Here is a 57,671-nt window from a genome sequence, read left to right as displayed (position 1 = left end):
CAATTTGCGTTGCTTGTTCAAAGTCATTGGAAGCCCCGCTGGATTCACTATTGAAGATAATTTCTTCAGCAGTTCGGCCACCTAAAAGCCCAATGATCTGTTCATTTAATTCCTTCTTAGTCAATAAGAATTGATCATCTTTAGGTAACATGATGGCATAACCGCCAGCACGTCCCCGAGGAATAATGGTTACCTTACGGACCGTTCTAGAATCACTTAAAACTAAGCCAATAATTGCATGCCCAGCTTCGTGATAAGCTACCATATTACGTTCTCTTGGTGCAATAACCCGATCTTTCTTAGCTGGACCGGCAATAACCCGATCTTCAGCTTCGTCCACATCAGTTGCGTCAATCTTTTTCTTGCTTCGTCTAGCAGCAACTAAGGCCGCTTCGTTCAGTAAGTTTTCAAGATCTGCCCCAACAAAACCTGGTGTTTGGTGGGCAATTTCTTTTAAGTCCACATCTTCACCTAATGGTTTGTTCTTCGCATGAACTTTCAAGATGGCTTCTCTACCTTTAACGTCTGGCCGACCAACTAAGATCTTCCGGTCAAAACGGCCAGGCCGCAATAACGCTGGATCTAAAACGTCGGAACGGTTTGTAGCGGCAATGACAATGACGCCTTCATTCCCTGTAAACCCGTCCATTTCAACCAGTAATTGGTTCAAGGTTTGTTCACGTTCATCATGGCCACCGCCCATACCAGCACCACGTTGGCGACCGACGGCATCAATTTCATCAATAAAGATGATAGAAGGTGCATTCTTCTTCGCATTTTCAAACAAATCACGGACACGACTTGCCCCGACACCGACGAACATTTCAACGAAGTCAGAACCAGAAATGGAGAAGAATGGTACGCCAGCTTCACCGGCAACGGCTCTTGCCAACAATGTTTTACCAGTACCTGGAGGGCCCTCTAGTAAAACACCCGCTGGAATACGTGCGCCTAGAGACGCAAACTTCCTTGGATCCTTTAAGAACTCAACAACTTCGACCAATTCTTGTTTTTCTTCTTCCGCACCAGCGACATCTGAAAAACGAACTTTATTTTTCTTAGGATCTTGTGGTTTAGCCTTAGATTTCCCAAAGTTCATCACTCGGCCATTGCCACCGCCGCCTTGTCCAGCTTGTCCCATCATCATGTATAAGAATACAAAAATTAAGATAAACGGCAAGACCATTGTCAAAATCGAAATCCATAAACCAGATTGCGATTCCTCACTGGCATTAACAGAAACGTTATTCTTCTTAGCCGCATTGTTAACCTGGGTTAAGATTGTATCTGTTGATAAAACGGTTGTACTAAATTGCTTGGCTGTCGTATCACTCTTGTTTCCAGAAAGTAATCCGAAGCTATTGCTCTTTTCAGTTTTTACGGTTTGAGCCTTACGGTAAACCCCACTAACCTTGTACACACCATTAGATGGTTGAATTGTAAAAGATTTGACTTTATTTTTTTGCAAATTCTTTACGAATTCAGAAGAAGTGATGTTTTGTGATTGCGATTGACTATTATTATTGCCCACAAACCAGCCGACAATGGCAATAATCACCACAAACATAAATATATAAAATAGACTATTACCGAATAGTCCATTTTTCTTATTCTTCATGTGCTACCTCCTATACAAAAATTATTTACTTACAAAAACATAGTTTAAAAGCATAATAGCATAAACTGATGCTTATGACGAACATTTAATCTTCATAGACTTCAGGTTTTAAGATACCGATGTAAGGCAGATTACGATATTTTTCAGCATAATCTAACCCGTAGCCCACAACAAACTCATTTGGTACTCTAAGACCAATATAATCAGCAGTAACTTCTGTCTGCCGGCCTTCTGGTTTATCCAGTAAAGCACAGATTTTGACAGAATTGGCCGCTCTGGTTTGGAAAAGTTTGATCAAATAGTCCAGTGTTCGCCCGCTGTCTACGATATCTTCAACTATTATAATATCACGACCAGCAACTGATGTATCCAAATCCTTGAGAATTTTGACCTCGCCAGAAGAGACTGCTGCATCACCATAACTAGAAACATCCATGAAGTCAATTTCTACAAAATCATCTACTGAACGAATTAAATCCGTCATAAAGACGATGGCACCTTTTAAAATACCAATTAATAGTGGATTTTTACCTTGATAGTCCTGTTTAATGGCTTTACCTAGGCGCGCTACAGCTGTTTTGATCTCTGCTTCTGAGTACAAAACGCTAAGAATATCATCTTGCATATTTTCGTTCTCCCTTTAAAGTCTTTGCTTAAAACACAACACGAAACTCATTTTATCAGTTTCAGAAGTATGAAACAATTGAAAAAAGCGAAAATTTGGTATCCAAAGTAAATTTTCGTTAGCAAAAATCAACCAAAATTTTTGCCGCTTACTTTGTGGTACATGCTGATCGATAAATAGTTTTTTTAACTTACCATGGTTTCCATTTGCTAACAAGTACCGATCCCCAGGTCGTCGGTGTCGTACTGTGAGAGGCCAATCCATTTTAGTTAATAAAACAGGTTGAATAACGAGATTTTCCGACGGCTTAGCAAGGGGGGCCTGTTTGAAAATGCCAACTTCAATATCTGTTGACAAAGGTTGCCAATGATCTAATTTTAGCTGAAAAGTCTGATGATTACTTACTGCTAAAGTCTGATTTTTTTGAATAAAATAACTCTGATAAACACGCTGGAATTGTAACTCTCCTTCTAAATCCAATGTTACCTGGGGCTTTTCCCCCATTAACAGCGCCAATATCTGTTTTGCCTGGGTTGCTTTTAATGGCACTTTTTTGAAATAAAGGCCCCATAGCCCTTGAATAAAAGCCAGTCGGGTCGTTGAAGGTAATGTCTTAAATGCGGCGACAGAGCCCTTAATACCCGTAGCTGTTGTCTTAATATTTTGTTGCACTAACAGCTGTGGCATAAAGGTTTCTTGAAAAGCCAATAAGCTGGCTAAACTCTCCGAAAAGTACTGCGTATGGGCTAATAAATTTGGATTTTCCGTTTTAAGCTGTGGTAGTACATGATGTCTTAATCGGTTTCGTAAGAATGTATCTTCTTGATTTGTAACGTCTTCAAAGTAATCCAAATGCCCGCTTTTGGCGTAGTCGTAAATTTCAGCTTTACTATATGGCAGCAGCGGTCGAACTAACCCAAGTTCATGAAAGCCACGTTGTGTTTGTAAACCGACAACACTTTTTAAATCTCCTGATCGGCTGAGTTTCATAATAATGGTTTCCGCCAAGTCATCCCCGTGATGGGCCGTTACTAATAAATTACAGTCCGTTTTAAGCATGGTGTCATAAAAAAACTGATACCGAAAAGCACGGGCGGCGGCTTCTACGCCTTCTTGGGGATGCTGATCTAAAGCCCATTGTGCACAATATAGCGGCGTCTGCCGCTGTGTTGCAATGGTTTTAATGAAGTTTGTCTCTGCGGTACTCTGTGCCCGTAAATGATGATCCACATAGGCCACTGTCATTTTCGGCCGTAATGCATCGGGCAGCTGCCGGCATAGATCCCACAAAGCCATCGAATCAACACCCGTAGAAACAGCTAGTAAGATATGATCGTTTTTGTCAAACAGTTTGTCGTCACGAACATGATTTTTAAATTGCTCGAATAAGTCCACGTGAACCTCCTATCCCTAAAAAAGAAAAAAGTCGGGAACAAAACGGTTTGTTTTGCGACCAACTTCTTCATCAGATCTTTAGACTAGCTACGACGACCGCCACGGCCACCGCGTTTACCTTCTGTATTGCGTTTCAAAGAAGTCAAACGATCTTCACTTTCTTTAAGAAAGCCGGATAATAAGCTATCAAAATCTTTACTATTATTATTTTGCTTAGAACCACCAAACTGGTTTCTACTGCCAGCATTGTTACTACGGTGATTATAATTTTTAGAGTTATTAAAATGACTGTTGCTACTACTACCGGCGTGATCCCCATGGCTATTGTTACTGCTATGGTTCGTACTTGTGCGGCTTGCGTGACTGTTATTATTTGTATGTGCGGATGGTTTTGGATGATCTTCTGCCTTGCGGATAGATAGACCAATTTTGCCTTCCTTCATAGATAGTACTTTAACAGTTACTTCATCGCCCACTGTCAAAACATCATGGATGTCTTTGACATAGTTCTCAGAAATTTCACTGATGTGCACTAAGCCAGTTTGATGATCACCTAGATCAACAAATGCCCCAAAATTCGTAATGCCTGTCACTTTACCCTTAACTTTTTCGCCAATTTCAATCGACATAAAACAGAAAAGTCCTCCTTAGTTTGTGTAACAATAAGTATAGCATTTTCAAAAATGTGTGCAACCCTAATTACTTGGTTTATCCCCAGGCAAACTAAAAATAATCTCACCAGATTTTGAGTAATAATAACGTTCACGGATAATCTTTTCTAAGTAGGTTTTGTCATTCAACTGACGCACTTGCTGCTGTAAATCCGTATGACTGTCCCTTACTTTTTCTAACTGAGCTTGACTGGTCTGTGTTTGCGCCTGCAGGGTTTGATGGTTTTGTCGAGTCTGAAAAATTTGAACGCCTAAAAATAAGACGACCACACCAAAAATTAGACCAATAAACAATAACCGTTTTTTACGCACCTGACGCACGTACTTTTGCCGACGCGCATGGATATTTTTTAAGGTCTGCTGCTGATGATACTTATTGTTTAAAGCCTGTACTTTTGGCTGTGATGATTGCTTTTCGTACATATTGTTTTTCTCCCGATTGACTGTAAGTAACCTGTTGCTTACAGTATACCGCAGTCCTTGGGAATTTTGAATTATCTTTAAATAAAATTATCCTTTTGCGCAAATTCTTCTGATAAGATGACGTACATTTCTGCAGCATCCTCTTTTTTAGTTGAATCTAGCAAGTTTTTAACTTCTATTACCGTTGTTCGATTTCCGAATTTAATTTCTAATTTATCGCCTACAGCCACATCTGTAGCTGATTTAGCGACTTTGCCGTTGACCAGAATTCGGCCTTTATCTGCAATTTCTTTTGCAACAGAACGGCGTTTGATCACTCGAGAAACTTTCAAAAATTTATCTAAACGCATAAGTTTGTCCTTTCTAATGCTTAAGTTTTGATTTTGTGTAAAACCTTACCAACAAACGGTAAAGCTAACCACTCTTTTAACGTCAATAATTTGAGTTTAACACTTAAATAGCCAAATACAACAATCCCAACGCCAATATTAATAAGTGTCACTAATCCTGCCCCTAAGCGACCGCTAGGAAACAGCGTATTCGCAACTACGGCCCCAATGGCAACCACTATAGCCATGATAAACACGATCACCGTCAATTTAAAAATAAAACCGCGGTCAAAAATCGCTTGCCGAACATAACTTGGCGTGTGCAAAAAGATTAAAAATGCGGCTCCGGCTAAGGCTAAAACCGTAATCAAACTGCTGCCGGAAATGCCAAAAACTTGGGTGAACCAACGATTAAAAACCATTTTAAAGGCAATCCCTGCCAATAAAGCCATTGTCGGTACCTTAAAGCGATCTAGACTTTGCAGCACACTGCTAAACACATTGATCAAAGCCATGAACATCACGCTGAGCATGTACAGCGCAATGGTGCCGCTCCCCTCACTGTCGCCAAAAAGTAAGCGATTAATCCAAGGCATTAACACGATTAAACCCGCTGTTGCTGCCGCTGAAAGCGCTAGGGCGATGTGTACCAGTTGTTTGGTAATTTTGATGAATAGATATTTGCGTCGCGCTTTTCTAGCTTCACTTAAAGCCGGCAGCAAAGCCGTCACAAAGGCCATCGTAATTACTAAGCCCAACTGTACTAGCGGTTGGGCCCGATCATAGATCCCTTTTAAATTATAAGCTGCTGTTGGCTGTAAACCACTGGCAATCAAGCCCTTAGCCACACTAAAAGAGTCAACCAGCTGTAAAATTACCATTGTGGCTGCAAATAAGCTCAGTGAGCCACCTTCAACCCAAAGTTGATGTAATAAAACTCTAAAACTTGGCAGCTCTGATGTTTGGGATAGCGTTTGCCAATCTCCTAAATCGGCCATCGGTTTTTTAGCCGCTGGCAGCATCACAATAATTGCCGCTAAACCGCCAATTAAAGCGCCACTCATCGCGACAGTCCCCATGACATAGTAATTCCAACGGTAATGCAAATATAGGCCGGCCGCAATTAAAATAACGGTTACCCGCAGTATTTGCTCTACCACTTGGGAGATCGCTGTGGGCCGCATATCAAAAACGCCTTGAAAATAACCCCGTAAGCACGTTAAAAATGGCGTCAATAAAAACATAAAGGCCACCACTTTGATTAAACTGGCTAATTGCCGATCACCCATCAAACCAGCGATTGTCTCAGCTTTGAAATATAAAACTATAAAAATACCCAGACTGAGTAAACTGACCAAAATAAAGATCTTTTGTAATAATTTAATCTTTAATTTGGGATTTTGTTGTTCTGCAATAAGTTTAGACACAAAATTTGGCAGCCCTGATAAAGCTAAGGTCATCCCAATGCCATATAATGGGTAAACTTGTTGATAAACATAAAAGCCCCCATTACCCACAATATTTTGAAATGGTACACGATAAACAGCGCTCAAAATCTTGCTGAGTAATGAAGCCATTGATAATAGTAGCGCCCCACGCATCAAATTCTTGGCACTATTTTTTGCCATACTGTTCTCCTATACTTGCCGACTAGGTGTTGGTTGGGTCTTCGTCACTTGTTGGGCTAAATCTGTGACAAAAGCAATTAATTGGGTTAACCAATCATCTAGCGTCATTTTAGGTTGAATCGTCATTCTAACTGCAATTTTTTGATTTGTATCTTTAACAGCTGCATGCATTTTAGTTTTAGCTAAAGCTTGGAAAATACCTTCTCCTTGTACCGCTTCAAAGCTAGCACTGGACAACGTTAATGTTAACTGCTTATCATTTTGACTGATATTTTCAATTAAAGCCTGATCTGCTAAAAACTTCAATTTTGCCACTTGTAATAAATAATCGACTTCTTGGGGATAGTCGCCGAAGCGATCTACTAAATCTTCACTGATGTCATCTAGTGTTTCTAAACTATCCACTTGTCGAATTCGCTTGTACATCTCAATTTTTTGCTGCTCATCTTCAATATAAGCACTAGGGATGTAAGCTTCAATTTTCAATTCAATTTCACTGTTGGTCCGTTTCACAGCTGTTTTGCCTTTACGGGCGGCCACGGCTTCAGATAACATTTGCGAATACAAATCATAGCCGACGCTGTCGATAAAGCCATGCTGTTGCGAGCCTAATAAGTTCCCGGCACCTCGAATTGACAAATCCCGCATGGCAATTTTAAAGCCTGAACCTAGTTCTGTAAAGTCCTTAACGGCCTGCAGTCTTTTTTCGCTGACTTCAGTCAATACTTTGTCAGGTTGATGGGTAAAATACGCATAAGCCACTCGATTACTCCGGCCAACGCGCCCCCGCAGCTGATACAGTTGGGACAAGCCATAGTGATCTGCATTCTCTACAATAATCGTATTGGCATTAGGCATATCCACCCCTGATTCGATAATGGTGGTAGCCACCAAAACGTCGGCTTCATTGTTAATAAAACTCATAATTACATTTTCCAGTTGGTTTTCACCCATCTGACCATGCGCATACGTGATCGTTGCTTCGGGGACTAACGCTTGCAGTTTTTCCACTGTGCGTTCAATATCGCCTACTCGATTATGCAAATAAAAAACCTGACCATTACGATCCATTTCCCGGGCAATCGCTTCGTGAATGGCACCTGGATTTTGTTCCATCACATAAGTTTGGATTGGATAACGATTTGCCGGCGGTGTCTCAATAACTGACAGATCTCGGACGCCCACCATCGACATATTCAATGTCCGTGGGATTGGCGTTGCAGTTAATGTCAAAACATCCACATTTGCCTTTAATTGCTTGATTCTTTCCTTATGATTTACGCCAAAACGCTGCTCCTCATCAATAATCAATAAGCCTAAGTCGCTAAAACGTACATCTTGGGATAAAAGTCGATGCGTACCCACCACAATATCAACCTGTCCTTTTTTCAAAGCTTGCAACGTTTCCGTGGTTTGCGCTTTTGTTTGGAACCTGGACAAGACGCCAATATTAACTGGAAAATCTGTAAATCGCTGCTGCATTGTTTCAAAATGTTGCTGCGCCAAAATTGTTGTGGGTACTAAAAAGGCCACCTGCTTGCCATCTTGAACTGCCTTAAAAGCCGCCCGTAAAGCAACTTCTGTTTTACCAAAACCCACATCCCCAACTAACAGCCGATCCATTGGTCGATTAGATTCCATATCCTGCTTAATTTCAGCCACACTGCGCAGTTGGTCCGGTGTTTCTGAATATGCAAAGGCATCTTCAAATTCTTGTTGATAGCTATTATCCGGTGAAAAAGCAAAGCCTCTTTCGGATTCCCGTTGAGCATAAAGTTCGATCAAGTCATCCGCAATATCTTCAATTTTTGAAGCTACTTTTCGTTTTGTTTTTTGCCATTCGGTACCGCCTAACTTATTAATTCTAGGCGTTTTACCTTCAGAAGCAACATACTTTTGAATTAGATTTAGCTGCGTCACAGGGATGAATAATTTGGCATTACTTTGATATAAAATCGTCAAATAATCCTGTTTGACACCGTCCACGGTCATCGTTTCCGTACCCATGAATTTTCCAATCCCATGATTTACATGCACCACGTAATCGCCAGCTTTTAAGTCATTATAGCTTTTGATTCGTTCAGCATTGTCAATGGCTAAGGAACGCACTTTTTTCTTTGGCGGCTGATTAAATAATTCCGCTTCTGTTAAAACAACAACTTTGCTATCCACAATTTCAAAACCTGACTGTAATGTCCCCGGCACTAGCTGAATCCGCTGAGGTTCAATATCGTTGATCCCGGTCATTAAATTATGAATTTCAAAATCACTGAAAGTTTCGGAAACTTTAGCCAATCTGGCGGCTTGTGCGACTAAAACCACAACCGTTGCTTTTTCTTTGAGCCAACGATCCATTTCGGTTTTAACTAGAGGCATTTGGCTGAAAAACTTTTGCGGCGTCCGGCTTTTAAGATTGACAATGGCATCTAAATGTAACCGGCCCATGCCTTTTTGGAATAACGAAAGATAAATACGGGGATGTTTATCTTTACGTAAATCGTCCATCAGATCATGTTCAACTTTTTGTGTTTTTAAAATTTGTCCCTGTTCCAACAGATCAGTTTGCCACTGTGCTGTTTCTGCCAAGTGCTGCCGGCTTTGGGCTTGCAGCCTTGGATAGTCGTCAAGTAACAATACTTCATCATCTTGTATATAATTTAACAAAGTCGCCGTCTTTTTAAAGATTTCTGCTAAAAATAAGCCAATATTTTCTGGCCGTTGCCCTTGTACTAACTGATCAATCACAAATTGTATCTTTTGCTGCAGGGCTTGCTGCAGTTTGGGATCATTTTCTAATTCTGGTACCCGTTGATCCAATTTCTTCTGTAATTTTAAACCGGTTTCTTTTAACTGCTGAACCGTTAGCACGACTTCAGAAGCAGGCAACACTTGCACTTGTTCTAAATTTTCAATACTACGCTGCGTTTCAGGATCAAAACTGCGTAAGCCGTCAATTTCTGTATCAAACAGCTCAATTCGATAAGGTAGACTCGCATTGATTGGAAAAATATCTATAATGTCACCCCGAATGGCAAATTCACCGGGAGAAGCCACTAACTTTTGCCGAACATAGCCCATATCAACAAGTTTTTGAATCAAGTCTGTCAGATCCACCGTATCGCCCGTTTTTAAAGCGATTGTATATTGGGCAAATACTGTAGGTGCTGGCAATATTTTTTGAACCCCACCAAGTGTCGTCAGCACAATCGTCGGTTTTTGATGGACTAAACGATCTAAGGTAATCACGCGTTGACTACGAAATTCCGGTGAACTTAATGCTAACTCGGCTGCCAAAACTTCCGCTACTGGAAAATTTTGCACCTGATCTTCATCCAATAAATTGCTGAGATCACTATTTAAACTGTCTAATTGTTGACTGTTTGCTAAGACAACAATTAAACTTTTTTGCGTTTTCTGAAATAAACCCGCCAACCATACTGCCCGAGCTGAACCTTCTAATCCCGTCACTAATTGACGATAATTCGGTTGAATCGGCTCAGCCACTTGGCTAATTTGCTGGTTTTGGTCAAATAATTCGATTAAATTCATCCAATAGCCTCCTTTGACTAGCCATTGAAACGGTTCATAATATCTTGAGGTTCAGTGCCATCTAGCCAGGCTACAATGGCTGCCGCCGCCCGATCATAAGCATCTAACATTGTGATTTGGTCATCTTTATTAAAAGGTGTCAAAACCCAATCAACTACTTTGCTCCGCTGAGGATGTTGAATGCCTACTTTCAGTCGATTAAAAGATTCCGTCTGAACTGCCGCAATAATGCTCTTAATGCCATTGTGGCCGCCTGAAGAACCTTTTGTCCGAAAACGTAGCTTGCCTAACGCCAGATCCATATCATCTTGAATGACTAATAGATCTTTAGGTTCAATATGGTAATAATGCATCAATGGCCCCACTGCACGGCCAGAATCGTTCATGTAAGTTAACGGTTCGACTAAGAATACCTTTTCTTCATTATATTGGAATGTCGTAAACCGTGCTTCAAAATCTTTTTTGGTTAACGTTTGATTTAGTTTTTGACCTAATGTCTCTAAAACCATAAATCCCACATTGTGTTTTGTTTGATTATATTTTTTGCCAGGATTTCCTAAACCAACAACAATTTTCAAAATTAATGCCTCCATGGTTTAAACCAAATTGTTTTACTTGAGTTGTCTGCAAATTCTTAGTATATCATACTCTGTATTTTTTATTATACTGTTATACTTTTTACATACGCAAATAATTTGCTAATTGTTCTATCTTGAACTTGAGCGTTTTTACTGTGGTATTCGTGTTTACATTTCTGTATTAATGTTTTGAAAAAATTATAAAAAATTAATGAAAAAGTTTTGAAAAAAGCCCCAAACATCATGAAAAGTGTGTTATACTAATTTCGATAAAATTTGTTTTCCAGAAAGGATGAATCACTTTGGCATCTACAACACAAAAGGATCATCAAAAAGTTTTGCTTGTCGGTGACGGTGCAGTTGGTTCTAGTTACGCTTACGCACTAGTATTACAAGGTATTGCTCAAGAAATTGGTATCGTTGATATCTTTAAAGATAAAACTAAAGGTGATGCGATCGATCTTTCCAACGCTTTACCATTCACACAACCTAAGGAAATTTACTCTGCAGAATATTCTGACGCAACCGATGCAGACGTTGTTGTGATCACTGCCGGCGCACCTCAAAAGCCAGGCGAAACACGTTTAGACTTAGTCAACAAAAACTTAAAGATTTTGAAGTCTATCGTTGATCCTATCGTTGAATCCGGATTTAAGGGTATCTTCTTAGTTGCTGCCAACCCTGTTGATATTTTAACTTATGCTACTTGGAAACTTTCTGGCTTCCCTAAAAATCGGGTTGTCGGCTCTGGTACTTCTTTGGATACCGCTCGTTTCCGCCAATCTATTGCTGAATTAGTTAACGTTGATGCTCGTTCCGTCCATGCTTACATTATGGGCGAACATGGCGATACAGAATTCCCTGTATGGTCACATGCCAATATCGCTGGTATTAAGATTGCTGAATATGTTAAAGCCCATCCAGAAATTGATGAAACTAAATTAGTTGGTATGTTCGAAGATGTTCGTGATGCCGCTTATAAGATCATCGACTTAAAGGGTGCTACTTTCTACGGTATCGCAACTGCATTGTCCAGAATCACCCGTGCTATTTTAGATGATGAAGATGCTGTATTACCATTGTCTGTTTATATGGATGGCCAATATGGCTTGAACGATATTTATATCGGTTCTCCTGCTGTTATTAACCGCAGTGGTGTACAACAAATCTTAGAAATCCCATTAACAGACCACGAACGCGAAAGCATGACTGCCTCAGCAAAACAATTGAAGAAGATTTTAGATGACGCTTTTGAGAAAGATGACATCGAAACTCGCCAATAAGCGCTAAGGCATTATATTAATAGTCAAAACAAAAGCTATGCTAAATTAATATTGGGCGTAGCTTTTTTATTTATAAAAAATATTATTTTATTCTATCATAATTATAATCTAACAATTCTTATAAGAGTTCTTAATAGCATTTCTTTTTGGTTTAATCTTGCTTATAATAGTGATATTGTACAGTTATAATTTTAAAGGAGGTATCTGCACCTGTGAAGCTAAAAAAGGCGCTCCCCGTAAAGCTAATTTTTACATTGCTGGGTATCGTAGCCATTTATTTCATTGTCAGCATTCACTATCAAAATGTTTTTTTACCCAATACGACTTATTCCGGTGTAAACATTTCTGGGAAAACCCCAGAAGCTGCTAACAAGCTATTAAAGCACCGTTTATCCGAGCAACAGTATAAAGTTGTTGAGCAACAAAAAACTATCTTATCTTTCACTGGCAAAGATCTAAATATTCGGCATAACTATCTGACACAACTGCAAAATCTAAAAGCCAACCAAAATCCGTGGGCTTGGTCCTTAACTGTGTTTGCAGCTGGTAGTGAAGATGCTGCCAGTAATAGCCAATTAAAGTTGGATCAACAAAAAGCAGATCAACTTTACGAGAAACTCGTAGCTGAAACAAAAGCCAATCGAACTGAAACTAAAAACGCATCAATTACTAAAAGCGGTGCTAGTTTCAAAATCGTCAAGGAAGTCTACGGTAACAATATTGATGAAGCAAAATTGAAAAAAGAAATCATTCGCAGCATTGATAGCGGCCAAACAGATATTGATCTAAAAAAAGCCTATGTGACACCTACCGTACTTTCAGATGACAGCACTTTAACTAAAGATTTGAAACAATTAGAAACGATTCATAATGAAAATATCACTTATAAGATATTTGGCTCAACTGAAAAAGTTGCCAAATCTGAAATTTATAAATGGTTAGAATATGAAAATGGCGAAATTAAATTAAATACCACTGCTGTTTCTAATTATGTCTCTGAATTATCTAGCAAGTACGGCACAATCAGTAAAACCCGTAGCTTCAAGACGACCGGCGGCTCTACCGTCGATGTCCCAGCAGGTATCTATGGCTGGAGCATTAAACGTACCAGTGAAGTCGCTGCTTTAAGCAAAGAAGTACTTAAAGGTCAAGATTTTACAAGAACACCGATCACTCAAGGCTTCGGCTATAACGACAATGGTACAGACATCGGCGACACCTACGTTGAAGTTAGCAAATCTGCGCAACATATGTGGGTCTATAAAAACGGTAGCCTCATCATCAGCACCGACGTTGTTACCGGCAAGCCCGGTCAAGACACCCCATCTGGCGTCTTCGCCGTCTGGAGCAGAGAACGTAATACCTCATTGAAGGGTAAAAATTCCGACGGCTCTGACTATAACTCACCGGTTAGTTACTGGATGCCAATTGACTACACCGGCGTCGGGATCCATGATTCCTCATGGCAACCACAATATGGCGGCACCTGGTATATCGAACACGGCTCCCATGGCTGCATTAACACACCACCAAGCGTCATGAGCCAAGTCTACGAAAACGTCGGTGTTAACACACCAGTCATTGTGTATTAAGACAGAGCGTGACAAGTTATGGTTTGACAATGCACATAACCTAGACTTACGATATAAGCCCGAACTTGGCTTGTGAGTAAGACGTAGTTATGTAAATTGTCAGTAACTTGGAACGCGTTTAATCAGAGCGGGAACTAGGGCGGGAAAGCCTCGAGCACTAACCTAGAATTATGAAATAAGTGCACCTCGCTTATGAATAATTCGTAGTTAGGTAAGAGATTTGCCCTAGTGAACGCGTTTAATCAGAGCGGGAACTAGGGCGGGAAAACCTCGAGCACTAACCTAGAATTATGAAATAAGTGCACCTCGCTTATGAATAATTCGTAGTTAGGTAAGAGATTTGCCCTAGTGAACGCGTTTAATCAGAGCGGGAACTAGGGCGGGAAAACCTCGAGCACTAACCTAGAATTATGAAATAAGTGCACCTCGCTTATGAATAATTCGTAGTTAGGTAAGAGATTTGCCCTAGTGAACGCGTTTAATCAGAGCGTGACAAAAAATCTGAGTCAAAACAATTTCGTTTTGACTCAGATTTTTTTAATGCTATTTTTTAGTAATCATTAGTAACCCATCTCCCACAGGAATCAAACTAGACACCAATGAGTCATCATGAAATACCGTTTCAAATAGCGCATTTAAATTACGATGAATATTTTTATGCCGATGTTTAATTTCTTCAATGGGCTGCAACACTGTCCCCCCCTGCAAAACATCGTCAATCAATAAAATACCTGTATCGCTTAATAAATTCAAACAATACGGTAAAAAATCAATGTATTTCGCCTTCGCACTATCTAAAAAAATAAAGTCATAGCTCGGCTGTAATGTTGGCAGAATATCAGCCGCATCCCCTTGCAATAGCTGAATTCGATCCGTCATCTTAAATTTCTTAAAATTTGCCTGAGCATGCTTAATCATAATATCAAATCGATCAATCGTCGTAATTTTCGTAGATGCCGGTGTATTTTGGGCCATCAACAGTGCCGAGAACCCGATGGCCGTGCCAACTTCTAAAATAGATTGTGGCCGAGCTACTTTTAATAAAACTCTAAAAAAATTAACCGTTTCATGAGGAATAACTGGATTACCCACCGCATGTGCATGCTCCTCTAATTTTTTCAAATCACCGCTCAAAGGCTGCTGGTCCTGTCTTAAAAAGGCTAAAACATCCGGATCAATTACCGGACGATGCATCATTTCGTTTCTCATAATAAACTAAAACTCCTAATTATTTTTTTAGATAACGCTGACTAAAATCACTAAATATGATATGATTGTTCAGGCATTAACTTCATTATTTGGATCCAGAAAGTAGGCATTTCATGTTAATTGAACCCCTTGTTACTAAAAAAGATGCGTTAACTACCGTCCCTGAAACCGCCACACTCAAAGAAGCGCTGGCTATTTTAGAGGACACCGGTTTTCGTTGCATTCCGATCTTAAACGAATCTGGTCAATTATTCCGTGGTAACATCTACAAAATGCACCTTTATCGTCATATTGCCCAAGGTGGGGATATGACACTTCCCGTGACGCACCTCTTAAAAAATGCAACTAAAACCATTAATATTCAGTCACCTTTTTTTAAAGTCTTCTTTGATATTCGGGATCTTCCCTATATCTCTGTTTTAGACGAAAATAACAATTTTTATGGCATTCTAACCCACAATCGACTGCTGGGTGAACTTTCAGAAGCTTGGAATATAGATGTCAGTGGTTATGTGCTCACCGTAACCTCCCCTGGTGGCCAAGGCGAACTTGCCAAAATGTCTAAAATCATCGCCCGTTATGCCTCAATTCTAGGCTGTATGACCTTAGACGCTAAAAAAGAAAACTTTGTCAGACGCACCTTATTCACTTTTCCCGCAGATACGGAACAAGCAGTTATTGCAAAGATGGTCAAACATCTAGAGAAAAAAGGCTTCACCGTTGTGGAAATTGATGACTTGCAAAACGACAAAATCTTGCGTGATACAGATACATTCCCAACAAACATGTAAATTCTATTATACAAAAAAAGAGACTAGACACAAAATTTATTTTTCGTGAATAGTCTCTTTTTGATTGGGTATTTTTAGTCTTATCGTTCTTTAATTATTTTTCAGGATTATGGTTATGTACTCGACCAAAGCGCTTGGTCGCCGCATCTAATCCGACACTGACGCTCAATGCTTGATCGACTTGAATCATTTTTTCAGCAGATAACTGGGTTACTTTATCCTTAAGCCGTTGTTTATCAATCGTACGAATCTGTTCTAATAAAACAACAGAATCTCGTTCAATACCATCGGCCTTGGCAATAAGTCCCACATGCGTTGGCATTTTCGGCTTCTGAATCTTAGCCGTTATTGCAGCAACAATAACTGTTGGACTAAAATGATTCCCCACATTATTCTGAATAATTAAGACAGGGCGTAAACCACCTTGTTCTGAACCGACCACGGGCGATAAATCTGCATAAAATATATCTCCCCGTTTCACAACAAGATCCATGCGTTTCCTCCCTTCTACTTAATTACTTAACAATGTGCAAATACGCTTCGCATTCTGAAGCAGAAAACTCCTGACAAATCTCTGAATTGATGCTAGCCATTTCAGTATACCCCTCAATCAGCTCTTCCATCAAGGGTTGGTGCTGCTCAAGATACTCACTCAAAGCCGATTCAATTACTTGCTGCGTATCAATAGCATACATACTACAATATGCCTCAACTTCTCGTGAAAGGTTCCCATCAACTTGTACTGACAGCTTCTTTTGCTCCATCACAAATACCTCCACAATCACAATGATCTGCAAAATCATCATAACACTTATTTAGGCACTTGAGGAGTCCCAAAAATTTATTAAGGGTTTTCTCCTAGGTTATATTTTAATATAATTTCTAGGCAATCGATTGGTTAAAATACAAGCTAATTCATAATGAATCGTCTGTGAATAATCCGCAACATCCTGTAGCCGGATTGTCTGTCCACCATCTTCACCAACCAACGTGACTTTAGTGCCCATTGGATAGGCTTTTGGCAAGCGAATCATGAATTGATCCATACAGATCCGGCCAACAATCTCACAGCGGACACCATCTACTAATACGTAAAATCCTTGTAAACGCCGCAACCAGCCATCCGCATAACCGATTGGTACAGTGCCAACCCATTCATCCGTTTTAGCTGTATAAGTTGCGCCATAACCGACACAATCGCCGGCATGAATTTCTTTACAGAATACAATTTCAGACGTTAGACTCAATGCTGGCTGTAACGTATAAGGCAGCTTCAAAGCATCTCCAGAAGGGTTTAACCCATATAACGCCACGCCAAAACGAATCATATTACCATTACATGCCTCATGCCAAAGACTCGTCGCCGAATTAGAGACATGCACATAGCGCGGTCGATCGTCCAAAGCCGCTACAAAACTATTAAATTTAGCGGACTGCTGCTTGAAATAAGCCGTTTCTTCAGAATCTGCCGTCGCAAAATGGGTAAACACGCCTTCAAAATCAAAATATTCAGAATTTGTCTGAATATAATGCACAGCCCGTAAAAATTCACTCAAATCTGTAAAACCAATTCGGCCCATCCCGCTATCAACAGCCAAATGTACCGCCAATGGTCGTAAAGGCACCGTTTGCGCCAATACTGCCTTAGCCTGTATCAGCCACTCTCGACTACCTACCGCCAATGAAATATCCATACTTGCGGCGATATTACTATATTCCGGATCCGTGATGCCTAATACTAAAATAGGCTCTGTTAACAAAGCTTGCCGTAAGCCTAGTGCCTCATCTAATAAAGCAACGCAAAAACCGTTAGCGCCCGCTTTTTTAGCCGCTTGAGCCACCGGTACCATGCCATGCCCATAACCATCTGCTTTGACCACCGCAAATAAATCCGTTTCTTTAGGCAAACGTTGTTTCTCCGCAGCCACATTATTAAATATCGCCCGTTCATCAATGGTTACTTGAGCGTGACGTAAATTACCAACAACCATAGTTGGTCAGCTCCTTTAATTTTGTAAAATAACTTGGGTCATCACTAATGATGCCGTATGTGAAATAGACACCAGCGCCGTCCCAATAAACGGTTGTCTTGTAACAATCGGTCGACCAGTCGGATCGTTTAGAATTTCAATATCGTGTAAGCCAACCTTACCAATCCCAGTTCCTAAAGCCTTTGCATAAGCCTCTTTAGCAGAAAAACGCCCCGCCAAAAACTCATAGCATCGTTGACTATTTTCAGGGAATTCTAAAAAAATAGCTAATTCTTCAGAGGTTAGCACCTTTTCTGCAAAGCGCTGGTTTTTTTCTAACGCAGCCTTAATTCGATCAATTTCAGTCAGATCGACCCCTATACCGATAATCATAACGTCAACTCCCAGTCTTTTTACGTATTATACCATAGCGCAAAACAGACACCGATACAACATTTTAAACCAGAGCGCGACTAAAGACGGGTTGATTTTGAGCATAGCCTAGACTAACGCCGTGAGCGGTCTTCGCTTACAAGTTAGACGTAGCTAAGCGCAGAAATCAGTCTTTAAGAGCGCGTTTATGAGCCAGAGCTTTGCTCTAGTGAACGCGTTTCAAATCCAAAACAAAAAAGCTAAATCAAAAGTCATCCCTCTGATTTAGCTTTTTCAGCTTATAAACTAAGCATTTGTATTTGTTCTAATGGTGAAGTTGCGATTGCCATGTTTTTGATGACCATCTTTACTCTTACCATGACCACCATTAGATTTTTTATGATTGTAATTACCTTTACCGCCACGGTTAAAGGACTTGCCATTACCGCCGCCATTACTGCGTCGATGGTTGTTATTCCCCCGACGTGAAGAAGAACGGTGATGACTTGCTTTACGTGCTGGCAATGGTCGTTCAGGTGTAATTTTAACCGGAACATCCGTAGAATCCTTGCTAACCTCTTTAACATAAGCTGCAACTAATTGTTCTGCGGAGAATTGTGTTAACAACTCTTGTGCCGTTGCTTCGTATTTATCTAAGCCATCTGCCTCTAAGTCAGCTGTAATTGTTTCAACGGCCGTTTTTAACTGGCCTTTGAACGCTTGCTTGTCTGTTGGTGGCATTAAAGGCCGCATCCGTTTTTTAGTCAATTGTTCGATTGTCTTAAGGTAGCCCATTTCATTAGACGTCACAAAAGTTACAGACATCCCAGACTTCCCAGCACGGCCAGTTCTACCAATCCGGTGAACATAACTGTCAGGATCTTGTGGAATATCATAATTGTAAACGTGGGTTACCCCAGAAATATCCAAACCACGGGCAGCGACATCCGTTGCCACCAAGATATCCAATTCGCCTTTTTTAAATTGACGCAATACACTCATCCGTTTTTGTTGTGTCAAATCACCATGAATGCCTTCTGCGCGATAGCCTCGAGCTTGCAAGCCCTTCGCTAATTCATCGACACGACGCTTTGTCCGGCCGAAAACTAACGCTAATTCTGGATTTTGAACATCAAAAAGCCGAGTCATAACATCAAATTTTTCAAAGTCTTTTGAACGAACATAATATTGATCAATTAAATCTGAAGTTAATTCTTTAGATTTAATCTTTACAATTTCTGGTTTGCTCATGAATTTTTCACTGATGCGCATAATTGGTGCTGGCATCGTTGCTGAAAATAGTAATGTTTGGTGTTCGTTAGGGACATGGGTTAAGATCTTTTCGATATCTTCAATGAAGCCCATATCTAACATTTCATCAGCTTCATCTAAAACTAATGTCCGGATATGTTCAATCTTTAAAGCATTACGATTGATTAAATCCAAAAGTCGACCAGGTGTCCCAACAACTACTTGGGGATGGTTATGCTTAAGACTACGAATTTGTCTTCTAATATCAGCACCACCATAAACAACTTGGATCCGTGCCTTTTTAAATTGACCTAATCGGTATAATTCTTCTTGTGTTTGAATCGCGAGTTCACGAGTTGGAGAGATGATTAATGCTTGCACATTTTCATCTTTCATATCTAAGTTATTAAGAATTGGCAACGCAAAGGCTGCGGTTTTCCCAGTACCAGTTTGTGCCTGACCAATAACGTCTTTACCAGCCATAACTAATGGGATTGTCCCGGCCTGAATTGGTGTCGCTTCTTCAAAACCTGCTGATTGTACAGCTTCCAATAATGCGGGATCGAGATTTAAAGCCTCGAATTTCAAATAGTGTTCCTCCTTGAGTTTTGCCTAAAACATTTACACAAAACACCGAACACGTTGTAGTCATGCATTACCGAAAAGTCGTTGTTTTGTATTCTAATGTTTAACTGTTTATTAACGCAACCTATAAATAATAACAAAGATTACATCGAATAGCAAATTAAGCTTGTAAATCTGCCACAACAGTTTCTAAATGTAAGCCATGACTGGCCTTTAGTAAAATCGCATCGTTAGGATGCAAATTAGCCTTGATGTCCGTTACCATCAGTGCTTTATCCGCTAAACAATAATAGTGCAAATGCGCCGCATCATACTTATGCTGTAAAACATCATATAGCGCCTGAATATCTTTCCCATATAAATAAACTTCAGTGATGATTTCAGGATCTAAGGCATCCGCCACACCAGCATGAAGGTCGCGGCTTTGCGCCCCTAACTCCAACATATCCCCCAAAACGACTTTTTTGCGGCCTGTATTGGAAATTGCGCTGAAATTCTTCAAAACTTTTTTGACAGCTGTTGGATTAGAATTATAAACATCACTCAAAATATCACAGCCATTACTGGCCTTTAACCATTCCGTACGCTTTGAAGTGATTTGAAATTGTTTCAGTGCCGTAATAATTTCATTCACTGGAACATGAACTTGTTGACCCACTAAAATTGCCGCCAAAGCATTATTAACATTGTAATCGCCCATCAATGGCAGCTCAAATTGTTTCTCTGGCCATAAATTTGTTTTAAAATATGTCTTTTCTTTCTCTGCAACAACATCCGTCGCCACTAGCGCATTAGCCGCTTGTAACCCAAACGTCTTAGTTTCCATATTTTCTGGTACTTTGGCTGTTAATAACGGTTCATCCCCATTATAAATCAAGACGCCATCTTCTTTTAAGCCGTCAGTGATTTCTAATTTAGCATCCGCAATCTTATCCCGGGTCCCAAAGAACTCAATATGAGCCTCTCCAATCATCGTGATCACCGCAATATCCGGTTCGGCAATCATGCTCATTGTATGTAATTGCCCAGGACGGTCCATGCCCATTTCCAACACCAAATTCTCAGTATTAGTATCCATGCCTAAAATTGTATAAGGGACCCCAATTTCATTATTATAGTTTGCCACTGTCTTGTGCGTATTGCTTTGGGTACTCAAAACAGCCGCAATCATATCTTTAGTCGTTGTTTTACCATTGCTGCCGGTAACCGCAATAACGCGAGGATTCACCTTGTATAAATAATATTTTGCCAAATCAATCAAAGCTTGCTGTATATCCTTTACTTCAATCGTTGGAAAATTATAAGGCCGATGCTCATGATCGCTTTGCCAAAAACTACCAACAGCGCCTTTAGCCACAGCAGATTCGACAAAGTCATGACCATCCCGCTGGGCAATCAAAGGCACAAATAAACCACCAATTTGAAGCTGCCGTGTATCAAATGAAACACTGGTGACAATCCGGCTGCCCCATTCTCCTAATTCAGTTGCACTATGGACCGCCTTAGCAACCTCATTCATGGTCATTTTCATGTCTAAAAACTCCTTAATTTAAAAATTAGCTTCTAATTTCTTTCTACGTTGATAGTATTGTAACCCCAATTGAATCAATTCATCAATTAAGGCGCTATAAGATAGACCCATTTCTTGCCACAAATAAGGATACATCGAATATTTGGTGAAGCCCGGCATCGTTTGAACTTCATTTAAAAAGACCTCGTCACCGGTGCTCAAAAAGAAATCCACCCGCGCTAAACCTGAAGCCCCTAACGCAATAAATGCCTGTTTTGCATAGGTTTGTATTTTTGTTTTAACCGCTTCGCTTACTGGTGCTGGGATAATTAATTTTGTTGAACCGTCTACGAATTTAGCATCAAAATCATAAAAAGTCCGAGCCTTGCCGATTTCTCCCGGTACAGTAATTCGAATATCATCATTACCTAAAATCGCTACTTCTAATTCCCGGGCATCTGGTACACCTTGCTCCACAATAACCCGGTCATTATATTTAAACGCCTCATCAATTGACTTTTGCAATGCCGTCTTAGCTGTTTTATCATCAGCAACCATTGAAATACCGATACTGGAGCCAGCATTAGCCGGTTTAACAAATAGCGGCAGCAATAATGACCCTAAAACACGATCTAAGATACGATCTGCATCTTTAAGCCAATCATTATATAAAATCGCTTCAAAAGGCACTTGCGGAATACCAGCTTCTTGGAAAACAAGTTTGCTAATAATTTTATCCATCCCCGTTGCTGAAGCCATCACGCCATCACCAACATAAGGCATATTTAAAACATCTAATGCCCCTTGAATGGTACCATCTTCTCCGTTGGTACCATGAAGCATTGGAAAGACGATACTATTCTCACGCTCAAAATCATAAGGCGTCACAGCCGTCCCGTAAGATTGCTGATCCGGTGCTTGATAGCTGGCCTGATCGGCAACAGCTAAATGTAGTTGTTTTTCAGATTCCAAAGGTGCCGTCAATAACTGACCCGCAATAAATTGCCCGCTTTTAGTAATATAAACTGGCACTAATTGATGTTTCTCGTACGAAATTGCCTCGACTACTGAAAAAGCACTCAAAATTGAAATATCATGTTCTACACTGCGTCCACCATAAAGTAAATAAATTCGCATACGTTTTAACGCTCCTTTGATTCAGTTTGTAGACTCACAAGCCAATGCTGTGTTTCTCGATTATAACTTAAATAACCTAATAAAATATCACCGTCAGGCACCCAAGTTGCTTCATTCACGACAAATCTATGCTGCAGCTGATAAAGCGGTACTTCTAAAAAGACGCCTTGACGCTTAGCTTCTGTAAAGTTTAACAAAGTCCCGTCAATTAACAAAGGCCGAAGTACTTGAATAGTTGCTTTATCTAAAGGCACATACTGCACCCGATGTCGTCGGAACAAAAAGCTTTGATCAAAAGTATGGGCTTCAAAACACCGGACAATTGCATTAGATAAAACTTGGTAAAAATTATCCAGCTGCCGATAATAAACCTTAGTTAAGTGATCCATTGACTCTAAAAAGACATATTGATTTCCGAGTTTATAATAAAATGGTGACGAAAGATGCGTATACGCATGTCCTAAATAAAGCAATTCCGCAACTTCTTGCGGTGTAACTTCCTCTAAGTAACTTGTATCCGCATAATCAATCCATTTTTTGGCTTTAAGTTTACGATTTAATAAGTAACTCAAAACATCCTCACGCCCTGAAATCACATTAAATCCAGTATGTGGATCAATCATTTCATCTGGATTCACAGGTGACAATAATAATAAATGTTCAGGTACGTGCTTAAAGCCATTCACAAAATCGGCCATATCAATACCATATGAAACAATCATATTGGTAACGGTTTCTAAATGCACATATAAATAATCTTCCGCCATCTCCACCATAACTCCATCTATCCAATAAATTCCGAAAAATACACAGTCCCAATATTAAATATTACCACTTTTTAAATGGTCAAAGCCACTAAAAATTATTCTAAAAGCCGAACAATATGCTTAATATTTCATAAAAAAGGCCGCAACAATTAATTGTTGCGACCTTTTTGACAGAATACTTTCGCAAAAATATGCGCAGGATTCAATATGCTTATTCAGCGTCTTCAGCTGGTTTTGCATTTTTGTCGACAAAACCATATTTTTTGTTAAAGCGATCCACACGGCCATCGGCTTGCGTGAATTTCTGTCTGCCCGTATAGAATGGGTGTGAATCAGAAGAAATTTCAACACGGATTAATGGATATTCAGCGCCTTCAAATTCAATTGTTTCACTAGAGTTTCTTGTTGAACCAGAGATAAACTTATACCCAGTTGCGGAATCTAAAAATACAACGGGATGATAATCTGGATGGATACCTTTTCTCATTATTGTTTCGCTCCTTTGCCCTAAATCATTTGCTGAAATAGAGATAATAATGCTTTCTTGCACATCTTAAAATACTAACATGATTTTCATTTAAAGACAATAGCTATTTTTAGAAACTCAGTCATCAATCATTTCAACGTCTGCCCCAAGTTTCTTTAACTTATAAACAACCCGGTCATAGCCCCGTAAGATGTTATCTACCTTTGAAATTGTCGTTTTGCCCTCAGCCATTAAGCCTGCAGTCATCAAGCAAGCCCCCGCCCGAATCTCATCAGCGGTTACTTCTGCACCTTGCAAACGATCCACATGATGCAAAATAATCACATCATTTTCGAGGCTAATATCTGCCCCCATCCGAATCAATTCAGGTATGTGCCGGACACGTTTAGGATAGATTGTATCGATCACAATGCCATCACCTGCCGCCTTTAACAGTAGCGGTGTAATCGGTTGCTGTAGGTCGGTCGCAAACCCAGGATAAGGGCTGGTTTTGATCTGAACCGCCTGTAAGTTGCCAGAAGGATAAACAAAAATATTGTCTTCTCCCACGTCCATCTGCACACCGATTTCTTCTAATTTTGCTAAATAAGCATCTAAATGCTCACTGATGATATTCTTGACATTAACGCCATCACCACAAGCACCCGCCATGGCTAAATAAGTTCCAGCTTCAATTCGATCTGGAATAATAGTGTGGGGATTTTTGGCATACAGATGCGCAACCCCATCAATCCGAATCGTATCCGTACCGGCACCTCTAATTTTAGCACCCATATTGTTAAGGTAAGTTGCCAAATCAATGATTTCTGGTTCTTTAGCTGCATTTTCGATACTTGTTTGTCCCGTTGCTGTAACCGCCGCTAAGATCAAATTGATCGTGGCGCCAACAGAGACCATATCTAAGAAAATCCGTGCGCCATGTAAGCCTTCTTCTGGTGCCGTAATAAACATCGCACCATGTTCATTGCTTACAGAAGCCCCTAGTGATTCAAAGCCTTTGATATGCTGATCAATTGGTCTTGGGCCAATATCATCCCCGCCAGGCAGTCCCACAATGGCATGCCCAAAACGGCCTAATAAAGCCCCCATAAAGTAATAAGACGCTCTTAAACTTTTGATTTTACCATTAGGTAGCGGCTTAAATTCAATTTCTGTAGGGTCTAATGTTAAAGTATCCGTTGCTTCATTAAAGTTTGAATGCACATTCATTGCACTCAAAATATCCATTAGATTATACACATCTTTGATATGTGGTACCCCATCTAATGTCACTACTGATTCTGATAAAATTGCAGCTGGAATTAAGGCTACGGTACTATTCTTCGCGCCACCAATTACAACTTCACCTGTTAACTTACGTCCACCATGAATTATCATTTTTTTCATTTACTTTTATTCCTTATTATTAAAAGATAAATTTTTCATCAAAGTGACACCACTGTATAAGTATATCTCAAGTGGCTGACACTATATGTAATCATATAGAAAATATGGATAAATTACAAGGTATGACCCGGGTAATTTATCCTTTTCTATAAGAATTACGCGTTAAAAAAATCAGGTTCATAATAAACCTAATTTTTTCTTAATTTTATAGCATGCTTAAATCACGATGAGACGCTAATTTTAATTATATTTTTATTTAATTTTAATTTATTGATCATTTAAATTAACCAAATATTCATATTAACGTCATTTATCTACAGTAGCGACGATTAATCTTTGGCTAAACCTGAAGCAACACCAATAAAGGCTTTGAATAGTCCTTCAGGACGGTTTGGTCGAGATAAGAATTCAGGATGATACTGACTAGCAACAAAGAATTTATTAGTTGGAATTTCTACAACTTCCACTAAACGGTTATCCGGTGAAACACCAGAAAAGACTAAGCCTTTTTCAGCTAATAAATCACGATACTTGTTATTGAATTCATAACGATGACGATGACGTTCTTGAATAACGCTTTGACCGGCATAAGCGGCTGCAGCCACACTGCCTGGTTTTAATTTACATGGGTAAAGGCCTAAACGTTGTGTACCGCCCATATTTTCAACATCATGCTGATCAGCCATTAAATCAATGATGTTATCTTCAACATCTGGATCTGTTTCAGTTGTACCTGCATGTTTTAAGCCAGCGACGTTGCGTGCAAACTCAACACAAGCCATCTGCATGCCTAAGCAAATGCCTAAAAATGGAATATCATTTTCCCGGGCATATTTTGTAGCTGCAATTTTGCCTTCAAGGCCACGATTGCCAAAGCCCCCAGGTACTAAGATCCCATCGGCATCCCCTAGCAATTCAGCGACATTGTCATCTGTTAAACCTTCAGCTTGAACTTTGTTTAATTCAATATCAGAATCATAGAAGTAGCCCGCATGTTTTAAGGCTTCTGTCACTGAGATGTAAGCATCTTGCAATTCAACATATTTGCCGACCAACGTAATTTTTGTTTTATGTTTTAAGTTTTGCACTTTTTGTTCTAAGTTACGCCAATCTGTCATATCTGCTTTTGGTGCGTCAATATGCAGATAATCGCAAACGATTTGGTCCATGTTTTGAGCCTGTAATGTTAACGGTAAAGAATAGAGTGTTTTAACATCTTTAGATTCAATTACCGCTTCAGGATCAACGTCACAGAACAACGCAATTTTATCCCGTAATTCTTGAGAAACCGGTTTTTCTGTCCGGAGTACTAATATATTAGGTTGAATCCCCAAACTTCTTAATTCTTTAACACTATGTTGCGTAGGTTTTGTCTTCATTTCGCCGGCCGCATGCAAATAAGGTACTAATGTCGTATGAATATAAATTGCATTTTCAGAACCGACTTCTGATTTCATTTGGCGCAAGGCTTCTAAGAATGGTAGCGATTCAATATCCCCTACAGTCCCGCCAACTTCTGTGATAATTACATCAGAATCCGTTGTTGTTGCTGCCCGCATAATTTTTTCTTTAATCATGTTTGTAATATGCGGAATGACTTGAACGGTTGCCCCAAGGTATTCGCCGTGACGTTCTTTTTGCAGAACTTCAGAGTAAATTTTACCTGTCGTCACGTTAGAATATTTATTTAAATCGTTGTCAATGAAGCGCTCATAATGTCCAAGGTCAAGGTCTGTTTCGGTCCCATCATCTGTAACAAATACTTCCCCGTGCTGGTAAGGATTCATCGTTCCAGGGTCCACATTAATGTATGGGTCAAATTTTTGCATGGTAACCTTCAACCCGCGATTTTTTAACAAACGTCCTAGTGAAGCTGCTACAATACCCTTTCCTAGAGAGGAAACAACACCGCCGGTTACAAAGATATACTTGGTCATATCAAAACTCCTTCATTGTTTTGTCGAGGCGTAAATTACATAATAATAAAACAAGCTCCTCATTCATTCGAATAAGGAGCTTGTTAAAACCGTACTTTGGCTTTACCGTAGTAAAGCGCCCAAAAAGTATAGTACATGAAAAGTATACAAGAGTCAAGAGAAAATCAGTCGCTTTTTAAAGCCTACTTACCGTCGTTTGATGAATCCTCACCAAAGTCGTCATCTTCATCTTCGTCTTCATCATCTTCACCGAATTCAGAGAGCTGACCTTCGATACCGTCTGGTAAATCGTCGTCTTCATCATCGTCAATCTCGCCTAATTCGTCATTATATGCATCTAACTCTTCAGTTTCTTTTTCTTCAGTTTCTTCTTCGTCGTCATCTTCAAAATCGTCGTCTTCAGGATCATCATCGTTATAATCGATTACATCATCGTCATCATCGACGTCTGCTAAAAAGGCGTTAACCTTCTTCCGACGTTTACGACGTGGTGCACCTTCTTCATCTTCAGGATGATTAACTTCCTCGTCAACGGAATCATACGGATACCATTCACGCAAACCCCATACATTTTCGCCCAATGAAATAAACCGACCGTCAATGTTCAAATCAGTATAAAATTGAGATAAGCGATCTCTAATTTCTTGATCACTTTTGTCTAGATAGGTTTGGATGGCATTCACTAAATCAGCAAAGGGGACAACTTCACCCTTTTGCGTTAAAATAGCGTGCGCAACTTCAATCATAGAAAGTTCGGACTTCTTTTGTCCATTAAAAATGTCTAGATCCAACCAGTACACGTCCCTTCAGCAGTCTACTCCTCATAATATACCCTTACGCCGTAAAAATCAATTGTAATTGATAATCACCAATATGATCACCGCTAGCAAAAAGTTTATATTCAATATATAATTCTCCAGAAATCGGGCGATTTTTCATGCGAAATTGCAGTTTAGGGGTGATGGTTTCCACCGGAATTTCCCCATAAGGCGTTTTATAACGGGCCACCATCTTATTGCCTAGACTAAAAAATAGTTTTAGATTAATGCCATCTTGGCGGGACATCCGTGATAACTGCACATCCCCGTTACCCATGACTTTAATCATCACCGGTGTTTTTGCACCTGTCTTTTCATCTACTTCTGAATATCTAAAATAAAGGGTGTCGCCAATTTGAACGAGTTGCCCTGGTTCGTCAAAGACATGTTTTGTGGTTTCACCTGCTTGATTAACAATAGTCTGCAGATGAATTTCAATGGGTGTTGCATTTGTTAAATCCATTTAAAATCCCGTCCTTTCTTTCTAGACTTATTATAAATTTAAATGGTGTCTATCACAAATCATATTTATTTTTTAAAGCTTGTTTTCTAAAATTTATCATTAGCTATACCGCTCCATAATGACGACAATTTATAAATGGTCTATAATTAATCATATAATTATATATTCTATAACAATATAAGGTGATTGTATGCAAGAACTCGCACAGATTTATCCCACTACTTCTTTTTTAGTGGCTGATAAGCATTATACACCCAGCCATAATTTAGAAAGTTTCGCTGATACAAATGCTATTTTACGCTATAGTGACACTTTTGATCAGCCGTTAATTCATTTTTGGACCTTGGAAGATTCAATTATTTTAGGCATGATGGATACAAAACTGCCGTATTTTTCAGAAGCCTTACAAGTTCTAAACCAACAGCAAAAACATTACTTCATTCGTAATTCTGGTGGCTTGGCGGTTGCCAGTGACGCTGGTATTTTGAATGTCTCTTTATGTCTGCCAAATTATAAAGATGCCGGTATTGACGCTGCTTATAATCAAATGGTGACTTGGGTTCAGCGTGCTTTTCCAAACGCGCCCCAACCGATTGAAGCCTACGAGATCACCCGCTCTTATTGTCCGGGGACTTATGATTTGAGTATCGCCGGGCAAAAATTCGGTGGTATCTCTCAACGCCGGGCTCAAAATGGTGTCATTATTATGTTATACCTCAGTGTCAATGGTGACCAGCATGGCCGAAGTCAGCTCTTAAAGGATTTTTATACGACTGGCTTAAAAGATGCTACTACAAAATGGACCTTTCCTGATATTGATCCTTCGTCCATGGCAAACTTGGAAACCTTATTACAGCAACCACTGACTTTAACGGATGTTAAACAGCAATTGCTTAGTGTCTTTGAACAAAATCAGCTGCTAAATACGACTGCAGATTTTACAACACTCGCACAAGAGCCAGAGTATCAAGCTTACTTCCAACAATTTTTAACTAATTTACAACAACGTAATCAGCGGGATTTACCGCATCTTTAAGGAGTCGATTCAATTAATGACGACTAATGCAAAACTGTTACCTCGAGAAAAAGTTTTTCGTGATCCAGTGCATAACTATATCCATATTGAACACCAAATCATCTTAGACTTGATTAATACTCGGGAATTCCAGCGCTTACGACGGATCAAGCAGTTGGGTACGACTGCCTTGATTTTTCACGGTGCTGAACATACCCGCTTTACACATTCCTTAGGGGTTTATGAACTCACTCGACGGATCTGTGACAATTTCTTGCGAAATTATCCCAGTCAAACACCTGGCGATGGCTTATGGAATGACCAAGAGCGGCTGGTTGCTTTATGTGCTGCTTTGCTCCACGACATTGGCCATGGTCCTTATTCCCACACATTTGAACGTATTTTTAATACCGATCATGAAGCTTGGACCGTTCGGATTATTACCGCACCAGAAACCCAAGTCAATCAAGTGCTACGCTCTATTAGTCCAGATTTTCCGGAAAAAGTCGCCAGTGTGATTCAAAAAACTTACCCCAATCCCCAAGTCGTTCAAATGATCTCTAGTCAAATTGACGCTGATCGTATGGACTATTTGCTCAGGGATGCTTATAACACAGGCACAAAATACGGCCTTTTTGATGTGACGCGTATTTTAAGAGTTATGCGGCCGTTTCAAGATGGCATTGTTATTCAAGCTAATGGCATGCACGCTGTAGAAGATTATATTGTCTGCCGTTATCAAATGTATCAACAAGTCTACTTCCATCCCGTATCCCGAGGCATGGAAGTGATTTTGACTCATTTGCTGCAACGGGCTAAATATTTATGTGAGCAGCAAGGCAGTCGCCAAATTCAAACCCCAACTTTGCTGGAACCTTTTTTTGAAAATAATTTCACACTAAATGACTATTTGCGCCTAGACGATGGCGTCTTAAATACTTATTTTAATTATTGGCAAGATAACACCGACGATATTTTACGGAATTTAGCGCATCGCTTTTTAGATCGAAAACCATTAAAATCCATCGAATACACCGAAGCTACTAAAACAAAATTAGCAACTATGACCCAATTAGTTACCGAAGCCGGCTTTGATCAAGCTTATTTTACAGCAACCAATGCCAGCTTTGACCAACCTTATGACGCCTATAATCCCACAAATCAAGCTACCCGTATCAAACCGCAAATCGAAGTCATGGAAGCAGATGGCACCTTGAATGAGCTCTCCACATTAAGCCCTTTAGTCCATGCCCTGGCCAACAGTGCCACGGGAGATCGGCGCTTTTATTTTCCGAAAGAAATGCTTCAACCCACGGATTTACAGCTCTTTACCCCCGTTTATCAAGAATTTCAAAACCATATTAAAAATGGTATGCTTATCTAAACAAATCCAAAGGAGTAATTATGTCAAAAATAAAACTCATTGCCATTGATATGGATGGCACTTTATTAAACGATCAACAAGTTATTAGTCCTGAAAACAAAGCTGCAATTAAGGCGGCTGACGCTGCGGGCATTCAAGTTGTTTTGGCCAGCGGTCGCCCACTAAATGGTTTACGCAAATATTTGGAAGAATTAAATTTATGGTCCGAAGAACACTATACCATCACTTTTAATGGCGCGTTAGTTCAAGAAAACAAAACTAATGCCACTATTTTGGAGCACACAATCCCCTTTGAAACCTTCCAGACTTTTTATGATTTATCAAAAACGCTAAATATCCACATCCACGCTGAAGATAAAAATGCCATGTACACGCCTAACAAAGACATCAATCGCTACACTGTTTTAGAAAGTGCCTTAGTAGACTTACCATTATTTTATCGGCCATTAGCCGAGTTTGAGCCAACCCACCGCTTCTCTAAAGTCATGATGATCGATGATCCGAAACTAATTAGTGCCGCTGGTCCCAAAATCCCCGAAGCACTACACGACCAATACTACATCGTAAACTCCACCCCATACTTTATTGAAGTCATGAATAAAAACGTCAGTAAAGGCAACGCCATTGCAGAATTAGCAAGCTACTTAAACATCCAACAAGATGAAATTATGGCCATTGGCGACGAACGTAACGACCTAACCATGCTAGAATACGCCGGCACCGGCGTCGCCATGGGCAACGCCGTCCCTCAAGTCAAAGCCATCGCCAACAAACACACCACCGACAACAACGAAAGCGGCGTTGGAAAAGCAATCCAGACTATATTATAAGAGCGTGAGCTAGAGCGGGAAAGCCTCGAGCACTAACCTAGGCCTGTGCCGTAAGTGGGCTTTACTTACAAACAGGACGTAGTTAGGTGAGAGCTTTGCTCTAGTGAACGCGTTTCGGAACCAGAGCGCGAGAGCTTACGGGTTGACAATGCGCATAACCTAGGCTTACGACATAAGCCCGTTTTTGGCTTGTGAGTAAGACGTAGTTAGGTAAATTGTCAGTAAGCTCGAGCGCGTTTCAGAACCAGAGCGCAAGCTAGAGCGGGAAAGCCTCGAGCACTAACCTAGGCTTACGATATAAGTCCCAAAAAGTAAAAGCGACCAAGTCAATTAATTGACTCAGTCGCTTTTTATTTATATCGCCTTATCTAATTGTTAACCACTTTTCCACAGCCCACTGATGGGTTGGGCGTTTCAAACCTTGCAGGCCTTGAGGGATTGGCAGCCAAATCAAGTTGTTGAAATCTTCTAGCGGATCTTTTATTTTTTTGAACGATTCTGCCACATAAAAATAACCTGGGTTATAATAAGCCTGCTGCCGGAAATGTGAATAATAATATTCTCCGGAACGTCCTAAATAGTGAACACCAGTAACTTGAAAGCCAGCCTCTTCCAAAAGTTCTCTTTTCAAAGTTGCCAACTGATCTTCTCCTGACTCCATCTCACCGCCAGGTAACAATAAAGCGCCATTGGGTGCCGTCACTAAAAGCATTCGATAATGCTGCGCATCTGGAATAATGATATACGCACCGATGCGTGTCTTATAAGGCAGCTCCGGTTCTTTTGTTCCAAAAACAGCTTCATCAATCTCGCTCGGTTCAACTTCTTTAACCACGCTAATCCCCCATTTTCTGTGACAAAGATTTGTTAAGCTTTCGCTTCTTGTTTTGCTTCTTGTTTTTTCATCTCGTTGCTACGCAATTGACCACAAGCAGCGTCAATATCCGTCCCGTGTTCACGACGCACGACGCAATTAATACCACCTTGCATCAAAGTATCATAAAACTTGCTGATCGTATTTTTACTACTACGACTATATTGGTCATGTTCCGTTACTGGATTATAAGGAATGATGTTAACATATGCTAGTTTTTTAATCGGGCGTAATAAAGCTACCAATTCTTTAGCCTCTTGAACATGATCATTAACATCATTTAGCATAATGTATTCAAATGTTACTCGGCGATTTGTCTGATCAATATAATAATTGATTGCATCAAATAATTTTTCTAAAGGATAAGCTCGATTAATACGCATAATCTGACTTCTTAATTCATTATTCGGCGCATGAAGTGAAATGGCCAAATTAACTTGCGTCCCGCGATCAGCGAATTCCCGAATTTTGTGGGCCAAACCTGAAGTAGACACTGTAATATGCCGAGCACCAATCGCTAAGCCTTGTTGATCTTTAATAATATCGATGAAGTTCATAACATTATCAAAGTTATCAAATGGTTCGCCGATACCCATTACAACAACATGCCCAACCCGCTCGTCTTTTTTCTGATCGTCCAAATAATGTTGGACTTGCATAATCTGGGCAACAATTTCACCCGCTGTTAAATCTCTTTGTTTACGGATTAAACCACTGGCACAAAAAGTACAGCCAATATTACAGCCAACCTGTGTTGTAACACAGACAGATAGACCATATTCCATATACATCAAAACCGTCTCAATCATTAAGCCGTCCGATAACTGGAATAAATACTTCGTTGTTCCATCACTAGCGCGTTGTGTCACGATCGGTTTTAATGGGCTAAAATCAAAGTTTTCGGTTAAAATACTAATTAAATTTGCCGGTAAATTGTGCATTTCATCAAAACTACGAACTCGGCTTTGATATAACCAATGCCAAATCTGTTTACTGCGGAATTTCTTTTGATCATGTGCTTCTAACCACTGAGTGAGCTGTGGCAATGTTAAATCATAAATTGATGCTTTCAAAAATGAGGCCTCCGTTGCTTTCTTAATTGTTAACTGACTTTCTATAATGTCAGAAATTAGTGTCGTTTATGCTAATCATCTTACTATAAGATACTTTATAATATTAAGCAATAAGAGAATCCTCGATAAAACTTCACAAAACAAATTAATTCCCATATAATTATTAGTATCTCACTAACACCACATTCACAAAAGGAGGCTGAAAAAATGTTAAAAGAGTTTAAAGAGTTTGTAATGCGAGGCAACGTTGTAGATCTGGCTGTTGCCGTTATTATTGGGGCCGCCTTGAATCAAATGGTTTCGTCTTTAACGACCAATTTGATTAATCCGCTACTCGGCTTGTTTGTTGGTAAGATCAATTTTTCATACCTTTCATTCACAGTTGGGGCAGCTGAATTCAAAATCGGTAATTTTATCAATGATATTATTAACTTCTTAATTACTGCTTTTGTTATCTTCTTAGTGGTTAAGGCTTTGAATAAGTTAAATGCGATGTCTCGCCGTAAAGCTGACGAGGCTGCGGAAGCTGAACCAGAAGTACCGCAAGACGAAATTTACCTTAAGGAAATTCGCGATTTACTTAAAGCACAAAACGATACAAAACAATAAGTACGAATAAATAGAGGCTAGCCCTGAAAAATTAATTTTGGGCCTAGCCTCTATTTATTTGTGATTGTCACACTCTGGTTTAAACGCGTTCCCAAAGACTGATTTTTGCGCTTAGCTACGTCTAACTTGTAAGCGAAAACCGCTCACGGCGTTAGCCTAGGCTATGCTCAAAATCAACCCGTCTTTTGTCACGCTCTGGTTTTGAAACGCGTTCACCAACACTGATTTTTGCGCTTAGCTACGTCTAACTTGTAAGCGAAAACCGCTCACGGCGTTAACCTAGGCTATGCTCAAAATCAACCCGTCTTTTGTCACGCTCTGATCTTTAAACGCGTTCAGGGGCACTGACTTCTCACATAACTACGAATTATTCATAAGCGAAAACCGCTTATTTCATAATTCTAGGTTAGTGTTCGAAGTCAAAATCGTACCCCTTCACGCTCTGTTATTTTTTCCTAATTTTATGCCAAATGCCTTTAACGCCGTTTTTTGTAACGTCCCAGACGCCCAATGAGCGGACCATATGCTCCGGATCTACGTGTTCTCTGATAGCGCGCAATGTACGCTTAGGATCTCTGGATGAAAAAGAGTAAGTCCCATTTTTTCGCGTCCGCAAGGCATATCTTGGAATCCACTTTCCTTTGAATACGATTGAGGCAATGACATATTCTACTTCTTCCCAAGGAATTTGAATGAACTTCTTAGCATCCCGGCTATTGTAAAATTCAAAACCCTTATCGCCAATCATAATTTGCCCATACTCTGGCATGCCTAAGTATGAAGTTCCATTGATAACTAATTCAACTTTTGTATTGATCGATTGAACCATGACGCCGCTCCATTCTTTACGTTTTTAATTCGCCTTAGTTTAATTATAAAGTCTGTGGCTCAAACAAGCAAAGTCTTGTAGAAAATGTCCCAGACAATGGTAAAAAAAGAAGAGGTTGCGCCAAAAGTTAACTTTTGACTCAGCCTCTTCAAAAGAATTTACTTTGTCATAAATTCTTCATAATTCAAGTTTAATTCGTTCACTTTTTTGGATTACATTAAGTGAATTAAGTGGAAGACGATACCAACAACGAACAAGCCGAGGATGATAACGATTGGAGAAACTTTCTTCTTCAATAACCACATGCAGAATAATGTTAACCCTAAGGCAGCTAAACCAGGAATCAAGCTATCTAAGTTATCTTGTAACGTTGTAACCTTTTCAGGTGTTAAAGATAAACCAGCTTTTTGTTGTAACAATGCTTCTTGGATACCTTTGGCGCCAGATGGTAATTTACCCCAGTCGATAAAAGCACCTTTGTCTAATTTGACAGAAGATACGGTTGGTGTAAATGAGATAGAAACCCATCGGTTAACCAATGATCCCAGGATGAACATACCTAATATTGACGCACCTTTTGTGATGTCTTGTAATAAACCACCAGAAACGTCTTCTGTAATCTTAGAACCAGCTTTGTAACCAAATTCTTGTGTGTACCACATGAATGCCATCCGAATGGCATTCCATAATACAAAGTACAAGATTGGGCCAAGAATGTTCCCAGAAATTGCAAGTGATGCAGCTAAGGCACCTAAGATAGGTTTAACCGTGAACCAGAATACTGGATCCCCGATACCTGCCAAAGGACCCATCATACCAACTTTAACCCCTTGGATCGTAACGTCATCAACAGGTGCGCCATTAGCTCTATCTTCTTCAAGTGCTAATGTAACCCCGATGATTGGTGAAGCTACATATGGATGGGTATTAAAGAATTCCAAGTGACGTTTTAATGCAGCGGCACGGTCTTCTTTAGTAGTATATAATTTTTTAAGTGCTGGAATTAATGTGTAAGCCCAGCCACCGTTTTGCATACGTTCGTAGTTCCAAGACCCTTGAATGAAAGTCGAACGCCACCAAACAGAAATACGATCTTTTTTCGTTAAACTAATTTCTTTTGCCATTTGTGTCCGCCTCCTTCTTAGTAGTCATCAATTATGTCGCCGAGAGGATCCCCTGTACCAGACGCATTGCCACCATTACCTGAGCCGCCTTGTTTGCCAAGTGCTAAGTAGATAAGGGCAAGTGATACACCGATAGTCCCTAAAGCGATTAATGTTAATTGTTGGATTGTTGCTAAAACAAAACCAATGGCGAAGAATGGCCATACTTCACGCGTAGCCATCATGTTGATAACCATCGCATAACCAACGGCAACGACCATGCCACCACCGATAGCTAAACCATCTGTTAACCAAACTGGCATTGCTTCAAGCATCCCTCTTACAGGGCCACTACCAACTGCTAAGATTAAAGCAGCAGGAATTGCGATACGCAAACCTTGCATGCAGATTGCTAAAATATGCCATAATTCAACTTTTCTAAAGTTACCATCTTTAGCAGCACCGTCCATGATATGAACAATAACAGTTGCTAAAGTACGTGCCAAGATTGTTAGTAACAAACCGGCAACAGCAAGTGGGATGGCAATGGCGATCGCTGATTGAACACCGGCCTTGCCTTGGCCCCCAAGTACTAGAATAATTGCAGATGCGATAGAAGCTAAAGCAGCATCGGGTGCAACAGCGGCGCCGATATTTGCCCAGCCTAATGCGATCAATTGTAGTTGACCACCTAAAATAAGACAAGGTGCTAAGTTCCCTGTAACTAAGCCAATTAACGTACAAGCAATTACTGGTTGGTGGAAGTGGAATTCATCCAAAATACCTTCCATACCAGCAAGAAACGCGACGATAATGACTAATATCATTTGAATAGCATTTAAATTCATGATTATTAATCCTCCATTTCCGCCTGATAACTGAAATTATTTCTTTTCATTCAACTCGTTTTGAGCCTTCTTCATGATGTCGTCCATATTGCCCTTAGAATCATTAGGTACTTTACGAACATCAAAACTGATGCCCTTATCTTCTAATTTCTTGAAAGTGTCAATATCATTTTGATCAAAAGCTAAAACTTTATTCGGTTGAACTTTACCAGTCGAGTGTGCCATAGAACCAACGTTAAGTGAATCAAAACTCAATCCACCATCCACTGCTCTAAGAACGTCTTGCGGATTTTCAAATAGTAATAAGGCCCGTTGCCCACCAAAGTGTTTGTCATCTTGTGCTAATTTGATCATTTGATCCACTGGCACAACGTGTGCTTTAACACCTGGAGGAGCAGCTTGTGTGATTAAGTTCTTACGAAGATCGTCTTTTGCGACGTTGTCTGAAACAACAATGATCCGAGTTGGATTAACAGATTTCGTCCAAGCCGTTGCAACCTGACCATGTAATAGTCGAGAATCCACCCGAACTAATACATAACTCATTTTACCTGGTGCCCCAGCGCTAGCGCCTGATTTCTTAGGTGCAGCTGCAGCAGGTTTTGGTTCCAATGCTTCCGGTTTGATTTTGACGCCCTCACGCCCAGCTTCGACTAAATGCGCAGCAATTTCTTGAGCAGAGTTCATTGTCAAACGTGACCCATAAGCCTCAATTAACATCGGCAGGTTAAGTCCCGTTACAATAGCCCATTTGTCCTTATGTTGTTCAAACAGACCATTGGATTGGTTGAATGGTGAGCCACCCCAAAGATCAACTAAAAATAAAACTTCATCTTCAGGATCAAACTTAGCAGCAGCAGCTTCCAGATGTGCTTTTAAGTCGTCTGGACCTTCATTTGGCATAAAAGTAACAGCTTCTACTTTTTCCTGTTCGCCAAAAATCATTTGTCCAGATTGCATAATGCCCTCTGCAAACTTGCCGTGACTTGCAAGAATGATTCCAACCATATGGATCGCCTCCTAAAATAAAATTAGTGATACTCTTAGAAAAAATGTCTAAAACATAAATATTAAGAATGTGGTAATAATTGCAATCCCATAAATATACAATTAAGAATATCACTGATACGAATATACTCATAAATTCACGATTTTGCAAGTGTTTTCTTGATATTGTCTGTTCATTTTCATGAAAGGGTATGTACCAATTGGTTTTTCAAAAAAAAGTGAAAACTAATATTTCAGATTTCTTGCCAGTCTTAACTAAAAACACGATATATCGCGAAAAATTTATGGGAAACTAAAAATTTTTGGTTGACTTATATTTTTAATTTTATTTTAAATTTCCTTTAAAGTTTATAAAACCTCTGTTTTTTGAATTATTTTGCAGAGATGCTAATAAGTTATGGTACTATAAAAGTTCATACAAAAAGTACAGTTTATCATTAATAAACTGTACTTTTTTATATATTTAGTTTTGAGTACTCTTGAATCTTGTTTCAAATAATGGACTTACTGGATTATTATGATAAACATGTTCAATCGCCGTGCCCATTAATTCGCCAACTGAAATTTGAACCATTTTATCAATCATTTTTTCTTTTGGCAGTTGGATTGTATCCGTCACGACTAATTTAGAAATCGCTGAATCACTAATCCGTTCAATCGCTGGTCCAGACAAGATTGGGTGCGTACAGCTAGCATAAACTTCGGTTGCACCGGCGTCTTTTAACGCTTGGGCAGCTAATGTAATCGTGCCGGCAGTATCAATCATATCATCAATGATAATGCAGCGTTTGCCGTCTACATGTCCAATGATATTCATAATTTCAGCAACGTTAGCTCTAGGCCGCCGTTTGTCAATAATTGCTAAGGGCACCTTTAAAAACTTAGACAATTGCCGCGCCCGCGTAACGCCCCCATGATCGGGTGAAACAACGACGGCATCTTTTTCTAAATTATTTTTCAAGAAGTAATCCGAAATCAATGGTGCGCCCATCAAATGATCCACTGGTATATCAAAGAATCCTTGAATTTGAGCAGCATGTAAATCAATGGTCAACACCCGATCCGCCCCAGAACGCTGCATCATATTGGCCACTAATTTGGCCGTAATTGGTTCTCTTGGCTTCGCTTTACGATCTTGTCTTGCATAGCCGTAATAAGGAATCACTAAGTTTACACGGTGCGCTGAAGCTCTTCTAAGCGCATCGATCATGATTAACAGCTCCATCAAGTTATCATTTACTGGATTTGAAGTGGATTGAATTAAGAAAACGTCACAGCCACGAATACTCTCATCAATATTAATTTGAATTTCGCCATCACTAAAGCGGTTCACTGAAGATTTCCCTAAGGGCACACCCACAGCCTCAGCAATTTTTTGAGCGAGTGGAAAATTCGAATTTAAAGCAAAAAGTTTTAATTCATGCTGGTTCGTATATGCAGTTGTCATGTTGACCTCCATTTTCAATTAATTATTCCCAATCTTTAACATCTGCTAAAGGTAAATTTTGCCAATAATCTAGTTTATTGGTCTGCCGTGCCCGGGCAATTGCCATGGCGTGTTTCGGCACATCATCTGTTACCGTAGAACCCGCTGCAATAAAGCTATGATCTGCAATGTCTACTGGTGCAATCACATTAGAATTACTACCTAAAAAGACATGGTCGCCTACATTGGTATGGAACTTCTTAATGCCATCATAATTGACAAAAACGACCCCACAGCCCACGTTAATATCGCTGCCCAAAGTGGCATCCCCAACATACGTTAAATGACCGACTTTCGTCCGTGGGCCAATCACCGCTTTTTTAATCTCACAGAAGTTGCCGATGTGGACATCTTCGCCAATATCTGATTTAGGCCGCAAATGGCTATTCGGGCCAATGTTGCTGCCACGATGCATAATTGAGTCCTCGATCGTTGATGCAGTCACAGTGACGTCATCTTCAAGAATAGCATCTGTTAATTTAGAATTAGCGCCAATCACGCACCCAGAACCAATTTTTGTTTTACCCTTTAGTAAAACACCAGGTTCAATAACCGTGTCGTTGCCAATTTCAACGCCAGTGTCAATATAGGTGGCTTTTGGATCAATGATTGTAACCCCATTACGCATATGCTGTTCATTAATGCGTTGCTGCATGACTGCCGTTGCTTTTGCTAGAGCCACTCGATCGTTAACACCCATGGATTCTTCAAAATCAGTCATTTTGTAAGCGGATACAACGCCACCGCTTTGACGAATAATTTGAATGACATCTGTTAAGTAATATTCCCCTTGTGCATTTTCATTTGTCACATGATGCAATGCGTCGAATAATGTCTTATTATCGAAGCAATAAACACCTGTATTAATTTCAGTAATTGCGGCTTCTTCATGAGTGGCATCTTTTTGTTCAACAATTCGTTCTACATTGCCTAAATCATTTCGAATAATCCGACCATAGCTCGTTGGATCTGGGGCAACAGCCGTTAAAATAGTTGCTTGTGCTTTTTTTTCTTCATGAAATTTAAATAATTGATTAAATGTATCCGCCGTTAAAAGCGGTGTATCGCCATTGACAATTAAAGTCATCCCGTCTTTGGCGCCAAGCAATGTCTCTGCTTGCAAGACAGCATGGCCTGTACCCAACTGTGCTTCTTGCAAAGCATATTCAGTGCGCTGGCCTAAAACAGTCTCAACTGTTTGAGCACCGTGACCTACAACGGTAACAATTTTAGCAGGTTTTAGCTGTTCAACTTGCGTTAATACATGGTCTACCATCGGCTGTCCACAGACAGTGTGTAAAACTTTGTAAAGTTTTGACTTCATCCGAGTCCCTTGGCCGGCTGCTAAAATAATGGTATATCTATCAGACATTGCTGAGTTCTTCCCTTCATAAAAAAAGTCAATATCCGCAACTATTCTACATTAAAACCCACCTAATGAACAGTGGCAAAATAAGCCTTCTTGTTAATTCTAGTTAATTTTAAATTATTTTCTAAATTTATAACGACATAAACATTGCTGTATAAGGGATTACGTATATTATACAGAAATAAAACAAAAAGATTACAAATTAAACTATCTGTCCCGAAATTTCTTTTAAAGTCATTTAAGCTTTTGGTTGCAGCTGAATAAAATCAGTTTGAGCCACATAATTTCCGGGGACAGCTAGAATTTGATTATTATCCGTATCAATTTGTTCAACCCGAATCAGTGACGTATAGGTAGGAATATTGCGTTTGCCTTCAAAATTACCTTCACCAAAAACTGCGATACCGGCCAAATTAGCATCAAATTCTTTGACCATGCTGCACATGCCACTAATCGTACCGCCGCCCTTCATAAAGTCATCAACGATTAAGACATTGGCGTCTTGCTTTAAACTTCTTTTAGACAGTTCCATTTTTTCAATCCGGTTAGATGAACCAGAAACATAGTTGACACTGACCGTTGAACCTTCTGTAATTTTAGAATCTCGGCGAACAATAACAAACGGCTTATTTAAATAATAGGCCACACTTTGCGCAATAGGGATCCCCTTTGTCGCAATAGTCATCACGACATCCACTGATTTTTTAGCATATTGCGCTGCGATTAATTTGCCGACTTGCCGTAAAACTTCAGGTGTCCCTAATAAGTCAGACAAATAAACATAACCCCCAGGCAAGAGACGATCTGATTCAGAAATGCGTTCACTCATATCTGTTAAAAAGTCCTGTGCTGCTTGGGCTTCCACTGTAGGGATAAAGCGTACGCCGCCAGCTGCACCAGGAACGGTTTCCAAAATACCAGTGCCTTGTCTGGCAAAAGTATTGCGAATAATGGTTAAGTCTTCACTAATTGACGATTTGGCTGAACTGAATTTTTCCGAGAAATAAGTCAATGGTACTAGAGTGTGGGGCCGTTCTAAGAGATAGCGTGTCATATCAATCACACGATTGCTTCTGCGTACTTTCATGATAAAATAAAACTCCTTTATTTAAAGTCCCTATACGACTGAATAACTGATAACATTATACGTGTTCGGATAGGAAAATCATAGCTTTATTCTAAAAACAACGAATATTGTTCGTATTTCTATAGAATTATCTCATCATGATTTAATGTATAGGACTGCAACAGGTAAACTTGTCGACAAAAGCCCCGCATGCTATTTAAGACATGATGGGCCCGACTTTGACTGTGACAAAGGCCAAATACGGTCGGCCCACTACCAGACATAGCTGCGCCATCCGCACCAAATTGAATTAATTTTGTTTTTAGATGATCAATTTCACTATGTTTTTGAGCGGTCACCGTTTCAATAACATTACCCATCCCGGCAATAATTTCGGGATAATTATTCGTTAATAGTCCATTTTGGACCCGTTGAATATCTGGTCGTCGTTTAAGCTGGTCGGGTTTAATTTGTTCTGATATTTTTTTAGTTGAAACCGAAAAATCCGGCTTTACAACAATGAAATAAAGATGTGTCTTCGTCTGCAGCGGTGTCACCAGTTGTCCTCGCTCCTGAACCCGGCTTAAACGCGAAATAATACAATAAGGAACGTCCTCATCTAATGTCACACCCAGTTCAAGTAATTCCTGGCGCGTCAGCTGCAGCTGCCAGAGTTTATTTAAGCCACGAAGGATGGCAGCAGCATCACTACTGCCACCACCTAGTCCAGCTGAAACAGGGATATTTTTTTCAATATAAATATCAACCCCTTGATGCACTTGATAGTTACGTTGCAGCAATAACGCGGCTTTAAAGGCTAGATTACGCTGATCCTCTGGCACAAAACTCATATTGGTCTTAAAAGTAATGCGATTGTCAGTCCGTAGATTTAAGTGGACGTAATCAAATAAGTTCAATGAGGTCGTAATGGTATCCCATTGAAATTCTCGATTAGGGTACTGTCCTAAAATATTCACCGCCAAATTTAATTTAGCGGGTGCCATATATACTTCTGCCATAAAGATTCACCAAACTTAATTTATTAATCTAATTATAGCCTATAATAAGGTGGCAAAAAAAGAGTCAATCGACTTCAGTGTTTATTTTTATGCTGTCAGTTTTAGTCCATTTAGGCTTAAAAAAAGACAGTTGCCACAAAATTATGACAACTGTCTTTTTTTAACGTTTTTATGAAATGTTATAGCAACGTATTTTTGAATCAAATAATTTGTCAGTTCTAATCAAAATCAATTTCAATTGACTTCGTGAGTAGATCCGCATAACTATAAGAGACCCGTTCAAAGGAATTTTCCTTTTGGTCTAAATCGACTACGAATACCGCTGGATAAGTTTCTTTCAGCGTTCCCCGTCTTCGTGTCGTCTTTTTACGACCTGCCTGTGCAACAACTGTTAGACTATGTCCAACTTTTCCATCAAGATCATGCTTGATACTTGCTAATGTCATTGGCATGCACTCACCCCTTGTGCAACTATTATATCACAAAAATGGGAAATTTGCCATTTTACCACAAGATTATAGATTTTTCCAGACTAAAATGTAAATTTATATCAATTTATAGCCATCTTTTAATAAAATTGTAAATAAGCCGTAAAGTTCTGTAATTGACAGGGCTTCTGCACGAATATCCGGTGATAGATCAACCTTTGCCAGACAGTCTGAAAATTTTTGTTTGGCTTCACTGCCACCGCCAAAATGCTGGATTAAATTATTCAATAATCGTTTACGTCGCTGCTTAAAAACAATTTGAACAAAGTTATTAAAAGCTAATTTATCCGCAGCTGGGATAAGCGGGTCTTTTAAAGCCGTTAAGCGAACAATTGCTGAATCTACCTTAGGCTGGGGTATAAATGCCGTCTTAGGCACTTTAACTGCGATCTCAGCGTCCATATTCATCTGTACAGCGACGCTTAAGGAGCCATAAGTTTTATGTCCTGGTTCGGCAATTAAACGCTGAGCCACTTCATATTGCATCATAACAATAATTTCAGCCAGTTCATCCGTAGCCGCAATCAATTTTAGCAAAATCGGCGTTGTGATGTAATAAGGTAAATTAGCCAATACTTTAATCGGTCGATTTAAGTCGAATTCAGTGGCTAAAAATTCTGGTAGAGCGACTTTTAAAACATCTTGATTTCTCACGGTCACATTATCATAAGCCGCTAATGTATCCGCCAAAATTGGCAGTAACCGTTGATCAATTTCTAAAGCCACCACTTTTTGTGCGCGCTGGGCCAACAATTGGGTTAATGCGCCAATACCCGGACCGATCTCCAAAACTTGATCTTCAGGGGTTAAGTTTGCTGCCGAAACCATTTGTTCCAGTAAAGCAGGATTGGTCAAAAAATTTTGACCTAAGCTTTTTTTGAAGGTAAACCCATGTTTTTTTAAGATTTCCCGGGTAACACTAGGCTCACTAATTAATTCAGAATGATTCGTCATCTTGCTGTGCCTCACTTTCATTGACCTGGGCCACTGCCTTCTCAAATTCAGCTCGACTGATTTGAAAAGCATTTAACCGTTTTAACAATTGTTTGCCGTTAACTTTACCAATGTGCAAAATATCGCCTAACTGAACCCGCCGGCGCTTTGCCTGGGGGCCAACAATTAATGCGGCTGCTAATAGGTCATGCTGGGTGATCGGATCAATGACTTTTGCAAGCGGTATTGCACTATAAGCGGCGTTTAAAGCCGTCTGTAAAGCTTGATCTGAAGCATGTTCCACCCCTAAGGTGCCCTTAGCTTTGGGCACAGCAGAAGAAGCCGGCAAAAAAGCCTGCTTCACTTCTGGAATTGTTTGAATAATCGTCTGTCTAATTTTTTCACCTGGGGCATCTGGATCTGTAAAAACGATAACGCCCCGTGTTGCTTGTGCCTGCTGAATCAAGTCTAATGTCGCTTGATCAATGGCTGAGCCGTTGGTTTCAATCGTGTCCAAATTAGGATCAAATTGATGTAACCGCTTCGTATCATCTTTACCTTCCACAACAATTATTTCTGGAATGTTTAATTTATGACTTGTCATTTAGTAACCCAAAAACCTCCTGTGCATTGTGGTAAGTCACTGCTGCAATGTGCTCTGGTGTTGTATTACGTAATTCAGCTAATTTCTGAACAACATAATACGTATAGCCTGGTTCGTTGGGTTTGCCCCGATAAGGTACTGGGGTTAAATAAGGTGCATCTGTTTCCACGAGCAATTTATCATCTGGGACAATTTTAGCAGCAGCTTGGATCAAAGGCGCATTTTTAAAGGTCACCATGCCGCTAAACGAAATATACATCCCTAAGTCTAAAAAGCGCTGTGCCAAAGTTTCATCGCCGGTAAAACTGTGCATAATACCGCCAAAATCGCTTACTTTGCTGGCTGCTAATAAGCGATAAGTATCCTCAAAAGCCTCCCGACTATGAATGGAAACCGGCAGATTTACACTTGCTGCAATGGCCAATTGCCGTTCAAAAACTTGTCGCTGTACATCTTGTGGGGACGTATCCCAATGATAGTCCAGGCCAATTTCACCTAAAGCCACTACTTCTGGCAGCGCCAGTTGTGTTAACAAGACTTTTTCAGCGTCAGGCGTGTAGTCCTTGGCAGACTCGGGATGCCAGCCAACAATGGCGTATAGCGCTTCAAACCGTTGGGCTAACTTAATCGCATTGGCATTCATTGTGGTATCTGAACCGACAATCGCCATATTTGTGACGTGCAAACTTGCTGCATGGGCGACGAACTCAGCTTCTTTTCCAGCATATGGCGTGTCATTTAAATGTGTGTGTGAATCAAAAATTGCCATTGTCATTAGCCTACATCAGACCCATTGGCGTGTTCTGCCCCTACAAAGAGTAATTGAATCTTGCCATCCTTTTCAGAAGACAACAACATCCCTTGGCTAATTTCGCCTTTCATCTTTCTAGGCTTTAAATTCGTTACGGCCATTACTTTTTTACCAACTAACTCTTTGAAGTTTGGATAAAAAGCTGCAATGCCTGAAAGGATTTGACGATGCCCTTCATCACCAGCATCTAATTCAAACTTCAATAGTTTATCGGCGCCTTCAACTTTATTAACATCAATAATTTCTGCAACTCGGATTTCTGTTTTATCGAAGTTATCAAACTTGATTTCTTTTTTATGATTGATCAATTCAGTCGCTTCTGGATCAAAAATATTATTTGTAGCTTTAGATTTCTTTTGCTCCTCAGCCATTTTTGCTTTGATATAAGCCACTTCTTCTTCAACATCTAGGCGTGGGAAGATTGGTTCACCTTTTGCCACAACTTTGATATTTGCCGGTGCCTGTCCAAAGGTTAAATCTTGGTGGGCATCATTTTCAAAATCTAAGCCTAATTGACTAAACATTTCTTTTGGCGCTGCGGGCATAATTGGTTGGATCATTAAAGCAGTCACCCGCAATGATTCAGCTAAATGTGCCAAAACGCTATCCAAAGCGGCTTGTTGACTGTCATCTTTAGCCAATAACCAAGGTTGGGTTTCATCGATATATTTATTTGTCCGGGAAATTAATTGCCAAACTGTATCTAAGGCATTGGAGAACTTAAATTCATCCATATATTGAATGTACGTTTTAATTGAGTCTGCACCGACTTTTTCTAGATCCGCATCAAAATCGGTCACACCTGTTTGTAAAGCAGGTACTGCCCCTGCCCGATATTTATTAATCATTGCAATCGTCCGGTTCAGCAAGTTGCCTAGATCGTTGGCCAAATCAAAGTTAATCCGGTCCACAAAATCTTCCGGTGTGAAGATCCCATCATTGCCAAATGGAATTGCCCGCATCAAATAATAACGCAAAGCATCCAAGCCATAGCGCGCAACTAACATTTCTGGGTATACAACATTACCTTTGGATTTAGACATTTTGCCGTCTTTCATCAACAACCAGCCGTGTCCAAAGACTTGTTTTGGAATATCAATCCCTAAAGCCATCAAAATAATTGGCCAATAAATTGTATGGAAGCGCACAATTTCTTTACCAACAAACTGTACGTTAGCTGGCCAGTACTGCTTAAATAGATGTTCATCATCACTGGCATAACCTAAGGCCGTAATATAGTTTAATAAGGCATCTACCCAGACATAAACGACGTGTTTTGGATTATTAGGTACGGGAACGCCCCAATTGAAACTTGTCCGAGACATTGCCAAATCTTCTAAACCAGGTTTAATGAAGTTATTAATCATTTCATTCTTCCGGGATTCAGGTTGGATGAAATCGGGATGATCTTCGTAATACTTCAGCAAACGATCTGCATACTTACTCATCTTAAAGAAGTAAGACTCTTCCTTAACCAATTCAACTTCATGGCCTGAAGGCGCTTTTCCGCCAATGACCTTGCCGTCATCATCTCGGTAAACTTCAGCAAGTTGCGTTTCAGTGAAATATTCTTCATCAGATACAGAATACCAACCTGTGTATTCACCTAAGTAAACATCGCCTTGATCAATTAACCGCTGTACAATTTTTTGAACTGCAGCCACATGGTAATCATCCGTTGTCCGAATAAACTTATCATATGAAATATCCAATAATTTCCAAAGTTTTTTAATATCTTTGGCCATGCCATCTACATAATCTTGAGGTGAAGTTCCTAAGGCATCTGCTTTTTGTTCAATTTTCAAACCATGTTCGTCAGTTCCCGTCAGGAAAAAGACATCATAGCCGGCTAAGCGCTTGTAACGTGCTAACGTATCCGCCGCAATCGTCGTGTAGGAGTTCCCAATGGTCAAGCGACCAGACGGGTAGTAGATTGGAGTTGTAATATAAAATGTCGGTTTTTTTTCAGTCATTCTTTAAGCCTCTCAATTAAATATAGAATAAAGTTTAGTTTAAAAATAATAATCCCAGTATAGCACAGATAAACCAAGCAACGAATGACCTTACCATAAGTCCATCTGTCTTGGCGCCAAACCTTCAAAAGTCAGGCCTAAAATCTGTTGTAGCGCTAACGCATTATCTGCGGCATCCCCACCAGAATTATTGTTAAAAATAATACAGACATTTTCTGCCTGTGTTGCTAACTGCCTTACAGTTGCGGCAATCGCCGTTAATTCGTCGGTATTATAACGATAAAGCGTTCTTGTTTTACGCCATTTGGCATCTTGATTCAGCCAGCCCGCCATATTACGACCATGCAGGCGCAGCAAAGCTAGCTTAGGATTGGTCACCACCGGATAAAAAGGCACACTGTTTACATTAGTTTGGGGCTCATCAGCGACCACCAACGTTATCTGCAATCGTTTCAATAAACTGATAGTTTGTGCCACATATCTTGGTTCATACCAAGTTGGGTTGCGGAATTCCACCGCTAAAGGTAACTTTGGCAACCAGTGTCGAAGATTGTTTAAATAGCGCACATTAGCCGGTTCTAATTTAAAAAAAGGTGGAAACTGCAATAGAATCGTTTGTAGTTTATTTGCGGCAACTAACGGCGCAATTGTCTGTCGATACTGTTTAAAGACAGTTTCTAAAGCCATTGTTGGTTCTTTTTCACGATCATGCTGTGTCATTGTCCCCAAAGCCTTAACGACAAACTGAAAACCACTGGGCACTTGATTTACCCAATTTTGAACTTGAGCTGGTGTTTTTAAGCCATAAAACAAACTATCAATTTCTACGACTGGAAAAAAGCCCGCATAATCCCCTAAAGTCAATGCTGACTTTTCTGGCATCAAACTTTGATGCTCCCGCCAAGTTGTTAGACCAATGGTAATCATTTTTACGCCTTCTTTTCAGCCAATGCTTTAAAATAGCCATGATGCTTTAAGTCTCGCTTTAAATCCATCATAGTAAATTGATGATAAAACTCGCGATAGTGGTCATCTGCTAAAGTAAACAGATCCGTCAAAGATTCAGACATATTGGCCGCCATCGCTTTATCCTTAATACTATGATTATCTGTATCTCCTGTAATAAATCGAGCATAACTTAAAATCGGTGGAATTGTTAAATCATAAAGGTCGCCCACATTAATATCATCAAAAGACTGACTTAGGATATAGCCACCATTCTTACCAACAGTACCTTTGATATAGCCCTTTTTATGTAACAAAGACAGTGTGTTCCGAATCACCACTGCATTAATTGACATTAGATCTGCCAATTTTGAACTTGTCACTTTTTCAGGGCTTTTTTCTTCCAAATACAACAAACTGTGGACGGCTACAGAAAAATCTAATTTCATTTCGCCACACACTTTCTAACTTAATTCGCCATCTATTAATCGATAATTTCAAATTGAATCAATTGATCCCCTTCAAAGTTTGTCGTAAAATGATGTGCTTCATTTTTGATCATGTAAGGATAGACGGCTTTCACATCCGCGATCATGCCATAATTCTCAGCAGCCATGGCCCATTCCAAATCAAAAAGCTGTAATAAACCTTCACGAGTTGACTGAGGTACCTGCAATGGATAATCCGGTGCCAGTCGCGCTGTAAACAAGTGTACGCGGTTTTGATAAACCCCTGAAACATGCCAAGCCATATCACCATTAGCGACTAACGTATAATGTGCCGGTGTAATCCCAGTTTCTTCCATCAGTTCCCGTTTGATGCCTTGTTCCGGCGTCTCACCAGGTTCAATTTTACCGCCAAAACCGTTCCATTGCCCGATGTAAGGCTTATTATAACGATTTAGTAACAACACTTTGTTACCTTGAATAATCAAAGCTAACGTCAATTCTTTTTTTGCCATGATCTTTTATAGTCCCCCTTAACGTCGGCGGTGCTTTTTAACCGTCACAAAATGTAAAATACCGGACAGCAACACAAAAAAGATCAGTACAAATGAAATGTACTTTGCAAAAAAGCCTTGCAACGGCAAAAACTGACCGAGCCAAGTTTGCAGGCCCATAGTCATCAAAGCCATCACGGCGATCATGAAAAATAACTGAATATAACGTTTCACTGTACTATCGTCCCTTCGTGGCTTGTCAACAACCCGTTGGCCCCAGCGCTGGCAAAGTTCTATTTTTTGTGCCGGTAACGTCTTCATCCCAAATGTATTTGGTAAGACAATTTCACCCAATTTAATAACCCCTGCTGCGGCCATTACCCGATCAATGGTTTGAAAGGTTGAATCGGTCACACCCGTCACAAAATTCTCAAATGTGCTGACATAGCAACTAGTCAAACTTAAATAATGTTTGTTTTTAAACGGTCCAGGCACAGTGTCCCCGTTCTTCTTTTGATAAACCAGTTTAGGCCGTAAACAGTCTAAACTGGTTTTTAAAATGCCAGACACGCCACCCCAATAAGTTGGACTGGCCCAAATCCAAACATCACTTTCGTCAAGTTTTTGTATCAACCGCTTTAAATCAGGATTATCCTGCCCGCTATGGGGTTTAATGTCATAGGCTTCCAAATAAATTAATTCCGTTTCGTAACCTTCAGGTACAGCTTTTAATAATGTCTCTAACAATTGCCCTGTCAAGCCTGCCCGTTTATGCGCACCTAGAATACCCAATATTTTCATAGGCTTAACTACCTATCAGCATCCTGTAATTTTTTGATAGTGTTAGCTTGTAATTGTTTAGAAACCAGAAAAATATCCCGGTATAAATCCTTAATATAGGGCTTATAAGTTTCATTTGCCACATTATTGATTAAATTTTCTAATAAAACCGCCTCACGCCCCCGATCCGTTAAGCCTAAATGACCTTGATATTTAACTTGAGCAATTTCTTCAGCGACTGCCAGCCGTTCTTCAAATAAGGCTACTAGCTGCTGATCAATACTGTCAATCTGTTGTCGTTGCTTTTCTAACAATAGTCGTCATCTCTTTTTCTAAAATTAATTATAGTTGTGCAAAAACCGTCTGTGCATCGCCTTGGATCATTGTCACTGGCATATTAAAACTTAAAACTTCTTTATTAACGGCCACTAATTGCGCTGTTTTGGCTCGATAATTTATCAGTGAGGCAAATGGATAAACTTGAAAAGAGGTGCCCACCACTACAATTAAATCAGCGGCTTCAATAGCTGCTACAGCACCTTCTAAAGCTTGTTGTGAAATACCTTCTTGATATAACACAATATTGGGCCGTAAAACGCCACCATCTTCATCATGATGATAATCCGTCAAATAAGTTTGATAAGGCACCGATTTGCCACAAGTCTGGCAATAAATATCATATAAGTTGCCATGAAATTCAACAACATTTTTGGCACCCGCTTTTGTATGCAGGCCATCTACATTTTGCGTGACAATACAGCCTTTTTCATTCGTAATCTCTGCCATTTTTTCATGAATAACATTAGGCTTTGCCTCTGGGAAATACATGTTGGTTTTAACAAAATCATAAAAACTTGCTGGATTCTGCTGTAAATTCTCACGACTTAATAAATACTCTGGCCGTTCATGACCCGCATATAAACCATTTTTAGAACGATAATCTGGTATGCCCGAAGGCGTTGAAATCCCTGCGCCCGTTAGAAAGGTAACATATTTTGCTTTATCAATTGCTTTTTTTAGATCAAACATTAACCCATACCTTCTATCCAGGATTATAATAGAGTTATATTCAACAAAGGAGTTGTGAATTATGGCTCATAAATCCGTTATTTACTATCTTAGTTACATTGCTTTGTTTGCTGTGATTGCGTTGATTTTCGTGATGCTTTATCATTTAATTCCAATCCTCTGGCACCAAGTACCGTATGCCTTTGAATTACATTTTGGCGGTCGCTAACGGATACCGTAAGTAATCTGATTAGCCTTTAATACTTTTTCCAGCGGCTGTTCATATAATTGCTGAAATTGTGCTGGACTCGTTTCCGGTGCTAAGTTTTCAAAGACAAAAGCCGCCTGCCGGTCGGTTTTACCTACGGCCACATAAGCGCGCTGATGCGTCTTCAGATTTGTATATTCTGAGTGCAAGACTTCCAAAGTTTGATTCAATGTCAAACGTAACTGCCGTTGACTAAAAACAGGCGTCAAAACAGCAAATTCCGCATGATTTAGCGGCACATAACCTAACGTCTCCAAAATATTGGCGAACGCTTTGAATAAGGCGACAACACTGCGTCTAAAAGCAAATGGTCCGTCAATTTTTTTGGCTGTCAATGTCTGATACAGCTGTTTGGCATAAGGGAAGCTTTCTGGATATTTAAGTAATAAATCATTACTTAAATCATTCAAGTTACCTTGCCAAAATACAAATGTATCTAGCAAACTCAAAACTCTAAAAATCAGCAGCTGGTCCTGTTTGTCATTAGGATCTTCAGCAGGCACGCTATTATAAACCCCCGCCATAAAAGCTGATTCTACCCGCTCATCAATCAAGCCAGCCTCTTTTTGGGCTGCTAAAATCAGCACATGTGCGGCAGCATTATATAAAGCCGTCGCCGTTGCACCAATTTGTTCGTCCAATTGTGGTGTGCCAGTGGTTAGTGGGAACTGCAGTTGACTGTAACCTTGAAATTTTAATAACATATGCCATAATTCATGGGATAAGGTGTAGTTAACATTGGTTGTATCAGTAACTTTAATTTCTAACGTACCATCTTTATGGGGTATTTGTTGAGATTGATCATGCATCAATAACCCTGAAGCAGTACCCTCAATCGTTACGGTTAATGGTTGCGCTGTAAAATTTTCTACTTCTTTTAATAAAGCTGCAACCCTCTGATTGTATTGTTCAGCCGTAATAAAACCCTCCTATTCAAAATATAATTGGTTTCATTATACCATTGATTGTGGCTTAATTTGGTGTTGACTTGCGGATAGCTTATACTAGAGAAGAGATAATAAAGGAGGTTTTTTTATGCATTTAATCGTGCCCAATCAAAAGGGTTACCTTGCAGACCAGTATGGTCAGCACAACCCGCTGCCGACACCCTTATCATTTCCTTTTGATATTACAGAATTTCCCGAAGATACCGCTAGTTTTGCCTTAACTTTTGTGGACTTTGATGCCATTCCTGTTGGTGGTTTCCCTTGGATTCATTGGATTGCAGCCAATATTGATGTTGCAAACTATCGTCTACCGGAAAATGCCAGTCATGGTAAAACTTTTGATTTTGTCCAAGGCCGCAATTCTTTAGCAGGTGCTTACGTTGGGGAACAAGATCCTGCTATTAATACAGGTTATGCTAATCCAGCCCCACCTGATAAAGATCATCGTTATACGTTAAGCGTCTATGCTTTGGATACAAAATTGAAATTAACCACTGGCTTTTGGATGAATGAATTATATGATGCTATGGATGGTCATATCATCGACCAAGATCAGTTGGATTTAAGCTACCGCAGCATGAAATAACTTAGGTGTTACTTAAAAAATCATATTAAAAAGGTCGGATCAAAAAATGATCCGACCTTTTTGTAGGCTGATTTACGTCAAATTTGGCCTTTACGTTCTAATTCATCCAATCGTTCGTATAAAATACCATCTCTTAAACCTTGCTGTGAAAAAATCAAACGATCAGAATCTAAATGCCGCAACAATAAGGCAACTGGAGATAAACCACCGATAATAATATCCGCGCGTTCTTTAGCCAGTCCCGGAATTTCTTTACGTTGTGCTAAGTCTGCTGAGATAACTTGGTCAAAGACTTCATTCGTCTGCTTACCGGTCATTCGAAAACCATGAATATCCCAATATTGTTTGAAATGATCTTGACGCCGCTGAATTTTAGCTAAAGTCCGGTTAGAACCGCCTAAAGCCACAATCGGTAAATTTTTACCTTTATCCAGCCACCAAATATCATTATAAATATTCTCTAGTGCGGTGAACAATCTAAATAAACCACTGGCCGAAACCTTATCTGTGTCCAAAAAAGCTTCTGACAGATTCACTGAACCTAAAGGCACACTTATTGAATCTACCGATCGGCGGTTTTGAACAAGTATAATCTCTGTACTGGCACCACCAGTATCCATAATGACACAATTAACTACTGGTAAGGAATTGATAACCCCTAAATAATCATAATGGGCTTCAGTTGCACCCGTGATCACATTTAGTTCTATCCCTGCTTCTTTTTTCACCAATTTCAAGAACTCTTTTTGATTCGTTGCCATGCGTGTTGCCGCTGTGGCCACTGCCCGCAAATGTAAATTGGGTAAATCTTTGTAAAGTTCACGGAACTTATCTAATGCCTTTAATGTACGTTCAATTGCCGGCTGTTTTAAGGTTTTTTCAGCGCCCATATTTTCCGATAATCGAACAGGTTCTTTTTCAGATAACACCTTTTCAACCGTACCGTCATCTTCAATTTTTGTGACTGTCAATCGGACCGAGTTAGACCCTAAGTCGATCACGCCAAAGTGTTCCATCCCCATTTACCCCTTTTATTCTGGTTTTCTGATTGGTATAAACTGCCGTTTACTCTTTACTGGCAATTCTTTTTTTACACCATCATCTTCAAATAAATAATCCGCAATATTCACACGATTGTCAAGTAGGTATTCTTGAACATCTAAGTTGCCTAGACCCCGGCGATCGATGCGTTTCCAAGTATCATCTGCTTGTAAAATTCGTGTTTTACTATTATCAGCCCACATCAAGTGGTAAATATGAATAATTTGTTTGCGAATATTATCCTGTAAAATTGGGAATAATAATTCTACTCGACGACTCAAATTACGGTTCATTAAATCTGCACTAGATAAGAAGACCCGTTCAGCACCATCTGCGTAAAAACAATAAATTCGTGTATGCTCTAGGAAACGGCCAACAATTGAGTGTACCGTTACATTTTCGCTGACACCAGGAATCCCAACTCTCAGATTACAAATGCCGCGAATCAATAAATCTACCCGAACTCCTGCTGCACTGGCTTCATAGATCTTTTTAATCATTTTAGTATCGGACAAAGAATTCATTTTCATTTGAATATGTCCTTTACGGCCAGCTTTTACATTGGCGATTTCTTCATCGATCTGTTCCATCAAGAAATTACGGATACCTTCCGGTGAAATCACTAATTTATGGAAAAATGGCGGTTCAGAAAAACCTGAGAGCATATTAAAGATGTTTGACGCATCAATGCCCATCTCTTGATTCGCTGTAAACAAGCCCATATCCGTATACATCCGCGCGGTAACATCATTATAGTTCCCCGTGGCCATGTGCATGTATCGCCGAATACCATTTTCTTCGCGACGCACAACCAACGTCAACTTACAATGCGTCTTTAAACCTACCAAGCCGTAAATAACATGGCAGCCCGCTTTTTCAAGTTCTTGCGCCCAGTGAACGTTATTTTCTTCATCAAAACGTGCTTTTAATTCCACTAAAACCGTCACTTGCTTGCCATTTTCGGCAGCTTTTTTTAGATACGTAATAATTGGAGACTTGGAAGAAACCCGATAAAGTGTCATTTTAATAGCTAATACATCTTCATCTTCAGCGGATTGTTTGATAAAATCAACAACCGGTTGAAATGAGTCGTAAGGGTGATCTACAAAAATATCATGCTTGGCAATTTCCGTGAATAAGTTTTTATTTCGAATTGCCTTTGGATAATAAGGTTCAAAAGCCGGATATAACAGATCGTCATGACCTTGAACTTGTTTGATTAATTTACTGACAAACGTTAAATCAATGGGCCCTTTAACCGGATAAATATCTTCTTCAGCTAACCCCAGTTCTTTAACCAAACGTCGACGCAGATGTTTGCTCATGTCTGCTTCAATCTCAAGACGCATGGCCTTGCCCCGTTCTCTTTTCTTCAACTGCTGCTCGATTTCTTTCATCAAATCCGAAGCATCTTCGTCAGCAACGTCCATATCCATGTCCCGAATGACTCTAAAGCAAGCCGTTTCACGAATATCAAAGCCGACAAATAATTCAGAAATATAGTGCTTGATGACTTCTTCTTGCAGAATAAAAGCGTTGTCCGCCCCAGGCAGCCGTAACACTCTCGGAAAAACATCAGGTACTTGTACTGTCGCAAAAGACTTCTCGCCCTTTTCACCTGTAGTACCTGCCTTACTAATTCGTAAGGCAATATTTAAGGTATTGTTAGCAATGAATGGAAACGGGCGCGAGACGTCCACGGCCATCGGTGTCAAAACTGGATAAAGTTTTTGGTGGAAATATTCATCTAAATATTCATGCTGTTTTGATGATAAGTCTGCCATTGTTAACAAATAAATTTGATGCTCTTCTAACTTCGGTAATAACGAACGTGTTAACGTATTATACTGTTTTTCCACCATTTCATGAGTCTTCTCTGAAATACCCTTCAACTGTGCACTAGGCGTCAGTCCTGATGGGTCTGTACCTTGATAATCTACTGAGATCATCTTATGCAGTGAAGCCACCCGAATATTAAAAAATTCATCTAAATTACTTTGGGTAATTCCTAAAAAACGTAACCGTTCCAGCAACGGATTTTCTTTTGTCCGTGCTTCTTCTAAAACCCGGTCATTAAACTCTATCCAGCTTAACTCCCGGTTGTTAAAATAACTTGCTTGATCAAAACTCATAGTTTAACCCGTCCTTTCAAAATCGGTTGCACACCAAAGACGGATTCGAAAAATTCGCCCTTCTTCTTAAATATCCAACGCTCTAATTCAATATCATCGTTAGCGGTGGCCTGAATGACTAATTGGGTAGTGCTCTTCAAAGAAACTCGAATCGCTTTAATTTTTTGCTGCCGACTAGCATCTAAAGCATCAGCCAATCGTAAAATCGCTGCCAACTTTGCAATAATCATTCGTTGATCAATTGGCAAATCCCGAAAACGTTTTAGTTCACTAGATGGCGTATGAGAACTGTGATACCGAGCCACAGCAGCAACCATCTTTAAATCTACATTAGATAAGCCGATAATCTCTGAATTTTGAATAATATAATCTGAATGCGCATAGTGATTGTGGTTATTTATATAGGAGCCAACATCATCTAAAACTGCTGCTAATTCTAAAATTAACCGTTCCTTAGCCCCCATGCCATGCAGTTTCTTCAACCGATCAAATAATTGTAAGCTGTATTTAATCACAAAATCTTGATGTTTTTCTTCAACATGATACCGTTTGGCGATATTTCGTGCTGATGTCAAAATTTGTTGTTTTTGATTTAAACTAATATCTAAATCCTGCTTATTTTGCAAGACACTGGCGGTCATCCCGTCAATTAGTTTTAACGCGGTTACCCATAATGTTTGAATGTCAAAAGACTTCAATAATTGATTGACCAAAATCATTACGGGTAATACTTGCGGCACATCACTACGATCTACGTTATATTTTTTGACTACAAATTGATCGTTACCGTGGACGACTTCACTGTAAATCGCATCAAATTCTTTAATTGAAAACTTTAAAGTATGGGCGGAATTTTCAGTCATTGGTTCAAACACGGACATAGCCGAGCCCATCAAAATAACATTATGAATTTCACTGGCATCTGGCAGCAGACGGATGAAGTCTACTAAACTGCTGGCAACATAGTCTTTCAAAACCTCTACATAATTTGGCACTGCATCTTTAACATCTCGCATCACTTCATAAACCCGCAATGGCCCTAACTTCAAGTTTTTAGAAAACATAAATTTGCCTTTTTTATAGGCGGTTAATGCCACGCTACCTGAACTAATATCTAATAAAATCGCATTTTTTTCGATTACATCTGAAAAATCCGGCATATAGGTATACGTCGCTAAATTCCGATACAACGCTTCTTGGCTTTCGCTGCTCCAATGAATCTCAAAGCCGGTCCGTTCATATAATTGTTCCCGAACATATTCGGCATTTTCTGCTTCGTGAAATGAATGGGTTGCGTAACAACGATAATTTTTGATTTGATAATCCTT

Annotated in this window: 57 protein-coding genes (2 of these 57 cut by a window edge); 9 read left to right on the top strand and 48 right to left on the bottom strand. The window is 39.8% G+C overall.

Translation table 11 applies throughout. The features are described 5' to 3' along the window. The 9 genes from ftsH to pth form a co-directional block, all read right to left on the bottom strand. Positions 1-1,618: the 5' portion of an ATP-dependent zinc metalloprotease FtsH gene (gene ftsH, locus EKM93_RS07915; RefSeq protein ID WP_125714722.1), read on the bottom strand. The gene continues 572 nt to the left of window position 1, outside the view; only the first 1,618 of its 2,190 coding nucleotides appear in the window; it begins with the start codon at positions 1,616-1,618; its stop codon lies beyond the left edge, outside the window. 85 nt (positions 1,619-1,703) lie between these two features. Beyond that, the gene (gene hpt, locus EKM93_RS07910; protein WP_125714720.1) at positions 1,704-2,243 is read right to left on the bottom strand and encodes a hypoxanthine phosphoribosyltransferase; all 540 of its coding nucleotides are present in this window, start codon (positions 2,241-2,243) and stop codon (positions 1,704-1,706) included. A gap of 15 nt (positions 2,244-2,258) precedes the next feature. Continuing rightward, a complete protein-coding gene (gene tilS, locus EKM93_RS07905) occupies positions 2,259-3,638 on the bottom strand; it encodes a tRNA lysidine(34) synthetase TilS (RefSeq protein WP_125714718.1) in 1,380 nt (459 codons plus the stop codon). 83 nt (positions 3,639-3,721) lie between these two features. Next, the gene (locus tag EKM93_RS07900; RefSeq protein WP_125714716.1) at positions 3,722-4,267 is read right to left on the bottom strand and encodes a S1 domain-containing RNA-binding protein; all 546 of its coding nucleotides are present in this window, start codon (positions 4,265-4,267) and stop codon (positions 3,722-3,724) included. Positions 4,268-4,333: 66 nt separating this feature from the next. Beyond that, positions 4,334-4,732 carry an FtsB family cell division protein gene (locus EKM93_RS07895; protein ID WP_125714714.1) on the bottom strand — a complete coding sequence of 133 codons (399 nt, stop codon included), beginning with the start codon at positions 4,730-4,732 and terminating at the stop codon, positions 4,334-4,336. Between the two features lie 77 nt (positions 4,733-4,809). Beyond that, complete coding sequence (locus EKM93_RS07890; RefSeq protein ID WP_125714712.1) at positions 4,810-5,082, bottom strand: RNA-binding S4 domain-containing protein; 273 nt, start codon at positions 5,080-5,082, stop codon at positions 4,810-4,812. A 20-nt stretch (positions 5,083-5,102) separates the two neighbouring features. Then, a complete protein-coding gene (locus tag EKM93_RS07885) occupies positions 5,103-6,689 on the bottom strand; it encodes a putative polysaccharide biosynthesis protein (RefSeq protein ID WP_125714710.1) in 1,587 nt (528 codons plus the stop codon). A 9-nt stretch (positions 6,690-6,698) separates the two neighbouring features. Next, positions 6,699-10,238 carry a transcription-repair coupling factor gene (mfd, locus tag EKM93_RS07880; protein WP_125714708.1) on the bottom strand — a complete coding sequence of 1,180 codons (3,540 nt, stop codon included), beginning with the start codon at positions 10,236-10,238 and terminating at the stop codon, positions 6,699-6,701. 17 nt (positions 10,239-10,255) lie between these two features. Beyond that, positions 10,256-10,816 carry an aminoacyl-tRNA hydrolase gene (gene pth, locus EKM93_RS07875; RefSeq protein ID WP_125714707.1) on the bottom strand — a complete coding sequence of 187 codons (561 nt, stop codon included), beginning with the start codon at positions 10,814-10,816 and terminating at the stop codon, positions 10,256-10,258. 302 nt (positions 10,817-11,118) lie between these two features. Between pth and EKM93_RS07870 the strand changes: the two genes are divergently transcribed. Beyond that, positions 11,119-12,099: an L-lactate dehydrogenase gene (locus tag EKM93_RS07870; RefSeq protein ID WP_125714705.1), complete on the top strand. Its 981-nt coding sequence runs from the start codon at positions 11,119-11,121 to the stop codon at positions 12,097-12,099. 212 nt (positions 12,100-12,311) lie between these two features. Then, positions 12,312-13,691, top strand: coding sequence for a L,D-transpeptidase family protein (locus EKM93_RS07865; RefSeq protein WP_125714703.1), 1,380 nt, complete (start codon positions 12,312-12,314; stop codon positions 13,689-13,691). A 543-nt stretch (positions 13,692-14,234) separates the two neighbouring features. On the opposite strand, the gene EKM93_RS07860 is transcribed toward EKM93_RS07865, so the two are convergent. Continuing rightward, entirely contained in the window at positions 14,235-14,900 is a 666-nt protein-coding gene (locus EKM93_RS07860; protein WP_125714701.1) for an O-methyltransferase, read from the bottom strand. Positions 14,901-15,013: 113 nt separating this feature from the next. On the opposite strand from EKM93_RS07860, the gene cbpA reads away from it, so the two are divergent. Further along, positions 15,014-15,691, top strand: a complete 678-nt coding sequence (gene cbpA, locus EKM93_RS07855; protein ID WP_125714699.1) for a cyclic di-AMP binding protein CbpA — start codon at positions 15,014-15,016, stop codon at positions 15,689-15,691. Positions 15,692-15,785: 94 nt separating this feature from the next. Here the strand turns inward: cbpA and EKM93_RS07850 are convergent, their stop codons facing one another. From EKM93_RS07850 to EKM93_RS07790, 13 genes are all read right to left on the bottom strand, one after another. After that, positions 15,786-16,184, bottom strand: coding sequence for a type II toxin-antitoxin system PemK/MazF family toxin (locus EKM93_RS07850; RefSeq protein ID WP_125714696.1), 399 nt, complete (start codon positions 16,182-16,184; stop codon positions 15,786-15,788). 22 nt (positions 16,185-16,206) lie between these two features. After that, positions 16,207-16,455, bottom strand: coding sequence for a hypothetical protein (locus EKM93_RS07845; RefSeq protein ID WP_125714694.1), 249 nt, complete (start codon positions 16,453-16,455; stop codon positions 16,207-16,209). 99 nt (positions 16,456-16,554) lie between these two features. Further along, entirely contained in the window at positions 16,555-17,682 is a 1,128-nt protein-coding gene (alr, locus tag EKM93_RS07840) for an alanine racemase (RefSeq protein ID WP_125714692.1), read from the bottom strand. Positions 17,683-17,697: 15 nt separating this feature from the next. Then, positions 17,698-18,054, bottom strand: a complete 357-nt coding sequence (gene acpS, locus EKM93_RS07835; protein ID WP_125714690.1) for a holo-ACP synthase — start codon at positions 18,052-18,054, stop codon at positions 17,698-17,700. Positions 18,055-18,339: 285 nt separating this feature from the next. Beyond that, positions 18,340-19,872 carry a DEAD/DEAH box helicase gene (locus EKM93_RS07830; RefSeq protein ID WP_125714688.1) on the bottom strand — a complete coding sequence of 511 codons (1,533 nt, stop codon included), beginning with the start codon at positions 19,870-19,872 and terminating at the stop codon, positions 18,340-18,342. A gap of 157 nt (positions 19,873-20,029) precedes the next feature. Continuing rightward, positions 20,030-21,400: a UDP-N-acetylmuramoyl-tripeptide--D-alanyl-D-alanine ligase gene (locus EKM93_RS07825; RefSeq protein ID WP_125714686.1), complete on the bottom strand. Its 1,371-nt coding sequence runs from the start codon at positions 21,398-21,400 to the stop codon at positions 20,030-20,032. A gap of 18 nt (positions 21,401-21,418) precedes the next feature. Then, the gene (locus EKM93_RS07820; RefSeq protein WP_125714684.1) at positions 21,419-22,516 is read right to left on the bottom strand and encodes a D-alanine--D-alanine ligase family protein; all 1,098 of its coding nucleotides are present in this window, start codon (positions 22,514-22,516) and stop codon (positions 21,419-21,421) included. A gap of 5 nt (positions 22,517-22,521) precedes the next feature. Further along, on the bottom strand, positions 22,522-23,283 hold the full coding sequence (locus tag EKM93_RS07815; protein WP_125714682.1) for a hypothetical protein: 762 nt from the start codon (positions 23,281-23,283) through the stop codon (positions 22,522-22,524). Positions 23,284-23,494: 211 nt separating this feature from the next. After that, positions 23,495-23,770 carry a type B 50S ribosomal protein L31 gene (locus EKM93_RS07810; RefSeq protein ID WP_125714681.1) on the bottom strand — a complete coding sequence of 92 codons (276 nt, stop codon included), beginning with the start codon at positions 23,768-23,770 and terminating at the stop codon, positions 23,495-23,497. Positions 23,771-23,887: 117 nt separating this feature from the next. After that, a complete protein-coding gene (locus EKM93_RS07805) occupies positions 23,888-25,156 on the bottom strand; it encodes a UDP-N-acetylglucosamine 1-carboxyvinyltransferase (RefSeq protein ID WP_125714679.1) in 1,269 nt (422 codons plus the stop codon). A gap of 329 nt (positions 25,157-25,485) precedes the next feature. Further along, the gene (locus EKM93_RS07800; protein WP_125714677.1) at positions 25,486-27,093 is read right to left on the bottom strand and encodes a CTP synthase; all 1,608 of its coding nucleotides are present in this window, start codon (positions 27,091-27,093) and stop codon (positions 25,486-25,488) included. 182 nt (positions 27,094-27,275) lie between these two features. After that, positions 27,276-27,884: a DNA-directed RNA polymerase subunit delta gene (gene rpoE, locus EKM93_RS07795; protein ID WP_125714675.1), complete on the bottom strand. Its 609-nt coding sequence runs from the start codon at positions 27,882-27,884 to the stop codon at positions 27,276-27,278. Between the two features lie 43 nt (positions 27,885-27,927). Next, positions 27,928-28,374 (bottom strand): DUF1934 domain-containing protein, encoded by a 447-nt coding sequence (locus EKM93_RS07790; RefSeq protein WP_125714673.1) that lies wholly within the window; start codon positions 28,372-28,374, stop codon positions 27,928-27,930. A 190-nt stretch (positions 28,375-28,564) separates the two neighbouring features. Here EKM93_RS07790 and EKM93_RS07785 point away from each other — a divergent pair, with 190 nt between their 5' ends. The 3 genes from EKM93_RS07785 to yidA are packed head-to-tail and all read left to right on the top strand — an operon-like array spanning position 28,565 to position 31,603. After that, positions 28,565-29,410, top strand: a complete 846-nt coding sequence (locus EKM93_RS07785; RefSeq protein ID WP_125714671.1) for a lipoate--protein ligase family protein — start codon at positions 28,565-28,567, stop codon at positions 29,408-29,410. Between the two features lie 16 nt (positions 29,411-29,426). Continuing rightward, positions 29,427-30,773, top strand: a complete 1,347-nt coding sequence (locus EKM93_RS07780; protein ID WP_125714669.1) for an HD domain-containing protein — start codon at positions 29,427-29,429, stop codon at positions 30,771-30,773. Between the two features lie 20 nt (positions 30,774-30,793). Further along, complete coding sequence (gene yidA, locus EKM93_RS07775) at positions 30,794-31,603, top strand: sugar-phosphatase (RefSeq protein ID WP_125714667.1); 810 nt, start codon at positions 30,794-30,796, stop codon at positions 31,601-31,603. A 364-nt stretch (positions 31,604-31,967) separates the two neighbouring features. On the opposite strand, the gene EKM93_RS07770 is transcribed toward yidA, so the two are convergent. Together EKM93_RS07770 and rlmN are read right to left on the bottom strand one after the other, a co-directional pair. Beyond that, on the bottom strand, positions 31,968-32,438 hold the full coding sequence (locus tag EKM93_RS07770) for an NUDIX domain-containing protein (protein ID WP_376923052.1): 471 nt from the start codon (positions 32,436-32,438) through the stop codon (positions 31,968-31,970). 32 nt (positions 32,439-32,470) lie between these two features. Then, on the bottom strand, positions 32,471-33,550 hold the full coding sequence (gene rlmN, locus EKM93_RS07765; protein ID WP_125714665.1) for a 23S rRNA (adenine(2503)-C(2))-methyltransferase RlmN: 1,080 nt from the start codon (positions 33,548-33,550) through the stop codon (positions 32,471-32,473). 207 nt (positions 33,551-33,757) lie between these two features. Between rlmN and mscL the strand changes: the two genes are divergently transcribed. Beyond that, positions 33,758-34,159: a large conductance mechanosensitive channel protein MscL gene (gene mscL / locus EKM93_RS07760; protein WP_125714663.1), complete on the top strand. Its 402-nt coding sequence runs from the start codon at positions 33,758-33,760 to the stop codon at positions 34,157-34,159. Positions 34,160-34,604: 445 nt separating this feature from the next. On the opposite strand, the gene EKM93_RS07755 is transcribed toward mscL, so the two are convergent. The 19 genes from EKM93_RS07755 to EKM93_RS07665 all read right to left on the bottom strand — a co-directional run bounded on the left by EKM93_RS07755 (position 34,605) and on the right by EKM93_RS07665 (position 51,390). Then, complete coding sequence (locus EKM93_RS07755) at positions 34,605-34,988, bottom strand: DUF956 family protein (protein WP_125714661.1); 384 nt, start codon at positions 34,986-34,988, stop codon at positions 34,605-34,607. 212 nt (positions 34,989-35,200) lie between these two features. Continuing rightward, positions 35,201-36,112, bottom strand: coding sequence for a PTS system mannose/fructose/sorbose family transporter subunit IID (locus EKM93_RS07750; RefSeq protein WP_125714659.1), 912 nt, complete (start codon positions 36,110-36,112; stop codon positions 35,201-35,203). 17 nt (positions 36,113-36,129) lie between these two features. Next, positions 36,130-36,939 carry a PTS mannose/fructose/sorbose transporter subunit IIC gene (locus EKM93_RS07745; RefSeq protein WP_125714657.1) on the bottom strand — a complete coding sequence of 270 codons (810 nt, stop codon included), beginning with the start codon at positions 36,937-36,939 and terminating at the stop codon, positions 36,130-36,132. Positions 36,940-36,975: 36 nt separating this feature from the next. Beyond that, the gene (locus EKM93_RS07740) at positions 36,976-37,947 is read right to left on the bottom strand and encodes a mannose/fructose/sorbose PTS transporter subunit IIA (RefSeq protein WP_125714655.1); all 972 of its coding nucleotides are present in this window, start codon (positions 37,945-37,947) and stop codon (positions 36,976-36,978) included. 463 nt (positions 37,948-38,410) lie between these two features. Then, complete coding sequence (locus EKM93_RS07735) at positions 38,411-39,394, bottom strand: ribose-phosphate diphosphokinase (RefSeq protein WP_125714653.1); 984 nt, start codon at positions 39,392-39,394, stop codon at positions 38,411-38,413. Between the two features lie 22 nt (positions 39,395-39,416). Continuing rightward, positions 39,417-40,805: a bifunctional UDP-N-acetylglucosamine diphosphorylase/glucosamine-1-phosphate N-acetyltransferase GlmU gene (gene glmU, locus EKM93_RS07730; protein WP_125714651.1), complete on the bottom strand. Its 1,389-nt coding sequence runs from the start codon at positions 40,803-40,805 to the stop codon at positions 39,417-39,419. A 235-nt stretch (positions 40,806-41,040) separates the two neighbouring features. Beyond that, entirely contained in the window at positions 41,041-41,889 is an 849-nt protein-coding gene (gene purR / locus EKM93_RS07725) for a pur operon repressor (protein ID WP_125714649.1), read from the bottom strand. 119 nt (positions 41,890-42,008) lie between these two features. Then, a complete protein-coding gene (gene ispE, locus EKM93_RS07720) occupies positions 42,009-42,887 on the bottom strand; it encodes a 4-(cytidine 5'-diphospho)-2-C-methyl-D-erythritol kinase (protein ID WP_125714647.1) in 879 nt (292 codons plus the stop codon). Between the two features lie 218 nt (positions 42,888-43,105). Beyond that, positions 43,106-43,339 carry a Veg family protein gene (locus EKM93_RS07715; protein WP_125714645.1) on the bottom strand — a complete coding sequence of 78 codons (234 nt, stop codon included), beginning with the start codon at positions 43,337-43,339 and terminating at the stop codon, positions 43,106-43,108. Between the two features lie 93 nt (positions 43,340-43,432). Continuing rightward, positions 43,433-44,329, bottom strand: coding sequence for a 16S rRNA (adenine(1518)-N(6)/adenine(1519)-N(6))-dimethyltransferase RsmA (gene rsmA / locus EKM93_RS07710; RefSeq protein ID WP_125714643.1), 897 nt, complete (start codon positions 44,327-44,329; stop codon positions 43,433-43,435). Further along, positions 44,313-44,912, bottom strand: a complete 600-nt coding sequence (gene rnmV, locus EKM93_RS07705; protein WP_125714641.1) for a ribonuclease M5 — start codon at positions 44,910-44,912, stop codon at positions 44,313-44,315. The genes rsmA and rnmV overlap by 17 nt, the downstream gene beginning before the upstream one ends. Further along, positions 44,899-45,681 (bottom strand): TatD family hydrolase, encoded by a 783-nt coding sequence (locus EKM93_RS07700; RefSeq protein WP_125714639.1) that lies wholly within the window; start codon positions 45,679-45,681, stop codon positions 44,899-44,901. The genes rnmV and EKM93_RS07700 overlap by 14 nt, the downstream gene beginning before the upstream one ends. A gap of 5 nt (positions 45,682-45,686) precedes the next feature. Beyond that, positions 45,687-47,696, bottom strand: a complete 2,010-nt coding sequence (gene metG, locus EKM93_RS07695) for a methionine--tRNA ligase (RefSeq protein ID WP_125714637.1) — start codon at positions 47,694-47,696, stop codon at positions 45,687-45,689. 90 nt (positions 47,697-47,786) lie between these two features. Continuing rightward, on the bottom strand, positions 47,787-48,623 hold the full coding sequence (locus tag EKM93_RS07690; protein ID WP_125714635.1) for a DUF72 domain-containing protein: 837 nt from the start codon (positions 48,621-48,623) through the stop codon (positions 47,787-47,789). Between the two features lie 2 nt (positions 48,624-48,625). Next, complete coding sequence (locus tag EKM93_RS07685; protein ID WP_125714633.1) at positions 48,626-49,090, bottom strand: RrF2 family transcriptional regulator; 465 nt, start codon at positions 49,088-49,090, stop codon at positions 48,626-48,628. Positions 49,091-49,125: 35 nt separating this feature from the next. Next, a complete protein-coding gene (locus EKM93_RS07680; protein WP_125714632.1) occupies positions 49,126-49,602 on the bottom strand; it encodes an NUDIX hydrolase in 477 nt (158 codons plus the stop codon). A gap of 18 nt (positions 49,603-49,620) precedes the next feature. Further along, positions 49,621-50,382 (bottom strand): flavodoxin family protein, encoded by a 762-nt coding sequence (locus EKM93_RS07675; RefSeq protein WP_125714630.1) that lies wholly within the window; start codon positions 50,380-50,382, stop codon positions 49,621-49,623. Between the two features lie 8 nt (positions 50,383-50,390). Then, positions 50,391-50,675, bottom strand: a complete 285-nt coding sequence (locus EKM93_RS07670; RefSeq protein ID WP_125714628.1) for a chorismate mutase — start codon at positions 50,673-50,675, stop codon at positions 50,391-50,393. 28 nt (positions 50,676-50,703) lie between these two features. Then, positions 50,704-51,390 (bottom strand): NAD-dependent protein deacylase, encoded by a 687-nt coding sequence (locus EKM93_RS07665; protein WP_125714626.1) that lies wholly within the window; start codon positions 51,388-51,390, stop codon positions 50,704-50,706. A gap of 61 nt (positions 51,391-51,451) precedes the next feature. Here EKM93_RS07665 and EKM93_RS13515 point away from each other — a divergent pair, with 61 nt between their 5' ends. Next, positions 51,452-51,598, top strand: coding sequence for a hypothetical protein (locus tag EKM93_RS13515; protein ID WP_164507032.1), 147 nt, complete (start codon positions 51,452-51,454; stop codon positions 51,596-51,598). Here the strand turns inward: EKM93_RS13515 and EKM93_RS07660 are convergent. Next, positions 51,595-52,446, bottom strand: coding sequence for a hypothetical protein (locus tag EKM93_RS07660; protein WP_225423663.1), 852 nt, complete (start codon positions 52,444-52,446; stop codon positions 51,595-51,597). The two genes, EKM93_RS13515 and EKM93_RS07660, sit on opposite strands and share 4 nt — an antisense overlap. 226 nt (positions 52,447-52,672) lie before the next feature. On the opposite strand from EKM93_RS07660, the gene EKM93_RS07655 reads away from it, so the two are divergent. Next, positions 52,673-53,170 carry a YbhB/YbcL family Raf kinase inhibitor-like protein gene (locus EKM93_RS07655; RefSeq protein ID WP_125714622.1) on the top strand — a complete coding sequence of 166 codons (498 nt, stop codon included), beginning with the start codon at positions 52,673-52,675 and terminating at the stop codon, positions 53,168-53,170. A 77-nt stretch (positions 53,171-53,247) separates the two neighbouring features. Here the strand turns inward: EKM93_RS07655 and EKM93_RS07650 are convergent, their stop codons facing one another. The 3 genes in view from EKM93_RS07650 to EKM93_RS07640 are tightly spaced (at most 15 nt apart) and all read right to left on the bottom strand, a layout consistent with a single transcriptional unit that may run on beyond the window. Further along, on the bottom strand, positions 53,248-54,186 hold the full coding sequence (locus EKM93_RS07650; protein WP_125714620.1) for a Ppx/GppA family phosphatase: 939 nt from the start codon (positions 54,184-54,186) through the stop codon (positions 53,248-53,250). Positions 54,187-54,201: 15 nt separating this feature from the next. Then, entirely contained in the window at positions 54,202-56,343 is a 2,142-nt protein-coding gene (locus EKM93_RS07645; protein ID WP_125714618.1) for an RNA degradosome polyphosphate kinase, read from the bottom strand. Beyond that, on the bottom strand, positions 56,340-57,671 hold the 3' portion of the coding sequence (locus tag EKM93_RS07640; protein ID WP_125714616.1) for a Ppx/GppA phosphatase family protein. The gene runs 207 nt beyond the window's last position; 1,332 of the gene's 1,539 nt are visible here — the last part of the coding sequence; its start codon lies off the right edge, out of view; its stop codon occupies positions 56,340-56,342. The genes EKM93_RS07645 and EKM93_RS07640 overlap by 4 nt, the downstream gene beginning before the upstream one ends.

The sequence above is a fragment of the Agrilactobacillus yilanensis genome (genome assembly GCF_003946725.1).
GTDB lineage: Bacteria > Bacillota > Bacilli > Lactobacillales > Lactobacillaceae > Agrilactobacillus > Agrilactobacillus yilanensis.
Note: the sequence above shows the minus strand (reverse complement) of the source record. Positions and strands in the feature narration are given on the sequence as shown.

Excerpts from the sequence above, each read along its gene's own strand:
- EKM93_RS07675 (WP_125714630.1), bottom strand. The coding sequence starts at position 50,382 with ATGAAAATATTGGGTATTCTAGGTGCGCATAAACGGGCAGGCTTGACA.
- EKM93_RS07715 (WP_125714645.1), bottom strand. The coding sequence starts at position 43,339 with ATGCCAATGACATTAGCAAGTATCAAGCATGATCTTGATGGAAAAGTT.
- metG (WP_125714637.1), bottom strand. The coding sequence starts at position 47,696 with ATGACTGAAAAAAAACCGACATTTTATATTACAACTCCAATCTACTAC.
- EKM93_RS07745 (WP_125714657.1), bottom strand. The coding sequence starts at position 36,939 with ATGAATTTAAATGCTATTCAAATGATATTAGTCATTATCGTCGCGTTT.
- EKM93_RS13515 (WP_164507032.1), top strand. The coding sequence starts at position 51,452 with ATGGCTCATAAATCCGTTATTTACTATCTTAGTTACATTGCTTTGTTT.
- purR (WP_125714649.1), bottom strand. The coding sequence starts at position 41,889 with ATGAAAGTACGCAGAAGCAATCGTGTGATTGATATGACACGCTATCTC.
- EKM93_RS07645 (WP_125714618.1), bottom strand. The coding sequence starts at position 56,343 with ATGAGTTTTGATCAAGCAAGTTATTTTAACAACCGGGAGTTAAGCTGG.
- EKM93_RS07885 (WP_125714710.1), bottom strand. The coding sequence starts at position 6,689 with ATGGCAAAAAATAGTGCCAAGAATTTGATGCGTGGGGCGCTACTATTA.
- EKM93_RS07660 (WP_225423663.1), bottom strand. The coding sequence starts at position 52,446 with ATGCATGATCAATCTCAACAAATACCCCATAAAGATGGTACGTTAGAA.
- EKM93_RS07750 (WP_125714659.1), bottom strand. The coding sequence starts at position 36,112 with ATGGCAAAAGAAATTAGTTTAACGAAAAAAGATCGTATTTCTGTTTGG.
- EKM93_RS07690 (WP_125714635.1), bottom strand. The coding sequence starts at position 48,623 with ATGATTACCATTGGTCTAACAACTTGGCGGGAGCATCAAAGTTTGATG.
- EKM93_RS07860 (WP_125714701.1), bottom strand. The coding sequence starts at position 14,900 with ATGAGAAACGAAATGATGCATCGTCCGGTAATTGATCCGGATGTTTTA.
- mscL (WP_125714663.1), top strand. The coding sequence starts at position 33,758 with ATGTTAAAAGAGTTTAAAGAGTTTGTAATGCGAGGCAACGTTGTAGAT.
- EKM93_RS07895 (WP_125714714.1), bottom strand. The coding sequence starts at position 4,732 with ATGTACGAAAAGCAATCATCACAGCCAAAAGTACAGGCTTTAAACAAT.
- EKM93_RS07800 (WP_125714677.1), bottom strand. The coding sequence starts at position 27,093 with ATGACCAAGTATATCTTTGTAACCGGCGGTGTTGTTTCCTCTCTAGGA.
- acpS (WP_125714690.1), bottom strand. The coding sequence starts at position 18,054 with ATGATTATCGGTATAGGGGTCGATCTGACTGAAATTGATCGAATTAAG.
- EKM93_RS07785 (WP_125714671.1), top strand. The coding sequence starts at position 28,565 with ATGCAAGAACTCGCACAGATTTATCCCACTACTTCTTTTTTAGTGGCT.
- EKM93_RS07700 (WP_125714639.1), bottom strand. The coding sequence starts at position 45,681 with ATGGCAATTTTTGATTCACACACACATTTAAATGACACGCCATATGCT.
- EKM93_RS07845 (WP_125714694.1), bottom strand. The coding sequence starts at position 16,455 with ATGGAGCAAAAGAAGCTGTCAGTACAAGTTGATGGGAACCTTTCACGA.
- EKM93_RS07810 (WP_125714681.1), bottom strand. The coding sequence starts at position 23,770 with ATGAGAAAAGGTATCCATCCAGATTATCATCCCGTTGTATTTTTAGAT.
- alr (WP_125714692.1), bottom strand. The coding sequence starts at position 17,682 with ATGGTTGTTGGTAATTTACGTCACGCTCAAGTAACCATTGATGAACGG.
- EKM93_RS07890 (WP_125714712.1), bottom strand. The coding sequence starts at position 5,082 with ATGCGTTTAGATAAATTTTTGAAAGTTTCTCGAGTGATCAAACGCCGT.
- rnmV (WP_125714641.1), bottom strand. The coding sequence starts at position 44,912 with ATGACAAGTCATAAATTAAACATTCCAGAAATAATTGTTGTGGAAGGT.
- EKM93_RS07805 (WP_125714679.1), bottom strand. The coding sequence starts at position 25,156 with ATGAAAAAAATGATAATTCATGGTGGACGTAAGTTAACAGGTGAAGTT.
- EKM93_RS07655 (WP_125714622.1), top strand. The coding sequence starts at position 52,673 with ATGCATTTAATCGTGCCCAATCAAAAGGGTTACCTTGCAGACCAGTAT.
- EKM93_RS07685 (WP_125714633.1), bottom strand. The coding sequence starts at position 49,090 with ATGAAATTAGATTTTTCTGTAGCCGTCCACAGTTTGTTGTATTTGGAA.
- mfd (WP_125714708.1), bottom strand. The coding sequence starts at position 10,238 with ATGAATTTAATCGAATTATTTGACCAAAACCAGCAAATTAGCCAAGTG.
- EKM93_RS07850 (WP_125714696.1), bottom strand. The coding sequence starts at position 16,184 with ATGGATCTTGTTGTGAAACGGGGAGATATATTTTATGCAGATTTATCG.
- EKM93_RS07820 (WP_125714684.1), bottom strand. The coding sequence starts at position 22,516 with ATGCGAATTTATTTACTTTATGGTGGACGCAGTGTAGAACATGATATT.
- EKM93_RS07755 (WP_125714661.1), bottom strand. The coding sequence starts at position 34,988 with ATGGTTCAATCGATCAATACAAAAGTTGAATTAGTTATCAATGGAACT.
- EKM93_RS07815 (WP_125714682.1), bottom strand. The coding sequence starts at position 23,283 with ATGGCGGAAGATTATTTATATGTGCATTTAGAAACCGTTACCAATATG.
- EKM93_RS07825 (WP_125714686.1), bottom strand. The coding sequence starts at position 21,400 with ATGAAAATGACCATGAATGAGGTTGCTAAGGCGGTCCATAGTGCAACT.
- EKM93_RS07740 (WP_125714655.1), bottom strand. The coding sequence starts at position 37,947 with ATGGTTGGAATCATTCTTGCAAGTCACGGCAAGTTTGCAGAGGGCATT.
- EKM93_RS07735 (WP_125714653.1), bottom strand. The coding sequence starts at position 39,394 with ATGACAACTGCATATACGAACCAGCATGAATTAAAACTTTTTGCTTTA.
- yidA (WP_125714667.1), top strand. The coding sequence starts at position 30,794 with ATGTCAAAAATAAAACTCATTGCCATTGATATGGATGGCACTTTATTA.
- EKM93_RS07790 (WP_125714673.1), bottom strand. The coding sequence starts at position 28,374 with ATGGATTTAACAAATGCAACACCCATTGAAATTCATCTGCAGACTATT.
- EKM93_RS07780 (WP_125714669.1), top strand. The coding sequence starts at position 29,427 with ATGACGACTAATGCAAAACTGTTACCTCGAGAAAAAGTTTTTCGTGAT.
- EKM93_RS07680 (WP_125714632.1), bottom strand. The coding sequence starts at position 49,602 with ATGGCAAAAAAAGAATTGACGTTAGCTTTGATTATTCAAGGTAACAAA.
- cbpA (WP_125714699.1), top strand. The coding sequence starts at position 15,014 with ATGTTAATTGAACCCCTTGTTACTAAAAAAGATGCGTTAACTACCGTC.
- EKM93_RS07900 (WP_125714716.1), bottom strand. The coding sequence starts at position 4,267 with ATGTCGATTGAAATTGGCGAAAAAGTTAAGGGTAAAGTGACAGGCATT.
- EKM93_RS07665 (WP_125714626.1), bottom strand. The coding sequence starts at position 51,390 with ATGTTTGATCTAAAAAAAGCAATTGATAAAGCAAAATATGTTACCTTT.
- ispE (WP_125714647.1), bottom strand. The coding sequence starts at position 42,887 with ATGGCAGAAGTATATATGGCACCCGCTAAATTAAATTTGGCGGTGAAT.
- glmU (WP_125714651.1), bottom strand. The coding sequence starts at position 40,805 with ATGTCTGATAGATATACCATTATTTTAGCAGCCGGCCAAGGGACTCGG.
- rsmA (WP_125714643.1), bottom strand. The coding sequence starts at position 44,329 with ATGACGAATCATTCTGAATTAATTAGTGAGCCTAGTGTTACCCGGGAA.
- EKM93_RS07650 (WP_125714620.1), bottom strand. The coding sequence starts at position 54,186 with ATGGAACACTTTGGCGTGATCGACTTAGGGTCTAACTCGGTCCGATTG.
- hpt (WP_125714720.1), bottom strand. The coding sequence starts at position 2,243 with ATGCAAGATGATATTCTTAGCGTTTTGTACTCAGAAGCAGAGATCAAA.